Source organism: Streptomyces sp. NBC_01166, assembly GCF_045039765.1.
GTDB lineage: Bacteria > Actinomycetota > Actinomycetes > Streptomycetales > Streptomycetaceae > Streptomyces.
The window spans coordinates 56,225-113,895 of the sequence record NZ_CP108614.1 but is presented as its reverse complement, the minus strand read 5'-3'; the positions used below and the strand labels follow the sequence as shown (position 1 = coordinate 113,895).

Here is a 57,671-nt window from a genome sequence, read left to right as displayed (position 1 = left end):
TTTCTTCACCATGGCCTGACGCCATTCAGCAGGCGGCTCTTCCCTATCGAGGTCGGCGAGTTTGGGATGTGGTGCACTCGCACTTCTTCCGACGTCCCTCATAGCTCGCACTTCCCCTTCAAGAGCCGGGCAGTCAGCTCTCTTCTGGGAAGGTAGTGGGCCACTTGACGGTCCGCGAGGACCGCTGCCTTCTGTCGCGGCAGTGAGATTTCGCCGAATCGTGCGATCAAGGGCTTCCTGCCTGCGCTGCGGGGGACGCTGGCTTTGAAGCATGTGCGGAGCCCTTTTGGTGTCTCGATCTTGGCCTTGTAACGGGCCGCCATTTTGGACACCGTCGAGCGATGCTTCGTTGCCAGTGTCTTGAGCGACGAGGCCATGGCCCAACGCAGCCGATGCAATCGGCAAACGTTGCCGTCAAGAGGTAGTACTGGACGATGCCCCGATATTCGGCCCTGTAGACGTTGACAGGCGCATCACCTGGCCGGTCAGCCGGAGTGGGCACATCTGCTTACCCCGGCCCGACCGACGTTGCTGTTCTGGACCCATGTGCGCCCGTACGGCACGACCGATCAAGAAGACACGCCATCACAAACCACACATGCCCAAGCCTACTAAGGGCTCGCAGAGAATCAATGTGTTGCTTCCAGTGGTTCGGCTCGTTGGTGTGGTATGCGCATATCTGGCGAGGTCCGTGATCAACTCGGCCTGAAGTTCGCGGTATTGTTCCCACACTTGGACGAGCGGCAGCGCCGTCTACTGATGGGGGCCGAGGCCAGGATCCTGGGCCACGGCGGGATCCGGGCGGTCGCGCAGGCGGCCCAAGTCAGCGAGACCACAGTCCGCAAGGGCGTGGACGAGCTGGAGGCCGGGGCGGAACCCCTGCGCCGGGTCCGCCGCCCAGGTGGCGGGCGCAAGCGGGCGGCCGAGGTGGATCCAGAACTGCGTCCCGCGCTGTTGGCGCTGGTCGAACCCGACATGCGCGGGGATCCGATGTCGCCGCTGCGCTGGACGACGAAGTCCACCCGCAGACTCGCCGACGAGCTCACCAGGCAGGGCCACCGTGTCTCGGCGGATACCGTCGCCGACCTTCTGCGGGAGGAGGGATTCAGCCTCCAGGCCAACGCCAAGACCCTCGAAGGTGCCCAGCATCCCGACCGGGATGCCCAGTTCCACTACATCAACGACCAGGCCAAGGAACACATGGGCTCCGGCGACCCGGTGATCAGCGTGGACACCAAGAAGAAGGAACTGGTCGGCCTCTACAAGAACGGGGGCCGTGAGTGGGAGCCGAAGGGAGCTCCGGCCCAGGTCAAGACCCATGACTTCCTGGACCGGCAGGGACCCGGCAAGGCGATCCCATACGGGATCTACGACATCACCGCGAACACCGGCTGGGTCAGCGTCGGCACCGACCACGACACGGCAGCCTTCGCCGTTGCCTCGATCCGCCGCTGGTGGCAATCCCGTGGCAGTCACGACTACCCACGGGCCGCCCGGCTGCTGATCACCGCGGACGCAGGCGGCTCCAACGGATACCGCACCCGCGCCTGGAAGACCGAACTTGCCACCCTGGCCGCCGAGACGGGCCTGGAGATCACGGTCTGCCACACGCCTCCGGGCACCTCGAAGTGGAACAAGATCGAGCACCGGCTGTTCTCCCACATCTCCATGAACTGGCGCGGCAGGCCCCTAACCAGCCACGACGTCATCGTGAACAGCATCAAGGCAACCACTACCCACACCGGGCTGAGAGTCCACGCGGAACTCGACCCGGGCACCTACGACACCGGTATCAAGGTCACCGACACAGACATCGACGCACTACCCATGCACCGCCACCGCTTCCACGGCGACTGGAACTACACCCTCCATCCACAACACGACAACACGGCCGGTGCGGCCGAGGCCCCGCGGTCAGCCGGGGGCCTGCCGCCCCAGTCCCGAGCCGGCGGTCTGCGCAACCCGGAACTGACCGGCATGACCGAAACGGCACTGGACGAGCTCGTCGACCAGCTGTCTCAGGAACTCGATGAGCTCCGTGAACGCGGGCGGTCACAGCAGCGAGGAGGAGACCGTATCCGGGCTCGCGGAGCCGGCGCCAAGGACAAGCTGACCACCGCCGACCGAGTCCTGGCCACCGTTCTCTACCTGCGCAAACTCGGAACACGAGACCTGATCGCCCAGCTCCTCGGCGTCAACGGCAGCACCATCACCAGGGCCGTCCACCAAATCCAGCCCCTCCTCGCCGACCACGGCTGCGCCGTTCGACCCTCAACAGCCAGGTTCCGCACACCCGCCGACGTCACCGCGTTCCTCACGAACAGCAACCCCACAGAGATCAAGTCAGCATGTTGATTCTCTGCGAGCCCTAACGAGCTCGTGCACGGTTAGCGGTGGGACGTCGAAGGCCAGGGCGGGATCTCGGTGCTTACATCTGCCGAGCCAGGATCCAGTCTGCGGTCTGCTGCTGGGACAGTAGGCCGGCGATGGCTTGGACGGTGTCGTCCATGTGTTCGCGGCGGCCGAGATGGCGTGCCAGTGCTCGCCAGTTCTTCAGGTGGGCGATGCCGTGCTCGACCCGGATGCGGCGTGAGGAGTGAGCTTTGCGCTGGCGCTTGTGCATCTCCTCGTACCAGTCCGGGGCGTTCTTCTTGAACTTGCGGTGCGGCGGCGTCACGACGCGTCCGCCGGTCTGTGCTCCGAGTCCTTGGTAGCCGGCATCGGCGAGGATCTCGACCGCTGGACTGTCGGCCAGGAGCTTGACCAGCCCTAACTCGCGGGCGTGGGTGATGTCCGCGCAGCTTCCGGGTCTGGTCGGGCTGCAGAACAGCAGTCGCCCGTCCCCGTCGGTGAACACCATGGCCTTCACGGCGTTCTGCTTGTTCTTGCCGGAGATGAACTTGTCCCAGTCCTTGCGGCCGACGGCCGGGCGGCGGACCCGGATCTCGGTGCCGTCGATGATGCCCGTCTTCCCGGCCTGGCCGAGGTGCTCCACGACCTCGGCCAGGGAACGCAGCCGTACGCCGGGGCTGACGGTGCACCCTCGCTCGGCGAGCAGGGGCCGCACCTCACCGACAGCCCGGGTGACGGTCGAGCGGTCCACACCGAACCAGCAGGCCAGCACGTCATGAGTAACCCCATGGCGAAGGTGCACGAGCGTGGCCAGGAGCCGGTCGACGACAACCATCTGGTGCTTCGCACCAGCGCCCACGGCACGCTTCCGCTGCCTGGACGCAAGCCTGGCCTGGTGGCGCTCATGCCACAACGGGCCGACGTCGGCCACGAGTTCAGCAATCACAGGGGTCGAGAGACCCGTGATCCTCCGGTCGCTGATGATCGCTCTGCGAGTCGCGTTCCCCACCACACAACCATGATCGCTGAACCAGAGCCGACGTCCCACCGCTAACCGTGCACGAGCTCGTTAGGGCTCGCAGAGAATCAATGTGTTGCTTCCAGTGGTTCGGCTCGTTGGTGTGGTATGCGCATATCTGGCGAGGTCCGTGATCAACTCGGCCTGAAGTTCGCGGTATTGTTCCCACACTTGGACGAGCGGCAGCGCCGTCTACTGATGGGGGCCGAGGCCAGGATCCTGGGCCACGGCGGGATCCGGGCGGTCGCGCAGGCGGCCCAAGTCAGCGAGACCACAGTCCGCAAGGGCGTGGACGAGCTGGAGGCCGGGGCGGAACCCCTGCGCCGGGTCCGCCGCCCAGGTGGCGGGCGCAAGCGGGCGGCCGAGGTGGATCCAGAACTGCGTCCCGCGCTGTTGGCGCTGGTCGAACCCGACATGCGCGGGGATCCGATGTCGCCGCTGCGCTGGACGACGAAGTCCACCCGCAGACTCGCCGACGAGCTCACCAGGCAGGGCCACCGTGTCTCGGCGGATACCGTCGCCGACCTTCTGCGGGAGGAGGGATTCAGCCTCCAGGCCAACGCCAAGACCCTCGAAGGTGCCCAGCATCCCGACCGGGATGCCCAGTTCCACTACATCAACGACCAGGCCAAGGAACACATGGGCTCCGGCGACCCGGTGATCAGCGTGGACACCAAGAAGAAGGAACTGGTCGGCCTCTACAAGAACGGGGGCCGTGAGTGGGAGCCGAAGGGAGCTCCGGCCCAGGTCAAGACCCATGACTTCCTGGACCGGCAGGGACCCGGCAAGGCGATCCCATACGGGATCTACGACATCACCGCGAACACCGGCTGGGTCAGCGTCGGCACCGACCACGACACGGCAGCCTTCGCCGTTGCCTCGATCCGCCGCTGGTGGCAATCCCGTGGCAGTCACGACTACCCACGGGCCGCCCGGCTGCTGATCACCGCGGACGCAGGCGGCTCCAACGGATACCGCACCCGCGCCTGGAAGACCGAACTTGCCACCCTGGCCGCCGAGACGGGCCTGGAGATCACGGTCTGCCACACGCCTCCGGGCACCTCGAAGTGGAACAAGATCGAGCACCGGCTGTTCTCCCACATCTCCATGAACTGGCGCGGCAGGCCCCTAACCAGCCACGACGTCATCGTGAACAGCATCAAGGCAACCACTACCCACACCGGGCTGAGAGTCCACGCGGAACTCGACCCGGGCACCTACGACACCGGTATCAAGGTCACCGACACAGACATCGACGCACTACCCATGCACCGCCACCGCTTCCACGGCGACTGGAACTACACCCTCCATCCACAACACGACAACACGGCCGGTGCGGCCGAGGCCCCGCGGTCAGCCGGGGGCCTGCCGCCCCAGTCCCGAGCCGGCGGTCTGCGCAACCCGGAACTGACCGGCATGACCGAAACGGCACTGGACGAGCTCGTCGACCAGCTGTCTCAGGAACTCGATGAGCTCCGTGAACGCGGGCGGTCACAGCAGCGAGGAGGAGACCGTATCCGGGCTCGCGGAGCCGGCGCCAAGGACAAGCTGACCACCGCCGACCGAGTCCTGGCCACCGTTCTCTACCTGCGCAAACTCGGAACACGAGACCTGATCGCCCAGCTCCTCGGCGTCAACGGCAGCACCATCACCAGGGCCGTCCACCAAATCCAGCCCCTCCTCGCCGACCACGGCTGCGCCGTTCGACCCTCAACAGCCAGGTTCCGCACACCCGCCGACGTCACCGCGTTCCTCACGAACAGCAACCCCACAGAGATCAAGTCAGCATGTTGATTCTCTGCGAGCCCTTAGGCTCCAATCCATGCGCACTGTGTTCGTGTTCCCCGCAGTTGAGCGACCTGAGACCATCGCCTCACTTGATCGACACCTGAACCAGCAGCGCCATCCGTGGACTCTGGACGGCAACCTCTACATCGACATCGACGACAAGCAGACCGGCTGCCTCTTCTCCGACTGGGACCCCGACGACGTGACGGTGCTCGAGGCGGCCGTCGAATACCACCCCACCTGGGCAGTGCAGATCGACATCTCCGGCCGGATCGACGCCACCGCAGAGGTTCACCAGATGATCGCGCTGCTACTCGAACGCGGAGGGGTGGCGATCGATGACTACTCCGCCCACCCCTGGACCCTGCAGGAAATCCAGTCCGGAACAGTCATTGACGGTCTGCGCTTCTTCGAATTCCGCGCCTACTACGAGCTCAATCGCGAGACCGGCCTCTCCTGACTCGACGAGCGCTCCAGTGTCGAACCGGTAGTTCGGAGAAGGCCCGCTGTGCGGCAGCTGCAACACCTACGAAGGAAAGAGCACCGCGCTTCCTGCAGAACAAGGAGGGGGCCGCTCTGCACCTGCTGGAATGCCGCGGCTGTCTGCAGCGACGCACCTTGCCCGCCCGGTACCACACCGCCCTTGCCCGGACGCACGTGGAGGCGCGACGGAGCGACACAGCATCCGCACCCGCCGGTGCGCGCACGTGCCGTGGATCGAGGACGTGGAGCTCGCCTGTGGCGCGTACCGCTTCGAACTGTCCTGCTGGTGGCACACCAGAACATGGACGAAGGACGTCACGGTCGCTGAAACAGCCATGCTCGTGGACGAGATCGTCGACCAGGCGCTGGCCGCCGCGGAGTCCAGCGCCGTCGTGCTGGCCCCCGGCCAGCCGCCACCCGACACAACGCTCCAGGCGCGACGTCGCCCCCGGTAGGCGAGCGGGCCCCGGACCACATCGGTCCGGGGCCCGCGGGCTGTTTCACGAGAGCCTGGCACACGTACCGTGAGGACGGTCAACGGCGCTGGAGTTCGCACCAGCTGCAGGCGGTGCTGTTCAATCAGCCCAGCCCTCGGTGTTCGAGCAGGATTCATAGGAGTAGCGAGTGCCGCGATTCCATTCCTCCCCGGTGATGCGTTCGTATGCTCGGTCCGGTGTGTAGAGCAGAGGCTCGGCCCAGATGAGGTCGATGACGTAAGGAGTGAAGGCCGCGGGGTCCTGGAGGACGCTGTCGAATGCGGTGCGGCCGGCGGCGACGACTGCGGCACGGGTGTAGAGGAAGGCGTCACCAGACAGGTCGTATCCGTACTCCTTGCGGTCCAGTCGGTAGAGCGCCCAAGACAGCTGCTCGGCAAAGTCGATGACCACCGACAACGGGGACTGGGCGAGCCGCTCGGTCAGCGTGGCTGCAAGGATTTCTGCGTCCGGGCCGGGTCCTGTGGGCCTGCAGTCCTCGATGAGCTGCCAGAAGACGTCTTCGTTCATGCGGGTGAGCATGCCGCAGGGGTCTGACAGCCCCAGCTGTCTGCATTCGCCCGACGGATTCCCAGTGGCGGGGTGGGCCAACGCGGAGGTGCTGGCGGCGCCTCGGTCGCAGATAGTCGCTGTCGTAGGCCTCACCCGCACAGGAGCCTTGCCGACTGCCCCTGTCGTCCCGGCCGGAGTCGAGGAACGCATCGACTGCCGGCGCCGACGCAAGACGGGCCTGCCAGACCTGAATGACTTCGTACAGCGCCCCGACTTCCTGGACCTGCAGGAGATCCGGAGCGCCACACGATGGGTGCCAGCCTTCGAATAGGAGTGGGCGCTGCCCTCGAGCAGTCACGCAGTACGTTCTCCCTAGTGTGATGCGCCAGAAATCCTGAGGGTTAGTAAGTACCCTGTTGTCATGTCGCATTCGGGGCCTTCTGCTGTGGCGATCACGTTGTCCGAGGCCGAGCGTGCCGAGTTGTTGCGCCGGACAGAGATGCCGCACCGGCGCCCGGCTGAGAAGGCCCGCATCATCCTGGCGTGCGCTGAGGGAATGTCAAACGCCGGTGTCGCACGGCTCGTGGGTGTCCAGGCCAAGACGGTCGGCAAGTGGCGTCGGGCTTTCGCGGCGGAGCGAATGGCCGGGCTTGAGGACGCCGGGTGGATTGGCCGGCCGAAGGCCGACCTGATCCTCGACGAGACTGAGCGCAGGCAGCTGCAGCAGTGGGCGCGGCGGGCCAAGACCGCTCAGTTCCTCGCGTTGCGTGCCAGGATCGTGCTGCGCTGCGCGGAGGGCGGGACGAATCAGCAGGCTGCGGCCGACCTCGGCATCGACAGGTCGACCGTGGACCGCTGGCGGGCCCGGTTCATCGCGAAGCGCCTCGATGGTCTGGATGACGAGCCGCGCTCGGGTCGGCCGCCCTCGATCCTCCTCGACCAGGTCGAGGAGGTCGTCGTGGCCACCCTGGAGTCGGTCCCGGGCCAGGATACGCACTGGTCGCGGGCCTCGATGGCCCAGCACACCGGCCTGTCGAAGTCGACGGTCGGGCGCATCTGGAAACGGTTCGACCTCAAGCCCCACCTGCAGGACTCCTTCAAGCTGTCCACCGATCCGCAGTTCGTCGCCAAGGTCGTCGACGTCGTCGGCCTGTACCACCACCCGCCCGAGAAGGCGGTCGTGCTCTGCGTGGACGAGAAGAGCCAGATTCAGGCGCTGGACCGGTCCCAGCCGGTGCTGCCGATGATGCCGGGTATGCCCGAACGCCGCACCCACGACTATCTGAGGCACGGCATCACCAGCCTGTTCGCCGCCTTCAACATCGCCGACGGCACCGTCATATCAGCACTGCACCGCCGCCACCGGGCGATCGAGTTCAAGAAGTTCCTAATCCGGATCGACAAGGCGGTGCCCGCCGGACTCGACGTGCACCTCGTCTGCGACAACTACGCCACCCACAACACCGCCGACATCAGGACGTGGCTCGGCAAACACCCCCGTTTCCACGTCCATTTCACCCCCACCGGCTCCTCGTGGATGAACCAGGTGGAGCGGTGGTTCGGCCTGCTGACCGACAAACTCATCCGCCGCGGCGTCCACCGGTCCGTGAAAGCCCTGGAGGACGACATCACTGCGTGGATCGCCACCTGGAACGAGAACCCGCGGCCCTTCACCTGGACCAAGACAGCCGACGAGATCCTCAACTCTCTCGCCGACTACCTCACCAAGGTCGGAACTACCAACCAGAAAACAGAGCAGAACTAACCCTCAGGATTTCTGGCGCATCTCACTAGTGCTCTGACCGGGAAGGTTCGCCGGGTTGGCGGATCATCACCTCACCGCAGCCGGCCCCGGCCACCCGTGGGCCGGCGTCCGGTTCACCGCGTCGTGGAACAGCCGCACCCCCCTGGAGCCGGCCCTGGTCGCACCCGTGGTCGTAGCGGAGATCAGCGCCGACGTGTCACAGGACCACGGCGACCCGCTGCGCTACCAACGGCTTCGGGCATGACCTCATGCCCCTTGAGGTGTCGCTGTACGGCGGTGGCGGCTAGGCATGTGGCCTCGCGGATCACGCGCCGCCTAAATGCGCTGAGCGCGCCCGAGGCCCGCACCGTCCCCGGTGCGGGTCTTGGGCGTACTCGGACGGGTTGCTCTGTGCCTGAGCCGGCAGCGCTGGCCTAGATGAGAGGCGTGATGGTCAGGTTCGAGATGCCGGGGCCGAGTTGGGTCAGCCCTTGGGGGCTCTGGCACGCGAGGAGGGCGTCGACGTTGGCGTAGGTGGACACGCGTTTGTAGTTCAGTCCGGTGAAGGGACCCGAGACGACGGATCCGATGCTGGTCACGACGAGTGCTGACTGGACCTGGGTGGTGGTGACGTCGACCTGTGCCTGAGAGATCTGGCCGGTGTTCCACTCGACGGACTGCTGCCGGTTGGGTGTGGTTCCCAGCAGGGTGGCGCAGGAACGGGTGAGGGAGGTGACGGTCGTGGAGTCTTCGGCGGAGGTGATGCTTCCTCCACCGAGGATGACGCATGCCAGGTAGTCCTGGCTCGAGGTGGCGGTGACCGTTGTCGGCTGTGGGGTGATCGCCGGTGAGTAGGTGACCGAGGACGTGCCGGTGCAGTTGACCGCGGCGAGGGAAGCCTGCGTAGCGGCGGCACCCTGTGCTGGCCCCACGGCGGTGAATGTCGCCAGGGCGGTGAAAGCTGCTATCACGAGGCGGCTGAGTCTCACGTTCACTCCTGAGCTGAGAATGGCGCCCTCCCCGCGTTGACGAAGAGGGAAGGGGCGCTGGCAGCAGCTGTGAGCGGCCCGCTTGATGCCAAGAGCCCCTGTCGAAGAAGTGAGCATCTCGCGCCACCAGTTCACCGGGCCATAGCCCTATCGAGGGGTGTGAACCCATGGTGCTGGTGCGCGCCCCCGACGTGCCATGCACACGGGGGGCGAATTCAGCGCGCAAACGTCCGCCCCTCGCAGCTCCCGAGCTAGCTATGACAGATGGCTGCGCCACCGGCCCAGTGCCTGTTTCTGAACCCCGTGTCAGCGGCCAGTTCGGAATCCCCACGTACGGCCAGTTGTGATGTCACTCGTGGTTACGGCCTGGGCTCGACGTCTGACCCGATCGGTCACATGCGGATGAACGCGACCGGTTGTCGGGCCACGTCAGTGCCAGGCACAGGCGATCAGCTGTCCGCGGAGTGGGCGTCGGCAAGGGCCTCGCCGAAGAGCCGTCCGGCGAGTTCCACGCAGCGCATCCGGGCAGCAGAGAAGTCATAAGGCATCTTGGTGATCGCTGCGGCGGCACTCATCTCTGTGCCCTCCTCCCCTTTCAGGTCGGCGTCGTAGATCTCGAAGATCTTCTCCTCGGCCGCGTCGAGACCAGCTGCCTCGATGGCCTGGTTCAGGGCCATTTGGTGAGCGCATCGCTGTACAGCGAGCTCTTCGACGCGCGGGTCGTCGGGTTCGACGCCGTCGTCGAGGGCGGCCTCGGCTGCCTCTAGACGGTCCTCCTCGGCCCGCAGGTCGGGGTTGGTGGCCAGCGCGATGAGCGCGCTGGCCTGGATAGCGGCGCCCAGCGGTCCGAAGATCCGTTCCGTGACCAGCAGGGCGTCCAGATCGGAGGGGCGCAACGCTCCCGGAGGCAGGTGGCTGAGCCGGTCCGTGACCAGTTCGGAGAGCAGCCCCAGCGGGCTGCCCACCGCCTGCAGGCGCTGGACAGCCGTGCGCCGACGTTTGATGGCGGCCTCCTGCGCCGCCAAGGTTTCCTCCAGCCTGCTCAGGACCGACTCGATATCCGGGGCTTGGTCCAGGGATTCGTCTCCAGCTTCGTCCCGGGCTTCGCCGAAGGCGGCCCGCATGTCGTCCAGGCTGATACCGGCATCAGCCATCTTGCGGATCCACAGCAGGCGGGTCATGTCGTCATAGCCGTAGCGGCGGCGGCCGTCCCCGCCGCGCTCGGGCTCCGGCAGCAGACCGATCTCGTGGTAGTGGCGGATGGCGCGTGGGGTGATCCCGGCGAACGCAGCGGCATCACCGATCTTGACCTGCCGGGGAGGCGTGAGGGAGGGGTACATCGTAGAAAGAGCCTTTCGTGCTGTGGTGCCCCGACCCCACCACATGCCGCTACGGCATGTGCACCAACCCATCCAGGTGCCACCGGGGCCAGGCCCTAGGGCGTGTCCGCTAATTCGGCGTTCTGGTCATCGGTCTACCCAGTCCGGTGCCCACATGCCGTGCGGGGTGCGCGGACCTGTGGTGCGCAGATGGTCGCGTAGTGCGGTCAGCACGGGGTGTTGGTCTCCGCTGCGGAACAGCAGCACGTGCGGGTAGAACGGGGTCGGGTCGTGCAACGGGATGCGCCGTAGGTCGTGATTCTGGGGCCACAGGTACCGGTCCCCGCTGCCGACGAGGGTGGCCAGCGAGGCCGAGTCGGCCAGCGCGTCCATCAGGGCCTCGTCACCGAAGTTGGGGCCGAGCGCGTCGATGCTCAGGCCGAACGCCTCGGACAGCGCCTGGTAGAACGCCGCCCACTCCGTGCCCGGCCTGATTCCGGGGATCCAGATGCGGTGGCCGGCCAGGTCCGCAGGACTGACCCAGGGCGCCCCGGCCAGTGGGTGGCTGGGGCCAACCAGGAGCTCCAGGGGTGCGTCCAGGAGTCGTTCCGCGCTGATTCCGGCCGGGACCTGGTCTGTCGGCAGGGCACGGAAGGACGCGTCGACGGTCCCTTCGAGCACCGCTTGGGCGGCCTGGGCGGCGTTCTCCATGCTCAGCGTGACCACGTCCAGGTCCGTTTCGGGGTGGAAGCGGTAGAACCGGTAGACGGCCTGGGCGGGAGCGATGCGCCGATGGAGAACATCCACGCGCAAGGGTCGGCTGCCTGGGCGCACAGCCTGCCCGGCCTCCTCGATGGCCGCCAGGACCTTCTTGGCGTGCGACAGGAAGACCTGCCCGTCCACACTCAGCCGGGAGCCTCGGGAGCTCCGCACCAGGAGCGTGACCTCGATATGCCTCTCCAGGGCCGCGATCCGCTTGGAGACCGCCTGCTGGCTGATTCCCAGCTCATCGGCCGCAGCCTGGAACTGGCCCGTATCGGCGACGGTAACGAACGTCCGCAGCGCTTCAACATCCACGCTCCCACCCTACTTTCACAACCATGGGTTGTGTCTGGTGTAGTGGAGGGTTGTTTGATCAGGTGTTCTGTGTGGTGGTGGGATCAGCGCATGTCTACTCGCACAGAGCAGGTTATGTATGTCCAGACGTCTGAGTTCGCGCGTCATGCGGAGCGAATCGTGGAGGTGACCGATGCGACGTCTCGGCTGAATGTGCTTCCGTTCAGCGACAGTGAAGGTCGCGCGGAACTATTTTCTGTTGTATTCGGTGGCCCGCTGCCGGAGACGGTGACGATCTATCCGCCGTTCTTTACCGAGTGCGGGCTGAACACGACGTTCGGGGAGAACGTCTTCGTCAACCAGGGATGCACCTTCATGGACAAGGGGGACATCCGTATCGGCAACGGCGTCATGATCGCCCCGAAGGTGAGCCTCATCACCGGAGGCCATCCACTGCCCCTGGCCGAGCGCCGCGAGTACCTCTCCTTCGCCCCGATCGTCATCGAGGACGACGTCTGGATCGGGACGGCTGCCGTGATCACGCAGGGGGTGACCATCGGTGCCGGTGCGGTGGTCGCTGCCGGCGCGGTGGTCACTCGTGATGTTCCTGCCGGCACCGTGGCCGCGGGAGTGCCCGCCCGGGTGATCAAGAAGATCGACTGAGCCCGGACGGGTTGCTGGACCGGGTATGCAGCACCTCTGCGGTCTGGTTCTGATGCCTCGTCATGCCCGGCTGACCGACCGGCAGTGGGACCGCATTCGACCTCTGCTGCCTTCCAGTGCCGGTCGCCGTGGCAGGCCGTGGGCCGATCACCGCCGTATCGTGGAGGCAGTCGTCTACCGGTACCGCACCGGCGGCGGTGCAGTGCTGATATGACGGTGCCGTCGGCGATGTTGAAGGCGGCGAACAGGCTGGTGATGCCCCCGCTGCCCGTCCTCGTGCGCACCGCGAAGCTCCGCTGGCGCATCGAGCACGACTACCGCGTGTCAGCCCGCCGCGGGAACGGCCGATCGCGTGCCCGGCGGGCTCTCGGTGGGCGTCAAGGCCCTGCCCTATGGCTGCGGCTCGGCACTTCTCGGGGCGGCGGGTATTGGTGGCGTGCTGGTGGGCCCGCATGATGGTGGAATCCACCGCCACCCGCCAGTCGATCAGCCCAGCGTCGTCCGCGCAGGCCAGTAGGACGCCGAGCACGCGGTCCCAGACGCAGCGTTGGAGGTACTTGCCCTCCGGGGTCGCGAGGTCGTCCGGGCACAGGCTGGTCTTCCGCAGCCCTTTGACGAACGTCTCCGGCTCGGGCAGCCCGAGGTGATCGAAGGCAGCCGCGGGACGGTAGTCCTTCGGCTTGGGATGGGAGTTGTCGATCATCCTGGTGCCGTCCTCGACGAACCGGCCGATATACGTATCCGCCTCGTCGGCCGGGAGGACGAATGACAGGAGACCGGTGTCGTAGCGCTCCCCGACCTTGTAACCCGCCCGACGGTCCGATGCCGTGTCCGGGATGCGAATACCCATCTGGTCGCTCATCCAGGCAGGTGTGGCTCCGTCTTCCCAGCAGCAGGTCATCTCCTTGTCCATCAAGTCCGAGGAGACCTTCTCCGTGACGCAGGAAACAACACCGATCGTGGCAGCGGCGCAAGCGAGAAGCACCGACAGCACGACGACCGCGACAGGCGTGCGACGGCGGCGTACGGGCGGCTCACCGGCAGCGGTCTTGCTGAAGCTGTTCATCGGTCCTCTATCGTGCTTCCTGCTGCTCACGGCCTGGATCCGTGCGGTCGCCCTCGCGCCCGGGCTCGTCCGGCGCGGGCAGGGGTTGCTGGTTCGGGGCGGATCCGCCCAGATCGTAGTGCTTGACGGAGCTGCTGCCCGCCATGTCGAACTCCTGGGCGATGCCTGTGGTGTGCAGGCGAGCCATCCGACCGTCCGGAATGCTCAGGGCGCTGCCTCCGGGGGCATCGATGGTCACCCCCTTGTCCTCGTCCCAGTTGTAGCGGTCCCATGCATTGGCCTGGTAGTCGAGGCCGACCTGCGGCCGGCCCTGCGCATCGGGGACGACGGTGACCACTCCGGTCACGTTCGATCGGGTGGAGCCGACCGCATAGAACCAGTTCTCGTCGACATCCTTGCCGAAACTGAAGTCACGGTTACTGGTCTCCACCGGCATCGAGACGGGCTGTCCTCCGTTGCGCCGGAACTCCGCGAGAGCCTGTTCGCGCCATTCGTCCTGATGGTGCTCGATGCGTTCCTCGATGTGCGTGCGGAAGTCGGGCACGTCGGACATCATCTTGTCGACGGGCAGCTCCATGTCCGTTCCGCTGTTCCCCAGGTAATGCGCCATATGCCGGGCGGCGTCCGTCCCACGGCAAGCGCCCCGCGCGCTCCGCGGACGCCGGGGGGTTGTCGGCGTCTCGGGTCCCGCTACAACGGTTTCGTGGCAGGCCGGGACTTGCTGCCCGCTCGTTTCCTCTTCATGGACACGTATGCGGGTTCTCCCTCGTCCGGGTCTCCCGGCTCGCCGAAGAGCTTGATGTCCCACCACAGCACCTTCTCCTGGAGCCAGTGAAACCCTGCGGCCAGCTCCCAGGGTTCGGAGCTGGTGGTGAACCTGACTTCCGCATGGCGAGCGCCCTTTCCTCTACGGCCCTTGAGCGTGAGCCACTGCTGGGACTCGTGGTCGAGCTCCAGATGACCGTGCACGAAGCGATGCCGACTCTCGAACTGCTCCTTGCACCGCTCAAGGACCTCGAGCAGCGCCTCACGCGAGGCGGAAGGAACGCGGTCTTCGTTCATGGCCTTCAGGCTCTCGATGCACCGCTTGGCGAAGAACGAGCCCGTTCCCCCGGCCTCGTAGGCGTAGGCCCGGGGCGCGCCCGCAAGGTGCACCAGAAGGCCGTGGAGCGTGTACTCCAGGAGCGCCGCCTCGCGCACGAGGAGGCCGACTCCCATCGTGAGCTCCGCCTCCTCCTCGTCCATGCCGGCCGCGAGCCACGGGATCGGGGGAGTGAACGCTGGAACGCTGGGTGCTTCCTCGGGGTCGGGCTGGGACGGGAGCGACTCGGGCATGCGTGCCTCCATGGTGCTGATTCGCCTGTGAGACCCGCGCGACCCGCTGAAGGTTGCACCACAGAGGCCACGCTGGCCGGTGACGTGCTGGTCGATGCCGCCGAGAGCTGGCGTTGCGCTGGCCCGGACAGGCAGTGCACCCAGGGGCTCCTGGTCCAGTGCAGTTGCTTCAAGCACCCGCCCGCTTCACAGGGCTCCTCTGCGTCTCGGCTCCGCCACCGCAGGCGCCCACCGCCATCGCCCGCAGCTGCAGGCCCCGCAATAGACTGCCCCGCCCCACGTCGACCGGAGGTCATCTCAGTGTTCCCCGCACGGGCATTCGCCTTTGCCCCGCTGGTTCTGGTGGTTCTCGCCCTGTCCGGCTGTTCTTCCTGGGTCTTCACCGACACGACGGCAGAGCGCGGTGAGGCCGGTGACAGGGTGCAGGTCGTGGACACGGGTGGGCAGCCTCTCGGCGTCACCGCGGCGGTCGTTGACTGGAGCCTTGAGCCCCACCCGCAGGTGCCCTCCGAAGGTGACCAGGTCCACGTCCGCTTTCGCTTCGACGGCGCCGATGAATATTCGGACCCCGCGGTGGACGCCTCTGCAGTCGACAAGGGGCGCGTGACGTTGGGGTGTCAGACGGTTTCCTCGTCCCAGGCCTTCGGGCGCTGGCTCGCCGTCGAGCACCCTGAGCAGGTTGACGCAGTGCTGTTGATCCCCAATGACCAGTCCCATAACCGACGCACCTGCGAAGCGGACATCAAGGACGGTGGCGGGATGCATCCTCCGGAACCACCCAGCAGGGGGGACCAGCTGTAGGGAGGTCCAGGCGGTTGAGCAGTGCCGACTGGGTTGCAACCAAGCTTCGCTGGAAGCTCACCGTCGACACGAAGGGACAGGCCGCGCTGGAGAGCTGGTCGGCGACTGCTCGGACACCGTCGTGGAGTACGAAGTCGCCCCATAGAACGCAGCAGCGCGGTTGCCGGGCCGTCAGGGGGGCGTCTACGCCGCCGCGTACGTGTGCGCCCGACCTGCCCCCACTCCACCGCCTCGGGACGGTCCAGCAACCGTGAGCGACTACGGCCTGGCTGCCCCGAGTGGTCGGTGCGGCCAGGCCGTAGTCGTCAAAACTCTGTTGGGCCCCTGTGCCTAATCCTCTTCTACGTAGAGCTCCCCGGTGTAATGCCCCTTCGTCCATTGAACTTGCGTAGGCCGGAAACCTGTTCCTTCGCGAAAGTATTCTTCCACCACTGGGCGAATACTAGACAAAGGCACCGCGCTGAGTCGGTCGAAGAACGTAGGGCACGAAGGATCAGAGAGGACTCTGGGGTCAGAGTGCGGAGGGGTCGGGTTCAGAGACACCCATGCGTGGTTCGCGATGTCATGACCCACCTCTGCGGATATTTGATGGGAAAGCATTCCATCGGAATACCATAGAAGTCCTCCGTACCCTGACGAAAAATTGATTCCGATCGAAAGCACGTTGTCTGGCGGTGTCGCGTAGTTCTTGTCGGCCGCTACGTCCCAGATGACTTGAAAAGCCAAGTCTACCGAGGGCTTAATGCGATGACCGTCAGCGAATAAGGCGTTGAGATATTCGCCTACTGCGCTTTGGGTCTCCAGATACACTGGTGCTTCACTCAACACCTTTAGCGTCATTAAGGCTCGCTCCCCACAGAGTTTTCTTACCCCCAGGTTAATACGGGGTAAGCTCCACTCGACAGGTAGGATGTGCTCGATCGTCTGCACACCCTTGCGTTGTTGTTAATGGTGACGGTGGCGCCATCATAGTCTACCCAGACTGCGCATCTGTCCCGACGTTTCGGGCTGACGAAGCCGGTTCCGTGTCTCAGACCTGACTGCGGGTTTGCCTGAGGCAATACGAGATATCTCTGGCTCGCGCAGGAGGCCATATTGCCGTGGGATGGCCGACGAAGCTCCCAGAGAACACCGAGAACCTGGAAGTACAGTCTGCGTAACCAAAGTCTTCATCTGATTCCTATGGGGCGAGGCGAGGGGATCCCACTCCCCGCCCCACAAGAATTCATCTCGACGGACTGCTAACTGCCTTGCGATTGCCCGTCTTCTATTTGCAGCTCACCGGTGAAGTACCCTTTCACCCAGTCAATCTGCGTGGGCCTATAGCCCGTTCCCTCGTGAAAGAATCCCTCCACCACGGAGCGAACTTCATCGAGAGGCAACGCGCTGACTCGGTCGAAATAGCTTGGGCACCACGGGTCACACACAACCTGTGGGTCATTTTCCAGGGGATTGGGGTTGCGGGACACCCAGACATTGTCCGCGACGTCCTCGCCCAAGGTTTCGGCAACTCTGTCGAAGATTGCACCGTCACAGTACCAGAGGATTCCTCCGTACCCTGAAAGGTAGTCGATTCCGATTGCCAATACATTGTCTGGCGTATCCGTTTTTCCGGCGGAGATATCTACTACCTGAAAGGTTGCAACCTTTTCGGCATTAAGGTGCCGGTCTTCGACAAAGATCTTGTCGAGATACTCATTCAATTCATTTTGGGTCTCCAAATACAGAGGCTCATCGTTGAATACCTTCAGGGCCATTAAGGCACTCTCCTTCGCATTGCACGTCGAGCAGCAAGGGTTCGACCGGGTTACCGTGTCGCTGGTGAACGCCTCCAGGGTTCGCGCGCCGTGATGGCGGAGGTTGCTGCCTTAGCGGCGCTGCGCTCGATATTCACCGCCTACTGCTACAACCCCCAGAAATGGCAGGCCACCCAGCCGCCCTTGAATCCCTGGCGAACCTGTACTCGATCCTGGACGCCTACCTTGGTCGCGATGCTCCCCGGACGACACAAGTGCGTGCAGCCCTCAACCGCGCTGCGGCGCGGTAGCCGGCCTCCGGTCGGGATGACCGAGGCCCACTCCCGGGGCTGCGGGACAGGAGTGGAGTGCTCTGCTCATCATCCCTTGCCACGCGAGACGTTCCTCCAGAACGTAAGGGAGAGCACCTTCTGTTCGTGTCTGGTCTGCTGGTTCTTCAGAAGACCCTTGAACTTCGGATGTGCTGCAGCCTGGCGGGAGAGTCGATCGGCGTCCTGTTGTAGGCCCGCGTTCGCGAGCGTGATTACCAGTGATGCCTGCTGGTCTATAGGCCAGCTCTGCACGACGGCCGAGAATCGACGATGCCCGAGGCGCGTGGTCGTGTCGGGTGGTCGAGGTCGTGCAACTTGCGCAGCAGCAGCACGAGCCCGCCATTGTCGCGGCGGTCTGCACAGCCTCGCGCTACAGCGCCGACAGTGGAATGCTGGCGGCCTGCCGCCAGGCCGAGGAAAGCAAGGAAGTGGCTGCCTTTTCGTTCGTACCGGACGGTGAGGCGGCGGTAGCCGAAGAGCCAGGAAATCGATCGCTCGATCTTCCAGCGGTGTCGGCCGAGCCGCTCGCCGGACTCGATACCGGGGCGGGCGATCCGTGCGATGAGGTTCCGGCTTCGGAGCCAGCGGAGGTGCTCTGCAGAGTAGTACGCCTTGTCCGCGCGGACCTTCACCGGCTTTCTCAGACGTGGTCCGCGCCGGGAGCGGACGGCGGGACGTCCTGGTCGCTCACTCGGGAGAGTGACACAAGCCGGCCGCAGCCCGGCGAACCACGCACATCCGGCCCCGGCATCAGCTGCCGCTTCTACTACTCCGGTGACACGCCCTGACGCCCGCGGACGGCGTCCGGCCTGCCTTCGGTCAGCTGGCCGGCGGTGTGCTCGATCTACAGCAGCGTCCATTCGACTCCGGCCCGCCACCCGGGCTCCGCGCTGTCGTACCGGCCTTCGGCGTCGGCGCGGATGTTCGCGGCGAGGGCACGGAGGTCTTTCTGCAGTCCCTGCCGTTTGGCCGTGTCCATCGCTTGGATCATCTCGTCGGTGATGTCACCGGGTCGCAGTGCGCTCATCGCCCCACCTTGGACGACCGCCCCTGCTGGAGGCCAGCGCTCCGTAGTGCTGGGCTGAGGAGCGGCCGGCCCCGCGGGGGCCGCCCGGAGTTCGGCGATGAACTGCTCCGCCAACTCCGCTCCGAGGCGACGGCCGCCCGCGATGTACGAGCGGGCGCGCTCGCGTGTCGCGGCGGGCCAGACCGGCAACGCCATCAGGTGTTCGCATACCTGACTACCCGTCGGAATGCCCGCTTCATGAAAGCGCGAGGCTAAGCTCGACCCCACCCCACCAGCGAACGGACCCCCCTTCATGACCAACGGCCTCACCTGGATAGGCGCCCACGCCCTCACCGCCACGCCCGTCCCCGGAATGCGCGGCGGCATCTCCCTCACCCTCGCCCGAGGCATCGACTCTGACGAGTTCCTAATCAACCTTGGGGCCGACCTCGATCAGCTCGCCGCCCGCACCCCGCTGGCCGAACTGCGTAGCCAGCCCACCCCGCCCGGCCACGACCCCACCCGCTACGCCTACGCGATGTACGGCAGCGAGGGTGAGTGGACGTACGTGCTGGAGAACGACCACGCCGCGACCTGGGCAACCGGCTTCCGCCGTGTCCCCTCGATGAGGCCCGGCCCGGGTGAAGAGATCCTGTGCGCCAGCCGGAACCTGTACAGCCCGCCCGCCGCGATCCTGCACGTCGAAGGCGACGAGGTGATACGGCGCGCAGAGTTCGGCACCACCACCGGCCACGAGTCGGCGTTGGACGCGGCGCTCACCGCCGCCGGTGCCGTCTTCCCCTCCATCCCCGACGCCACCGCCGACGAGGTGACCGCCTACTACGAACAGCACGGCGCGCGCCTGCCCACCCTGGTGTTCACCGCGCTGGGCGCGTACACGGGGCTGAGCATCGACCAGGATGCCGCACAGGCCGGGAATCTCCCCGCCGTCCACCTCCTCACTCCTTGAGCCGCACGCCTGCACAACGGCTTCGGCCCCCACCCTGCCGGTCAGGGTGGGGGCCGAAGCGTGTTGGCGCTGGGGTGTTACTGCGCGACGAGTTCGCAGATCACGGGCTGACCGCCGCCGACACCGTAACGGCAGGTGCCGCCGTCATCCATGCGCGTATCCAGCCAGTACGCATCCTTGTCCTTGATGCGCATCTGCTTCATGAAGTTCGCGAAGTGGCCGCCCATGGATTCCTGGTTGTGCATGCCCGAGATCGCCGCCCGGCCGCACACCTCGTTGAACGTGGGGTCAGCCCCGTTCTGCGAGAACAGGTGGATCATGCTGCCGTGCTTCTTCGCGTACATCGAAATGCAAGCATCCCCGCTGGGGGTGGTCTTCCCCGGCGGGATCGCCGGGTTGATGCCGCCCTCGGTGGACGCCATGCCGCCGCTGTTGTACGAGGACGCGAACGCGAACTCGTCACAGTTCAACGTGTCGCCCGCATCCACCAGGGCGGAGGGGTCGCCGTTGTTCGCGGCCCACCCCGTGGGGCAGATCCGCGTACGGGAACGGTTGTTCTGCGCCTCATCACCCATGTAATACAGCGGCTTCAGATCAACCATCGAACCCGGGTGCTTGGCCGTGGCCTTCTGAATCAGCCACGCGTGAGCGGCGGCCTGCGGGAACGCCTTCGCGTTGAACGTGTACGTGGGCGCGACGTTGACGAACACACAGCCCGGAACCGACCCCGCCGGGGCGTCTCCTGCGGGGGTGTCGCAGCGGATACGGTCGAGATCCTCGGTGCCGCCGTCGTAGTCAAGCGACCACTGGTAGCCGGTCTGGAACGGGCGGATCTTCCCGTCGGCGGGGAGAATGTTCGCGTCGATCTGAATGTCAGGCTTGAACCGGTAGTCCGTACCGGCCAGCGACGTATCCCAGCTGAACGGCGTCGTCAGCGTCGCCGAGTGCATCTCACCCGGCACCCACCACGGCTTGCCCTCCCACGCCGTCACCGGCTGCTCCTGCGGCGTACACGAGGTTTCGCACAGATGGTCCCAGCCCACGAAGTTGATCTCGCGGAACGCGGGCGGGATCTGCTGGGCGGGCTCGATCGTCAGGTGCTCGGTGAACGTGTTCTGTCCGTCAAGTTCCAGCATCCGCAGGAACATGAAATTCGCCACAGCCTGCGGCACACCGTCCATGCGGATGATGACCGGCACCGTGCGCACATCACACTGGATGAACCGGGTCGCGAGGATGGATTCGAAGTTGGTGTTGCACCACTCCACACCCGCAGTCGCCGCCGCCGCACCCGCCTTCTCGGACGCGTGGGGCGCCTTGCCCTTGGGGGCCGGGGTCGACTTGCCGAAGCACACCTGACGGCCGTCCGCGTCCGGCTCGCTGCACTGCTCCACCGCATCCTTCGCCGTCGACGTCGACCGCGCCGACAGCGGCGTACCGGCCTGGCCCAGGGGCTTGGTCTGGTAGTAGTGCGGCTGCTGCGCGTCGAAGTGGTTCGGGTTGGGGCTCGCGTAGTTCGGCGTCGGCAGGGTGAGATCCACCGGCAGCTCCACCCGGAACTTCGCCCACGGAGACCACAGCGTCTCATACAGCGAACCATCGTAGGCGTTGGTGCGGAACACATAGTTCGTGTTCAGCGCCAGCTTGCCCGCCGGAACGTCAACCTTCGCCGTACCCCCCGAAGCCACATAGGGGGAGACGATGACGCCATAGGTGGAGTCGTTCAGCTTGACCTTGGTGACCGGCTTCCCGGCCGCGTCCGCGGTCCACACCTCGAACGTCAGGTTGGCCTGATCCCCATCGGGGTCGGTCACCGTGTTCGTAAGCTGCACCTTTTGCGAGTTCACCCGCTGGAACCCGCCAGGCGCCGCGTTCCTCGACAACGGCGCAGCCTTGGGCGTCTTACCCGACGCCGGGCGCGCGCCCGCCGCCGCAGCGGACATGGTCTTCTCCGGACCGTGCACCTTCGGCGGTGCCGCATTGGGATCGGGCTTTACGGCCGGAGCCGCGCCCGCCACTCCGCCAGCACTTAACAGCATCAGTGCCGCCGTGCCCACCGCGAGAGCGGCTTTCCGTCTGGTTCTCGACGTGCCGAACAAGACATGTCCCTTCTGGCCCCACCGCCCTCAACCCGGACGGCAGGACATTGCTGGTATGTGTCGCGCCGCCCCCTTTCCTACGCGCGCTGATGATCAGCCAGCAACGCCCCCAACTCGGGAGGTACTTCCTCATCCGGAGTTAACAGGCGTGACCCACATCACGGTTGTACCCGCACGTGTAAAGGCCTGGGGGAGATGCCACACGCCATCGCCACACTCCACCCTTCAACGCGCCCGAAAACGCTCCCACGCGCGCGCGCCCTATCGGGCCGCCTGCCTACCAGCGCATTCCTACTGTTGTGCGGCAGGCCGCAGGACCAGTCATGGCCCGCGAAGTCGGTGAGGCGGTGGGGGGGGGTGAACGTCAGCGTGCGGGCCAAGCTGGAACCGCTACTCGTCAAGCTAGTCAGACTTGTCGATCCCGGCTTGCTGCGGAAACTCCCCGACGGCCGCTTCACCACGCGCCTGTGACCACCCGCCACGGACGACCCCGCCCGTCAACACCTGGCAACAGCGCCGATATCCGCTCCCACGCCGCATCCGTCAGCTCTCCGCGACCCATCACAAGATCAATTAATCAGACAGGTCCTAGCAGGGAGGACCCCGTCCAGGTCCACGATCACCTGCCCTGCGGCATCCGGCGCCGCAGTGCCGGCCAGCTTCCAGACGCGCTCACGCGCTTCGGCCCGAGCGGCCCTTATCGCGGACAGGGCCTTCGGTCCAGCTGCGGCGAGGGCGTCGACGAGCCGGGAGACCGTCGGGTCGGAGGCCACTGGCCCGAACACGCCGGGCTCGGCCCGCAGCGTCCCGACATCCGCGAGGCAGTCCCCGCCCAGCGCGACCGCGAGGGCCACGTCCAGGAGGACGGGGTTCCGTCGCCGGTGCCAGACACCAGCCTCCCGTTCCGGGCCCCGACACCCTGCCACACGAGAACCGCGGCGGCTGCCGAGCTGCGGCCCCTCCTGGTCCTCGGGGCCCAGCATGCAGCGCGGCGCGCTCGGCTGCGCCGCGCTGGCCGGTGAGAGTTCCCCGGCCGCAGGGGCGCAGCGAGGACCATGCGCAGCCGGCGTGGGGTCCGACAACAATCCCGACACCATGACCGACCCGCATGCCGACACAATGCCCGACGGAAAGGCCGACACAATGCCCGACACCTCACCGGAGCGGAACGCTGCATAACCGCAGCTCAACCACCGGTTTTCCCGTGATGAGTGCTCAGACTTCCCCTCTTCTACCTGGCTGTCTGGCTATGGGTGGGCGGTGGTGGCTGGTGGGCGGACGTGGCCTGGGGGAAGGTGGTGGCGCGCTGCGCTGGCCCTCTTCTGCCGCCCGACACGAGACATCGGGTCAGTGGCCGGGCGGTGGGAGGCCGGTTCTACGGCTGCTGCGCCTCGCGGTCGCGGGCTGCGTATGCGGTTCGGGTGTCAGTGGCGGCCCGTAACATCTGTGAATCGGCTCTGCAGGCGCGATCGTTTCGGCCTAGCAGGTCTCCCGGTAGGGGACCTTCGGAAGATAGACGTCCCATTGCTCCGTACCGAGTCCGCCCCCAACCCTTTCGCACACCCGCCGCGCGGCCCGTTTCGGGTTGAGCACGCCGATCTCCCGGTGCACACCGTTCGAGGTCGCGATCCGCAGGGTCTCGCTGTTGTCAGCGAATCCGAGCCCGAGAAGTCGGCCCTCGTCGATCTGGATGAGCGTGCCCGAAGTGCCGGGCGAGGACGTTTCCCAGACGCGTACAGAATTGTCCTGGGTTCCGACCGCAACAAACGCGCCGTCGGCCGAGAAGGCAACGGCCGGCGACTCATGTCGCCCGGCGTGGTCCGACGGTGCGAGAACTGCGATCCGGTGTTGGCCGAGGCGGTCCCAGAACGTGATCCGGCCCTCAGGGGTGCTGACCGCCAGGTCGTTTCCGTCCCGGCTGAACCACGCAGACTGCAACGTGTCCTCGCCGTACAGGCCGGTGGATTTGCGGCCGGTGTCCAGATCGTATCGATCGCCGTTCGACGTGAGCAGAGCGGTCGCATCCGGTGTCAGGAACACGGAGAACGTCTCCGTCTGCTTGCGGAGGAGACGGTGTCTGGCCTGCGCTGAGGCCCGCCACACCTCGACGACGCTCGGGGCGTCGTTCTGCCCGCCGATCGGTCGGGAGGTAGCGAAAAACAGGGACGCGCCGTCCGCTCCCACGGCGATGGTCTGAATCAGTTCCGGCACCTTGATGCGCGCGGTCTCGCGCCGGAGATCCACGTTCCACAGGCGGACTTCGGAGTCTCCGTATGCAACGGTGCGGCCATCCGGCGAGAAGGCGACGTGGGGTGCTGTGTCCCCGTGTGCCCGGCCCGGAAGGGTGATCGTCCTGCCGCCTCGTTCGTGCAGCTGGAACTCCCAGTCCTGGCCGTGTCGCTGTGTCGTCACGGCCGTGTGTCCGTCCGGGCCGAAGTCGGCCTGTTGGTAGGGCTGCTCTTGCTGCCCCCCTCTGATGGTCTCCAGTACGGCGCGAACGTCGAGCGTCTTCACGGTGTTCGTTCCGCCCACGACGAAGCGCAGCACTCCGTCTGCCGGATTGATCCGTGGCTCGATGGCGTAGGACGCTTCCGGTGTGTAGGTCGTCAGTGGGTGGTTCGGGCGCGCGGTGCGCCACAGGGCGATGCCGCCTTGGAGGGTGACGGCGTACGCCCCGTCGGTGCTGAACGAAACCTCCGGCCTGTCCTGGCCGCCTGTCTTGATCACAGGACGCTCGCGACCGTTCCTTAAATCCCAGGTACGGACTCCGCCTTCGACAGCGACGGTGATGGCGCGGCTGTCGGGCAAGAACATGAATCGGGCGCCCTTGTCGCACAGTTCGCGATCCGCCTCGCGGGTCCACGGCGTGGGCAGCCGGCGCTTCGACTTGATGTCCCAGACAGACAGTCGGGCGCCCTCGTATGCGCAGGCGGCCAAGAGCTTCCCGTCCGGGCTCAGCTGGGCGATCGGGCCGTCACCCTGGCGTGCTCCCGCCGTGAACACGACCCGGCCCGTCTCCATGTCCCACACCTGCACTCTGGTTCGGGTCTCCTTCTTGTCCTTGTCCTCGGTGATGAGCAGCCGCCCATCGGGGCCGAACTCGGCTTCTGGATGGCCCCCCTGGAGATCACCAATTCGCTGCGTCCGCTGTCCGTCGCGCAGGTTCCGCACAACGACTGTGTCCTGGTTGTCGAGGTACGCGACCCGCTCGGCGTCGCCGCTGACTGCGAGGACTGATGCGAAGGCGTCGCCCGGGATCTTGACCGAGCCGAGCGACCGGCCGGTGCGCGCATCCCACTGGTACACACTGTCCCTGCCGATCTTTGTCAGGATCCGGCCGTCCGAGCTGAGCCGGCCCTGCGACTGCATGTCGCCCGTACCGTCGCGCGGCGTGAACGATGACTGCTCGCGCTGAGCGGCGGCACCCCGCACCGCCTCGCGGGTTTCCGGCACGTCAGCAATCCGCCAAGAGGCCACACTCAATTGCATGGCCAGGCGGGGGTCCGATCCGCGCAGGGCTGTCGCGACACCCGCGATGCGGCGGGCCTCGGCCTCGTCCCGACGGCCGTCGCTGATGCGGCTCTGCTGCCAGGCCGCAGCGCCCGCGACCACTGCCAGGCAGAGCAGCAGGGCCAGAGCTGAGACCAGGGCGCGGCGTCGGCGGGCGTCACGTGTGCGTATTCGTAGCGCCTGCTCGTGGGCCGCCAGGCTCGCGAGGTGAAAGTCGCCTTCCAAGGCCGTCAGCTCATGGGAAGCGCCCGCATCCCCCCAAGCCTCGTCATCCCGATCACCGAACGCCTCACGAGCCGCCGAGAGTCGTACGCCCCGATACAGCGCCCCAGGGTCCCGGTCCAGCGCCTCCCACGCACGGGCGGCCTCCGTAAGCGCCCGGTGCAGGCGCAGCCGTTCTCGGTCGCCCTCGATCCAGCCGCGCAGCCGTGGCCAGGCAGTGAGCAGGGCTTCGTGGGCGAGGTCGACCGTGGCGCCGTCGACGGTGAGCAATCGGGCCCGCACCAGCTCCTCCAGGACGGCCGACTCAGCGAATGCTGATGGAAATTCGGCGCGGTCCACGGGCCGGCGGGTGTCCTGTGTGCCGTCACCCGGGGAAACCATACGCAGCAGCAGTCGGCGGGCGACCACAGCCTGCTCGTCGGTGAAGCTCGCATACACCGCCTCGGCGGTGTGGGCGATGGCGCCGCGCACCCCACCGATCGCGTCGTACGCCTGCTCGGTGAGAATTTTGCCGCGGCGTCGGCGCCAGACCTCGAGGAGGGCGTGTGCCATCAGCGGCAGACCACCCGGCTGCCTTTCGACGTCGGCAACGATGCGGGCGGTCAACGCCCTCTCCACGATGAGACGGTCGCGCTGTGCCGGACCGATGATGGCCTCTCTGAGCTGGGCGGACGTCATCGGGCCGACGAGGAGCGTGGCAGATCGTAAGGCGTCGGCGAGCGGACCGTGCTCGGCGCACCGGCCGTAGAAGTCGGCGCGCACGGAGATGACAACACGCAGTCGGCTCTCGGGAGCGCGGGCTGAGAGCATCGCGTCGACGAACCGGACGCGGGCGGAGTTGTCGTGGCAGAGCGTGAACAACTCCTCGAACTGGTCGATCAGGACGATCGTGTCACCCTTTTGAGTAGCGACCGGTACAAGCAGGGAGGGATCGGGGCGATCCGACGGGGTGATGACACGGACGACGGCGGGTCTACGCCGCGGATCCTCATCGTTGCGCAGGGCTGGGACGAGCCCCGCGCGTAGCAGGGACGACTTGCCGCTGCCAGAGCCGCCCACCAGAGCGACGATGCGGTGGCGGGCAACGGAAGCGGCGAGTTCTGCAACGAGTTCACCGCGCCCGAAGTAGATGTCTCGGTCGTCGGGCTCGAACCGGGCCAGGCCCTTGTAGGGGGACGTCGCCACCTCCTCTACGGCCTCTGCTTCCTTGGCAGCGTCCGCAGTGGCCTCGCGCCAACGCCGCTCCCAGTCCGCCTCGTCGCCACCGCAGGCACGCACATAGGCGAGAAGCACGGGAAGAGTCGGCACCCGTTCACCGGACGCGGCGGCGGACAGCGTCGGGGCCGAGAATCCGACCCGCTCAGCCATCGCCCGATACGTGGGTACTCCGGCTTCCCCGCGCAAGCTGCGCAGCTCGTATGCGAGCCGTGGGGCAGCGCCTGCAGCCGGGTCGAGCGGCTTCTCACGGCGCCCCATCGGTAATTCCCCCCGTCACGCCATGCGCGCCCCGCATGCCACGGCCGCGCCCCCATCAGCCCCACGACCCTATCGGCAGGCGTTCCTGCTGTTCGGCGACCTGCCGGGAATTGATTGGCCCCCCGAATGGGAGCTGCGCATCAATTCCTCGGCGGCTGGACTCCACCTACCCCGCCCGTCGAGCCATGCCGGAGTCAGCCATTGCCACCGTCCAGGCCCTCAGGCTTCCCGCACCATTTCGCACCGCGCCCGATCCTCGCGTGCGAGCGGCGCTCGGTCGGCGGCGCGTTGTCGTCGTGCCAGTGCTGCTCACGCTCGTGCTCGGCCTGTGGGGGCTCCGACGCGGTGATGCCGTGTGGCACGACGAGGCCGTGACGATCGGGCTCGCGAGTCGCGATCTGCCCGATCTATGGCAGACATTAGGACGCATCGATGCTGTGCACGGCCTCTACTACCTGCTGATGCACAGCCTGTTCGACGCCTTCGGCACGGACGTGGTCGTGCTGCGGCTGCCCTCGGTGCTCGCGATGGCGGCGGCCGCAGCCGGTGTCGCGATGCTCGGCCTTCACCTGGCCGGCCCGCGTGCCGGGCTGTGCGCGGGCATCGTGTTCGCCGTGCTGCCCGGAGTGCAGCAGTATGCACAGGAGGGCCGCTCGTACGCGCTGGTGTCCGCCCTCGTCGTCTGGGCGACATACACCCTGGTGCGAGCGGTCGAGCGCGATCGGCGAGGCATGTGGGTGGCGTACACGGGGCTGCTACTCGTGGCCTGCCTGCTGCACGAATTCGCAGTGCTCGCGTTGGCCGCGCATGCCGTGGTGGTGCCGCCCGCAACGCGCCGGACCTTCGTGAAGGCGGCCGTGTGTGTCCTCGTGGGGCTCACCCCGCTTGTGCTGGTGAGCGTGCGGCAGTCCACCCAGGTGGGTTGGCTGGATGCCACGGAGCCCGGCGAATACGCCAACTTTGCCCTCGTAGCCGGTGTGGCTCTGGCCGCAGCATGGATCGCCGGGTCGGGCCGGCGGCCCCGCACGTCGCGCGAGGGTCGGCTGGTCCTCCTCGGTCTCTGTCTGTTCGTCACACCGACCGGGCTCCTGATGCTGCTGTCCCTGGCCAAGCCGCTGTACCTGGACCGGTACGTGGTCTATGGCGCCGCGGGCCTCGCGCTACTCGTCGGTGCCGCGTTCGACCAACTACTGCGGCTCAGGCACGGGATCCGCGCGGGCACGGTCGTCGCGGCCGTTGTCGCCTGCGCGGCACTGGTGCCGACCACCCTTGACCTGCGTACTCCCGCAAGCCGCTCGGACGACATGACCGCTCTCGCCGCAACCCTGCACGAGACCCCCCGCCCCGGCGACGGCGTGGTCTACCTGTCCGTGAAGCGCAGAGCCTGGGAACTCGCCGATTCCAGGCCCGCCGCGGGGGTGGATCTCGCGCGGGCGCATGGCCCAGCCACTTCGCACAGCCTGTACGGCACAGAGGTGCCGCCCGACAAATTGCGCGCCCGGATGCTCACGCGCTACCGGATCGTCGCCGTAGCCTCACCGCCCGGCGTCGCGGTGGAGGACGACGCCATGGCCCGCGTGAAACGGGACACGCTCGCGGACTACTTCAAGGCGTGCAGCGTGCGCACAGCCGACGGTTCAGTAGTCACGGTGTACGCACGACCTGGCCACTGCTGAAGTCGGAACCGCGAGTAGCTCGCGGTTGCAGGCCCTCGCCTCGCACCCCTTCCGGCCTGGTGGTTCCGGACACCAGCAGCGCCGGGACGTTGCCTACGATCGCGGCCTTGGGCTGGGTGTATTTCTGCACACGGAATCCGCGGCGACAGCCGAGCCGCGGCCCCTCGCTGCTCCTCGAGGCCGCCGCATGCAGGGCGGCGCGGCGCGGTCGGCTGCGCAGCGCGCTGGCCGGTGAAGGGGCCGTCGGCCGCAGGGGACGCAGCGAGGGCCATGCGCGGCCGGCATGCTGCGCTGGCTTCATGGGGGAGGGCTGCGACGGCCCGGTGGGCGCTGCAGCGACCGGGCACCGGGCGGGGCGCACTATCCCCTGCACTATCCGCTCCACACTTTCCCCTGCGCTATCGGCTCCGCTATCCCCTGCACTATCGGGCGCGCATGACTCCGCCCTCTCCTCACGCAACCGCAGGTCAACCCCCGGTTTTCCGGCGGTGAGTGCTCGGACTTCCCCTCTTCTACCCGGCCTGTCCTGCTGGGTGGGGGTGGGTGGTGGGCTGGTGGCGGGCGTGGTCTCGGGGAACCGGGCGGCGCTGCGCTGCCTCGTTCTCCCGGCCCGTCGCAGGGGCTCCGGACCGGCAACGAGACCGGCGACCAGGCGGCGGCGCTGGTCGGTCCTACTCCGGCTGCGACGCCGGCCACTGCGCCTCATCGTCCGCACCGAGCTCAGCGGCGTACTTCGCCCGGGCGTCCGTGACGGCCCACGCCCAAGTCCGCTCGTTCCCGCCGTGCGTACGGGCCAGCCGTCCGGCCAGGCCCCGCTGGTGCCCACCACCGGCCCGGCGCGGCTCCGCGAGGGTGCGCTCGAGGGCCTAGGCCCGCTCCGCGGACACCGGACGACCTCGCTGGGTCTCGGTGTAGTCGTCCGATGCAGGCCGCCGCTCGATGCCGATGGTCAGGTCGCCTTCGATCCAGCCCTGGCGCTGCCACCAGACAATGGCCTTGCGTGCGATGGACAGCTCCCGGTTGACGCTGGGGAGTCCATCTCGTCCGCCCTTGCCTCTGGCAGCGCCGGGTCGCCGATCGCGGCGACGGGGAAGTCGGGCGGCTGCGCGCCCCGGCGGGCGGGAGCATCGCTGATCTTGTCACTCAACCTTCAGTCTTCACGACGTGTGCCCCGACCCGCGCCAGGCTGGAGCGCTCAGCGCGCCACTGTCAGGGGGAGTTGAAGACGACCTCGGGGTTGTCCGGTGTCTGGCCGTCTAGGAGTGGCTGAGGCCGGTTCTTCAGGTGCAGGTCAATGAACGCAGCGACGTAATCACGGGTGATCCGTATCGAGCGTTCCACGGAAAGAGTGGCCCCGGGGTTGGTCGGCAGACCGAGGTGTTCGCCGAGGACGGGGACGTCCGTGAAGGTCGAATGGTACGACCCCGTCAGGGTCAGCCAGCGCTTCCAGCCGTCCAGTCCCTGCCACCCCTCATCCCATGAGGAGTCCGGCCCACCGGGGTGATGGTCCACAGGGTTGCCGAGCAGGAGGAACGGCCGACCGTCGATCCCCGCGGCGGGGATCCGGTCGTAGAAGAGGCCGTCCATGTTGATCCCGGCGTCGAACCGGCGGTCACCGAGCATCGCGGAAGCCGCCGCGTTACCACCCATCGAATGGCCGACCACAGCGACGCGCCGGGGGTCGATCATCCGGGAGTTGTGCCAGGCGGGACGGTGACCAGTCAGCCGGTCCAGCACGAAGGAGAGATCGTCGGCCCGCCCCGTGGACACAGCTTTCAGCAGCTTCTGCCCCTCCTCGACGGGCAGGGGCATGAGCAGCTCGCACACCCGGCAGGTCAGCATCCGGCCGCCAGGAAACACGGTCCCGGTCGACTCATAGGCGTGATCCACACTCGCCACGACATAGCCGCGGCTTGCCAGGTCCTCGGCGAGGGAGGTCAAGGTAGCCCGATGGTTGCCGAGCCCGGGGGAAAGCAGCACCAGGGGGAACCGCCCCTGGCTGGCGGTGGCACCCGCGCCGGCATGGGTGACGGCGGAACTGACCTCGGCCGGCGCATCGTCCCCCAGACCGCGCCCGGCAAGCATCAGCCGCGCCTCTTCGGTGCTCATGTAGGCGGCGGGCCCGCCGCCACTGCCGCCACGGGCGGGGTAGCGGAGCGACACCATGAGTTCCCGTGCCGTCGCAGTCGAGGCCCAGGGGTCGCTCCGGTCGTGGTCGGTGAGGTGCAGGACCTCCGCGCCGACGGGGTACGGGCCTGTCGGGCGGGGCAGCTCGAGCCTGTCGGACGCGGTCTCGGTAGGCGCGGCTCCGGGTAACGCGTGAACGGCGGCGGGCATGGTCAGGAGAACCACCACTGCGACCACGGCAGCAGCCGCCCCTCTGCGAAGTCTGATTGTCATGACAAGGACACTAACGCTGCAACGGATCTCGATCTCAGGTTCTGAGAGGACGTCGGCACCATCTACGAAACCCGGAGCCGGTCAGCGGCTGACGGGACGAGCGAGTGGGCACAGGTTCTTGCCTGGTGAGTGCCCGGACTTCCCCGCATCTGCCTGGCCTGCCCTGCTGCGGGCGTGGTCTCGGGGAACCGGGCAGCGCTGCGCTGGCCAGTTCTCCCGGCCTTGCGTAGGGGCTCCGGACCGACGACCAGGCGGCGGTGCTGGTGGTCCTACTCCGGCTGCGGGGCCGGCCGCTGCGCCTGGTCGTCCGCACCGAGCTCGGATGCGTGGATCGCCCGGGCGTCGGTGACGGCCCGCGCCCAGGTCCGTTCGTTCCCGCCGTGCGTACGGGCCAGCCGCCCGGCCAGGCCCCGCTGGTGCTCACCGGCCCGGCGCAGCTCCGCGAGGGCGACCTGGACGGCCTGAGCGCGCTCCGCGGACACCGGACGGCCTCCGCGGGGCTCTCCGTACTCCACGCCGCTCTTGCGCCCGGAGACGCCCAGCAGGGCGGTTCCCACGGCTTCCTGGTGCGCGGCCCAGAACCGCTCTACCTCGGCCTGGCCGTAGTAGTCGACGCGGTCGATCGTGACCCCCCGCTCCGGGTGGCGGCGCTCCTGCGGCTGCTCGTGGCGCAGCGCGTACCACCGGGCCACGGTCGAGCGGCCCGCCCCGGTGTATCGGATAATCCCCGCACGACTAAAGACCGTGTGCTGCGCTGGCCGGACAGGCAGTGCACCCGAGGCTCTTGGTCCCACGCAGTTGCTTCAGGTATTCACCCACTTCACGGGGTTCCTCTGCGCTTCGGCTTCGCTGCCGCAGGCGCTCGCCACCATCACCTGCAGCTGCAGGCCCTGGGGTTAGACTTCCCCGCCCACCCCGACCGGAGGTCATCTCAGTGTTCCCCGCACGGGCATTCGCCTTTGTCCCACTGGTTCTGGTGGTTCTCGCCCTGTCCGGCTGTTCTTCCTGGGTCTGCACCGACACGATGGCGGAGCGCGGTGAGGCCGGTGTCAGGGTGCAGGTCGTGGACACGGGTGGGCAGCCTCTCGGCGTCACCGCGGCGGTCGTTGACTGGAGGCTTGAGCCCCACCCGCAGGTGCCCTCCGAAGGTGACCAGGTCCACGTCCGCTTTCGCTTCGACGGCGCCGATGAATATTCGGACCCCGCGGTGGACGCCTGTGCAGTCGACAAGGGGCGTGTGGCGTTGGGGTGTCAGACGGTTTCCTCGTCCCAGGCCTTCGGGCGCTGGCTCGCCGTCGAGCACCCTGAGCAGGTTGACGCAGTGCTGTTGATCCCTAATGACCAGTCCCATAACCGACGCACCTGCGAAGCGGACATCAAGGACGGTGGCGGGATGCATCCTCCGGAACCACCCAGCAGGGGGGACCAGCTGTAGGGAGGTCAAGGCGGTTGAACGCGAGTCACGGATGTGCCGGCGCCCTGGGGTTGCGCTGTTGGCGCGGTGAAGTCACCTCTCGTTCCGATCACCCTCGTCCTGCACCCCGGATCGCTGCGCGAGGTGCGACTCCTGCACGGCGTACACCCGGATCACCGCCGACCTCGTCCTCATGAGCCCGGACGGCGTCTCGACGGCCGGCTCCGTCGCGTACTGCGAGGCCCCTGACGCCCCGCTCCCGCCGAGAAGGAACCCCCGTGGCTGACACCTCCGCCCCGCTGGGGCACAGCATCTCCGCTCACCGCGTCCACGGCTGGTGTTCGCACTGCCGAGGCCACGGCCCAGGTGAGGAGCTCGTCGCCTGGCGCCTCGAAGCCACTGAGCTCGCAGCGGCAGACCAGCATGCCGCCGAGAACAACGACGCCCCCGCACCTAGTGAGGTCTCCAATGGCTGCACGAGACGACCGGCCCGACCCTGTGGTGGACATCGCCCCCTCGCTACCGCCACGCACGACCTGCGGTGCCAGGACTGCGGACAGGACGCCCTGTTCATCGTCACGGTCAGCGCGGTCGTCCTCGACGTGAACCGGACGATCGGCGGGTGGGTGATTTGCCTGGGATGCGGTGCCTGCCCCCACCCGGTGATGGCACCCTGTTGAGCTGCCCACTCACCTAGCTAGGCTCCCCGGCATGACTGACTACGTGCAGGTATCCACGGCCACGGAAACGCGTGAGCAAGCCGTCGCCCTGGCCGGCCCGGCCGTCGAACGGCGACTTGCTGCCGGGGCCCAGGTCGTCGGACCGGTGGTCAGTGTCTTCTGGCACCTGGGCGAGAACGGCACCGGCGAGGAATGGCAGGTCCTCTTGAAGACGACGACGGCCCGGTATCCCGCCCTGGAGGCGTATCTCCTGGAGCACCACCCCTGGGACAGTCCGGAGGTCTGTGCCGTGCCGATCGTCATGGGCTCCGACCGGTGCTTGAAGTGGATCAAGGACTCGGTCGAGAAGGCCTAACTGTCGGCGGGGTCCAGGAGGGCACGCACTTCGGTGGTGTCCGCGTAGGGGCGTAGGCGGTCGAGCAGGGGCGCGAGGCGCTGCCGGGGCCGGACGGACGCGATGCTGCTCGCGAGCTGGAGGGCTCGGCCCGTGGTCTTGGCCGCCTGCTCGATCTCCCCGGCGGTGAGGTAGGCGTCGGCGAGCCATGAGAGGTAGAGGGCCTTGTCGCGGGCGTGGGCGTCAGCGAACTGGTCGAGAGCGTGGGTGAGGATGGGCACGGCGCGCAGAGGGCGCCGGAGTTCGGTCCAGCAGCGGCCGGTCATGATGTCGAGTTCAGTGTGGTCGACCCAGGCGGCCCAGTCCGGTTGCGGCTCCCCGTCCTGCGCTTCGTCAAGAGCGCGGCGGGCGGCGACCAAGGCCTTCTCCGTGCTGGTGGCTTGGCCGTCCACGGCACAGGCCCAGGCCAGGCGTTCATAGAGGAGGGCGCGGACGGTGGATGGTGTCCGCTCGGTGATGGTCGCGCAAGAGTCGCCGGCGAACGACACAGCGGTGCGCCGGTCGTCCGCGAGGCTTTCGTAGGCGAGGAACGCGAGGCTGTTGCCGTAGAGGTCAGGGTCCTGCGCGTCCTGTGCAGCGGTGCGGCTCTCCTCGTAGAGGGCGACGGCGTCGCGTGTCCGGCCGCTGTCGAAGGCCGCCCAGCCGGCCTGCTGAGCCTGCTCAGCGAGGAGCGCGGTGAGTTGGCGGCGGGCCCCATCGGTGAAGGACTGCTGCCGTAGGAGCCCCTTCGTGTGCTGGACCTCGCCGAGGTAGACCCGGTAGGTGTCGCCGCCGCCGAGGACGTCGTCCAGGCGCCGGAGGCGGGCGGTCCGTTCCCGGAGTCGCACGACGTACGCCTCAGTGATGCGCTGCGGTGCGTCGGGCCGGTGGAGGGCCGGGAGGGCGGCGGCGAGGCCGGTGGTGGTGGCTGCTTGGAGGATGGTTCGGCGGCGCACGTGCTGTGGTCCGTTCTCTGCGCGGGACGTTTCAGCAGGAGTGCCGTTCACCTCCCACGGGCGGGGAGCGAGACCGACCAGTGCCCCCGGAAGGCGCAGTGCGTCAGCGATCTGCACAATTTTGTCGAATGTGGTGATCCGGCCTCGGCCTCGTGCGAGTGTCCCCACTCGCTCGGGCTTGATGTCGCACTCAGCGGCGATCTTGGAGTAGCTGATCCCCGCCCGCTCCCGCGCGATCCGGAAAACTGCCCCGAAGTCGTGGACGGCCAAGGCACGTTGCACCTCGTCGTTGTCGAGGAGGTCTCGAGGTAGAGCCGTGGGTGGCGTGTAGGTCATGCGGCGCTCTTCCTGCTGACGCGAGTGTGCGCGCCTGGCGTCCAGGGCGTCTACCCATCATGGGGATACCCCGCGCCGGGACGCAGACGTTCCGATGGAATATCACTCTCTTACGCCTAGGCCCCGGGGGGCGGTGCAGTCCGCCAGCCCGGGGGTGACGACTGGTGAGGAGTCGCCGTGCCTGAGCGTATCCACTGCCCGGCCGAGGAGGCGGGGCAATGAGAGAGAACGAAAGTGCCGAGCACACCCGGCCCCGAGTGCAGGTTCACACCCGCGAGACGACGCACGCGGCGGTCGCGACGTGGCTTCTGTGCGCGGCAGATGACCGGGCCATCGCACGTAAGGAGTGGGACGGGCAGCGCCTCACCTTGCTGCGGTGCGGCAGTCTGTTCGCCGCGATCCGGCTCCCGGGCGACATCGTCCGCGCAGCAGCCGGCGCTGAGGAGCCCGCCCACGTCGACGCCTACCTGGCGACCGCCCTTTCCCGGGGCGGCGCGATCATCGCGGACGGGTACGCGGCGCGCTACTACGCGCTGGTCCCGGCGTCCACCGGCCGGTGGTGGCACGTCCCGGACACCGTTTGTCTGGGCTCCGGCTCCTACCTGGGGGTGCCGCGGCCTGGCATCGAGGGCCTGGATGACGCCCGTTCGTACTGGTCGGTGCCGATGGAGGGCCCCGGCGCGCTGTGCTCTCCCACCGAGGTTCAGGCGCTGATGCGTTACGGCCAGGAGCGCAACGGTGCAGACCAGCGAGCGGCGGGCCGGGCGGTGGTGCAGAGCGTGCCCCTCGACATCCAGTCGATGCGGAGCGCGGCGGAGCAGGCGTGTGACGTCGAGAGCCCGGCCAGCAGGGATCTGAAGGGGACGATCGCCGCGATGCGCGCGTACACGGAGGTCCTGGTCCCCGAGGTCAAGCAGCTTGCCGAGGTCAAGCAGCTCGCCACCCGTGCGCCCGCCGGGGACCGGACAGCGATGGCCGCGCTCATCGGTGTGGAGGAAGGCCGGCGGCGCCTCAGCGCCCGCTCGTCCACCGGCGACCTGCACCGCCTTGCCCGCAGGGCCGCGATGTCGGTCATCGCTCTGTGCACCCACTACGAGAACTTGACCCGGCCGTCGGTGAAGTGATCCCCGCGGGGTCGTCGACTGAGCTTCTGCCCCGAACTGTGCTGTGGGCCCCGTGGCGTGCTGCCCACCACCCGACCGAAGGAGACCAAGATGCATGAGCTGATCGCCAGCCCGTTCCTGGGCCAGCACGTCCTCGTCCGCCCCGGCAGCCCCAGCGGGCTGCTGCTGCCGGAGGCCACCTACGACGAGCTGCGCGCCGCGACCGATGATGCCGTTCCGGGCTGGCTGGCTGATGCCGCTCGAGAGCAGTGGGGCACGGACGTCACCGGCCGCTCGCTGCCTGAGCTGCTGGTCGTGCGGCAGCCGTCGACGTGGGGGTACGGCAAGGCGTCGTGGGAGATCAACCTCGGCTGCAACTACAAGTGCAAGCACTGCTACCTGGGCCTCAAGGTCAACTCGGGAATGCCGCTCGACGACAAGATCCGCTGCCTCGACATCATGGCCGAGGCCGGGGTGCTGTGGCTCCAGGTGACCGGCGGTGAGCCCACCGTCGACAAGGACTTCATGCCCTCGTACCGGCATGCGTGGGACCACGGAATGATGATCACGATCTCCACGAACGGCTCCCTGCTTTGGCGGGAGAACCTCCTCGCGATGCTCCGGGAGCGCCCGCCCTACCGCGTGACGGTGTCGATGTACGGGGCGACGAAGCGTAGCTACGACGAGCTGACGCAGCGCGATGGCGCATGGGACCTGTTCATGCAGGGCATGGGCGCCGCCCGCCAAGCGGGGCTCCCGCTGCGGATGAGCGTCATCGTGACCGAGGACAACGCCGACGAGGAACAGGCGATGGTCGACCTGTGCGAACAGTGGGGTGTCGACTACGCCGTCTTCACGAACATGACGCCGACGATCTACGGCGGCGGTGAAGTCCTCACCGCGCAGTCCAAGGAACACCTGAGGATGCGGAAGAGGTTCGGCGGGTGCAACGCCGGTCACACCTTCTTCCACATGGACCCGCACGGCTTCGCCACGATCTGCAAGATCGGCCGCGACGACCAGATCAGTCTCCCCCAGGAAGGGATCGACGGTCTCGCACAGCTCGGCGACATCGCCGACCGTCTCATGCTTCGCACCGGTGGCTGCTCTGGCTGCCAGCTCTCGGGGTCCTGCACCGTATGCCGGCCCCTGGCCAAGCACTACCAGGAGGCGAAGGCACCACTCGCAAGCTACTGCCAACACGGAATGACGAAGGTGAGTTGACCATGACTGCTGTCGCTGTCGAGATCTCCCCCCGACGCCCGCTCCCCGGGCAAACGCCGACGAACGACCTGCCGTACCTCACGCGGCCCGTCGAGCGGCCCCTCGCCCCCACCCTCACCATCACTTCCGTCGCCGACCTGGACGACGTGATGGAGGCGGCTAAGTGCTCGTGCGCCGCGGGCGACGACAACCCCCACTGACCTGATCCGGTCATGAACGTGCAGGCCCCGGTGTTCGCGCCCCGGGGCCTGTGCCGTGTGTGTAACGTGCGGCCATGCTCTTGAACTGGGACTGGGTGCACCCAGTGATGCCCGTGCCGTTCGTGCCGACGCTGGGCCCTGTCCACCCCTCCAGCCCACTCCCGGAACTTTTCGCCGCCGTAGCTGGCGTCGCGGACTCCGGGGAGTTCCTGCCGTACGACAAAGACCGGCGGTGGTCGCGCACAAAGGCCGAGCGGCTCCTGGTCGGCGCCGTGCGTCACGACGAGCGCTCGACGCTCCTGCCGACACTGTCCCACCGGGGCCGGGGGGCGGTGAAGGTCTATGTGTACGGCGCGGAGCCGGGCGTCCTGGCCGACGCCACCGCCCTGGCCCGCAAACTCGCTGACGCCCATGAGGCGGGGGCGGCGCGGGTCGTGTGGTTCCTGGGCCCGGACGAGCCGGAACAGTCAGCCGCCGCCGTGGGCACGCGCGTGCAGTTGAAGGACTTCGCGGGCCCCGGACCGGAGGCCACCGGAGCGGTCGAGGTGCGCCCGTACCATGAGCAGCCCGAGGGCGTGAGGGTGACGTTCGCCCGGTTCGCCGAGGAGATGAAGGCGGACGGCCTGGCTTTCCTCCACGAGCAGATGAGCGCGGGGACAGTGGGGCCGGTCCTCACAGTCGCGCGTGAGGGACAGATGGCTGGCGCCATCGGCCCTCTGGAGACGATGATCGACGAGGCCGGGCGAACCCGGCTGCTGCCGCAGTACTTCGCCGTCCACCCGGAGTACCGCGGCCACGGCTACGGCCGCGCGCTGTGGCGGGCGGCGATGACGTGGGGTCGCGCGAGCGGGGCGGCCTACCAGCTGCTGCAGACCGAGGTCGGCGGAGCGTCCGACCGGCTCTGTCAGGCTGAGGGGCTAGCGGCACTCGGCTTCGTCTGCACCCAGTCGGCCTAGTGCGACTGTCAGAGTGAAGACGACCTGCGGTGTGCGCCCCGGGGCGCACGGAGTCGCATGACTTTGGCCCCTGGGTGTCCGTTGAAGGTAGAAGTTGTGGAGGCACGGTTTCGGCCATGGCCGTTGCTGTGCAGGTCGTCCCTCCTCCTGCGGAGGGGTGCGGCTGCAGGTGGGTGACTGTGCTCCGCAAGTAAGGCCACTCGCTGCAGGTCGGCCCGGCATGCACTGATGGTGCCGTGCCCTCGTCGTGCTCGGGCGCCCAAGCGTGCACCCGCGGGTGCGCCGCTCTTCCCCTGGGACGGTCAAGGACCAGCTGGGACAGGCCAGGGCGGGACGGTTCTCCGAGGTCAACGCACCGTCGCAGGTCAGATGGGGTGCGCGGATCCGGTTCGAGTCCGGCACGCCAGGATGGCGCCGTGAACGAGCAGCTTGCATACCGCCGGGCCCGCGACCTCCAGGGCGCGGCCTGTTCCACCATCGCCGATCTGGGGCGCTCGCTGCGGAATCAGGACCGCTGGCTCCTACGATCATCAGATGACGGATCTTCTGTACCCTGCCAAGCCTCGCCCGGGAGACCGGGTCGCGGTGTTGTCTCCCTCGTCCGGTCTGCCCGGTCTCTTGCCTCTGCCCTACGAGTTGGGGCTGCGCAGACTCCAGGACGATTTCGGGCTGAGGACAGTCGAGTACCCGACGACTCGGAAGATGGGTGCGACGCCCGAGGAGCGGGCCGCGGACATCCACGCGGCCTTTGCGGACCCCGACATCAAGGCAGTGATCGCCAGCATCGGCGGCGACGACCAGATCACCGTCCTTTCCCACCTCGACTCCGGCCTCTTGCGTGCCAACCCGAAGCCTTTCTTGGGCTACAGCGACAACACCAACCTGCTGCTGTTCCTACGGAACCTGGGCATTGTCAGTTATCACGGCGGCTCAGTGATGGTCGAGCTCGGACGGCCCGGCGCGCTGAATCCGCTGACCGCGGACTCCCTCCGGGCTGCGTTATTCACCTCGGGCGAGTACGAGCTCAGTCCCGCAAGCACTTACGGAGACATCGACCGCCCCTGGCAGGACCCGCACACTTTCGAGTCCGAACCGGTCATGGAACCCGCCGATGGCTGGAGCTGGCACAACGGCGACCGGGTAGTGGAAGGAGTCAGTTGGGGCGGCAACCTGGAGATCATCTCCTGGCTGTTGATGGCCGACCGCGTAGTGCAACCGGTGGACGACTACGCCGGGAACGTGCTCTTCCTGGAGACCTCGGAGGACATGCCGAGCGCTCAGGAGGCCTACTGGATCCTTCGGAGCATGGGCGAGCGCGGGCTGCTGCAACAGTTCCCCGCGCTGCTGATGGGCAGAGCGAAGAGCTGGTCGTTCGAGAACCAGCTCAGTTCCCAGGACAAGGCGTACTTCCGCCAGCAACAGCGAGACGCCGTCCTACGCGCTCTCCACCAGTACGCGCCCGGCACCGTGGTCGTGTTCGACGTCGACCTCGGCCACACTGACCCGCAGCTCGTGATTCCCGTCGGAGGACGAATCCGGGTGGACGGCCCGGCACGCCGGATCATCGTCACCTACTGAACCCACGCCCGGACCGAGCCGTGCGAAGTCTGCCGACCGGAGACCCGACTGCAAGGTTGAACCGGCGCTGCCTGCGCAGCCCGACCCGGGACAGGACGACTGACCCGACTGCGCAATCTGCGCAAAAAGCACTTCTGACCTACGGTGGTGAGTTCTCGTGGTGAGCACGGCAGGCTGTGGCGAGCAGACACGAACTGTCGTGAGTAGGCCCTCGGGATCGTGGTGAGTTTTCCGGCCGCCTACTCGCCGCGGGCCGCGGGCCGTCGCGACACGACTCTTGCCCCGTCCCGTCGAGCCGCCTGGTCTCCGGACCGTGTGCTCGCCGGACCGCCGTACCTGCCGACTTGAGACATCAGTGCGGCAGACGTGGCTCACTCGTTGGCTGCTGCTTTGAGGTGCTCGGTTGGTCCAGCGAAAGCCAGATACAGCGAACGGGACTTGAGCAGCCAGCGGTCTTCGGCCTTGAGGAACGTGTCCTCGTAGTGGCCGACCTGTGTCGGGGCCCGCGGGGCGGCGAAACCACTGGTATGGCCGTCGACACGATAGGTCGTGAAGTAAGTGGTCGCGGTGGCTGTAGCCTCGGATGTGATGGTGACCAGGACGTTCGTGCATATCCGGCGTGAGAGCCGATCCGCCGGTCGGCCGGCGAAATACGACCGAAGGGCGTCACGGCCTTGGATCCGGCGGTTGCCTTCCGCCCACTCCCAGATCCCGGAGTCAGTGAACAGATCGGCCACGTCACCCGGCTCACCGAGGTCGAGCCTCTGCGGCGTCGGCCGGAGCCGGTCCGCCATCGGCACCGAGGCAGGTCAAAAACAAAGACGATGGCTCCCGTACTCGTCGATATCGAGGTACGGGCCCGGCGGACGCCTCCTGAAGCCGCCGCGGTGACCATCGGTGTGCCCAGGGCGGGGCCTTCGGTGCACAGCAGGCAGTCGGGCTTAATCCGTCGGCGGCGTGTCCGGGGCCAAGCTGAGAGACGATCCGGCGGAGGTTCTCTCCAGCTTCGGCCCCAGGCCTATCGGCCGTTCCGTGCGCCGCTTGAAGGCGACGCCGTCCTCGGCCCTTCGACGGTGCGGACCCGGGCCAGCGTGCCGATGGCTTCCTCGGGTGGTCGGGGATGAACACCAGTGCGGTCTGTAACCAGGGCCCCTCGGCCACGCCGACGCTGACCGACCTGCGCATACCTCCGTATCCTGCGCAATTTTAACGACGCGGATACGCATCGACACTCTGTCCCGAAAAGCGACGGTTCCAGGCTCCAGCTTGGTGGTGACGAAATTTCATCCATACATGAGTCAGTCGCCCAAGTATTTGCGGACACTCGGGGTTTCGCCTGCTAACGTCCTGAGCTCCGCTGTTCGCAGGTGCATGACATGGGGGAACCGGGGATGCGGCGAAGAAGCAAATCAGCAGTGCTGCTCTGTGCGGCTATGGTGGCTGGCCTATTGGGCGGATGCAGCGGTGACCCGGGTAAGCCGAACGCAAAGAGCAAGCCGTCAACGAAGCTGGCCAAGCTGGCCCTACCGGAGGCGTACGACACCAAGCGCGGGTGGGACGCGGAACTTGACTGGGTTTCCAAGCATGCGACTACGCTTCCAGTCGCTGTGGTCCCCTCCGGCGGTGTGGGACTCCTGCACAAGACGCCAGATGGGTACTCGGTACAACTGAGGGATGCGGCTACGGGGAAAACTCGCTGGTCCGCACGGCCATGGACGCCTCCCCCCGCAGACGTGGATGAGGATCACCCTCCGGCGATCCCGGAACTGTTAGCTGTCGAGCAGGACGGCCAGCACTACCTCGTAGTGTCGGCCCACGGGGTAAAGGGCAGGGACGAGCTGCACTACGGCGAGGACGTGGTGCAACTGGCGGTCTACGCAGCCGACTCCCAGGGCAACACAGTGGCACCGCTGCGTGAAATCTCCCTTCCCGACGCCACGCACTACATGGGAGATGGGCATCGCCTGCTGGTCACCAACGGGAGCTACCAGGAAGGCCCACACGGCGATGACGCCGCGATCGTGGACGTAGTCACGGGGAAGGTAACCGAGAGGGAGAACGCCTTCATAGATATGCAGGTGTGTCCCCCCGACCGATCTTGTGACGGAGCCGTCTACGTCGGCATCAGCAAGGACGGGCTAGGGTCCGTCTTCAAATCGATCTTGCCCAGAGCAGGAGTGATGCGAGTGTGACCGCCGCTTCGTAGGAGGTGGCGGTCTTCTCGTAGCGGGTGGCGATGCCTCGGAAGCCTTTCAGCTGGTTGAAGCAGCGTTCGACCGTGTTGCGGCGGCGGTAGATCTCGCTGTCGAATCCTGTCGGTCGGCCACCTCGCCGGCCTCGGTTCCGGCGGTGCCGTTTCTGGTCATTCTTCTCCGGAATGGTGGATCCGATTCCACGTCGGCGCAGGTAGGCGCGGAACCCGCGTGAGCTGTAGGCCTTGTCGGCGATCACGTGGTCCGGTCGGCAGCGGGGCCGGCCCAGGCCGGTGCGGGGTACTCGGATGCGTTCGAGCAGGGGGCGTGCGCAGATGCCGTCGTGTCGTTGGCCGGGGGTCAGCAGGATGGCCAGGGGCCGGCCTCGGCCGTCGCAGGCGAGGTGGATTTTGGTGGTCAGGCCTCCTCGGGATCGACCGAGGGCGTGATCGTCCGGTTCGTCCGTCTGGTGCTTCCCCCTTTTCGGCCGGTGGCGGCGGCGTGCTGGTGGGCTCGGACGATGGTGGAGTCGATCTGCACCAGCCAGTCGATGTCGCCGGCGGCGTCGGCCCGGGCTTGGACCTGCTGCAGGGCCCGGGTGAATACGCCGTCGATGGCATAGCGGCGGAAGCGGGTGTAGACCGTCTTCCACGGACCGTAGCGTTCCGGCAGGTCACGCCAGGAAACCCCGGTCCGGATCTTGTAGACCATCCCGTTGATGACCCGGCGGTCCTCCGCCCGAGGCCGGCCCCTGACAGCACTGGGTATGAGCGGGGCCAGCAACTCCCACTCTGTATCCGACAGTTCGTGGCGACGTATCACCACACCATGATCCAACACGCAAACGATCTTTTGAAGACGGACCCTAGTACTGGCGAACAACAACGGCGGTGGCTTCACGGTTCTGGACAAGTGGGCGAGCCCAGAGGTGACACCGAAGGGCTTTGACCGGCAGGAAAAGGACGGGAGCACTGCCTACAACGGGCGTGCATACGGTGTCGTCGACACGCACATTCTGACCATGTGGAGCGGCAGCCAAGGCCCAACCTGGATGCTCCAGGACACTGCCACTGGCCGCGTCGATATGAAGGCACAATGCGTGAGCTACGCCGAGGAGAGCCTGTGGACATGGGAGGATCACATCGTGGTCTCGCCGAACGGGCGATACGTGATCTCGGGGCCCGTAGTTTTTGACCGCAAGCAGAAAAAGGGATTCTGTCTGGACTGGGACAGTAGCCGTGACCGCAAGGGCATCTCGCTGACATCCGTGACTGACAACGGCATGGCTTACGGAATTGTCGAAGAATCTGACCCGCAAGTACTTGTGCAGGTTCCGCTGGATACAGCAGAGCCCAAGGTGCTCAGCCCGAACACCGTCCTCCCCCTCATGCAGGGCGACGGGTACGGCTTGGTGACCCGACACGACCCTGGGGAGCCCCTGCAAATCTTCGTCCGCCCGCTGCACTCGAGTGCCGACAAATGATGTGCCCCCGAGAGCAGCCAGAGCCTGAACCGCAGTACCCCGCTCTGGTGCCCACTGAGCACCAAAACGTGCTGCTCACCCTCCTACCTCTCCCGCGTACTCAGCGGCGAACGGACCCCGACCTGGCCCGTGGCCGAACGCTTCGCCCGTGCCTGTGGTGCAGACCCGAGCGTGCTGCGCACGGTCTGGGAAAGCGAACGGCTCCGGGATGACACACCAATCCGCCTATCCGACGCCGACGCCAGCCTCCCGGCAGGCGCCCGTTTCCACAGCGCACTGAGCACCCTCCACCTGCGCGCCGGCCGCCCAACCCCCTACGACATCGCGGTCACCAGCCGATGGGCCCTAACGAGCTCGTGCACGGTAGCGGTGAGACGTCGCAGTGCCAGCCGGAGCCGTGGTGCTCACGTCTGCCAAGCCGGGATCCGGTCTGCGGTCTGTTGCTGGGACAGCAGGCCGGCGATGGCCTGGACGGTGTCGTCCATGTGCTCGCGGCGGCCGAGGTGGCGGGCCAGTACCCGCCAGTTCTTCAGGTGGGCGATGCCGTGTTCGACCCGGATGCGGCGTGAGGAGTGCGTTTTGCGCTGGCGCTCGTGCATTTCCTCGTACCAGTCCGGGGCGTTCTTCTTGAACTTGCGGTGCGGGGGCGTCACGACGCGTCCGCCGGTCTGTGCTCCGAGTCCTTGGTAGCCGGCATCGGCGAGGATCTCGACCGCTGGACTGTCGGTCAGGAGCTTGACCAGCCCTAACTCGCGGGCGTGGGTGATGTCCGCGCAGCTTCCGGGCTTGGTCGGGCTGCAGAACAGTAGCCGCCCGTCCCCGTCGGTGAACACCATGGTCTTCACGGCGTTCTGCTTGTTCTTGCCGGAGATGAACTTGTCCCGGTCCTTGCGGCCGACGGCAGGGCGGCGGCCACGGATCTCGGTGCCGTCGATGATGCCGGTCTCCCCGGCCTGGCCGAGATGGTCAACGACCTCGGCCAGCGTTCGCAGCCGCACGTCAGGGCTGACCGTGCATCCCCGCTCCGCGAGCAGGGGCCGCACCTCGCCGATGGCACGGGTGACGGTCGAGCGGTCCACGTCGAACCAGCAGGCCAGCACGTCATGAGTAACCCCGTGGCGAAGGTGTACGAGCGTGGCCAGGAGCCGGTCGACGAAAACCATGCGGTGCTTCGCACCAGCGCCAACCGCACGCTTCCGCGGCCTGGACGCAAGCCTGGCCTGATGACGTTCATGCCACAACGGCCCCACCTCCGACACGGGTTCAGCGATCACAGCGGCCAACAAGCCCGTGATCCTCCGGTCGCTGATGATCGCTGTGCGCGTCACGTTCCCCACCACGCAGCCCATGATCGCCGATCCGAGATCGACGTCTCACCGCTAACCGTGCACGAGCTCGTTAGGGCTCGCAGAGAATCAATGTGTTGCTTCCAGTGGTTCGGCTCGTTGGTGTGGTATGCGCATATCTGGCGAGGTCCGTGATCAACTCGGCCTGAAGTTCGCGGTATTGTTCCCACACTTGGACGAGCGGCAGCGCCGTCTACTGATGGGGGCCGAGGCCAGGATCCTGGGCCACGGCGGGATCCGGGCGGTCGCGCAGGCGGCCCAAGTCAGCGAGACCACAGTCCGCAAGGGCGTGGACGAGCTGGAGGCCGGGGCGGAACCCCTGCGCCGGGTCCGCCGCCCAGGTGGCGGGCGCAAGCGGGCGGCCGAGGTGGATCCAGAACTGCGTCCCGCGCTGTTGGCGCTGGTCGAACCCGACATGCGCGGGGATCCGATGTCGCCGCTGCGCTGGACGACGAAGTCCACCCGCAGACTCGCCGACGAGCTCACCAGGCAGGGCCACCGTGTCTCGGCGGATACCGTCGCCGACCTTCTGCGGGAGGAGGGATTCAGCCTCCAGGCCAACGCCAAGACCCTCGAAGGTGCCCAGCATCCCGACCGGGATGCCCAGTTCCACTACATCAACGACCAGGCCAAGGAACACATGGGCTCCGGCGACCCGGTGATCAGCGTGGACACCAAGAAGAAGGAACTGGTCGGCCTCTACAAGAACGGGGGCCGTGAGTGGGAGCCGAAGGGAGCTCCGGCCCAGGTCAAGACCCATGACTTCCTGGACCGGCAGGGACCCGGCAAGGCGATCCCATACGGGATCTACGACATCACCGCGAACACCGGCTGGGTCAGCGTCGGCACCGACCACGACACGGCAGCCTTCGCCGTTGCCTCGATCCGCCGCTGGTGGCAATCCCGTGGCAGTCACGACTACCCACGGGCCGCCCGGCTGCTGATCACCGCGGACGCAGGCGGCTCCAACGGATACCGCACCCGCGCCTGGAAGACCGAACTTGCCACCCTGGCCGCCGAGACGGGCCTGGAGATCACGGTCTGCCACACGCCTCCGGGCACCTCGAAGTGGAACAAGATCGAGCACCGGCTGTTCTCCCACATCTCCATGAACTGGCGCGGCAGGCCCCTAACCAGCCACGACGTCATCGTGAACAGCATCAAGGCAACCACTACCCACACCGGGCTGAGAGTCCACGCGGAACTCGACCCGGGCACCTACGACACCGGTATCAAGGTCACCGACACAGACATCGACGCACTACCCATGCACCGCCACCGCTTCCACGGCGACTGGAACTACACCCTCCATCCACAACACGACAACACGGCCGGTGCGGCCGAGGCCCCGCGGTCAGCCGGGGGCCTGCCGCCCCAGTCCCGAGCCGGCGGTCTGCGCAACCCGGAACTGACCGGCATGACCGAAACGGCACTGGACGAGCTCGTCGACCAGCTGTCTCAGGAACTCGATGAGCTCCGTGAACGCGGGCGGTCACAGCAGCGAGGAGGAGACCGTATCCGGGCTCGCGGAGCCGGCGCCAAGGACAAGCTGACCACCGCCGACCGAGTCCTGGCCACCGTTCTCTACCTGCGCAAACTCGGAACACGAGACCTGATCGCCCAGCTCCTCGGCGTCAACGGCAGCACCATCACCAGGGCCGTCCACCAAATCCAGCCCCTCCTCGCCGACCACGGCTGCGCCGTTCGACCCTCAACAGCCAGGTTCCGCACACCCGCCGACGTCACCGCGTTCCTCACGAACAGCAACCCCACAGAGATCAAGTCAGCATGTTGATTCTCTGCGAGCCCTTAGGCGCTCTCGTCTGAACAGCCAACCAGTAGATGTGGCTGGAGGGCATCGCCCCGGGGAAGATCGCCGACTTCGCCGCCGAGGCCGGCGCGCTGGACGCGGCGGAGCTGCGGGACTACGAGAGCGGCAAGCGCACCGCGCTGCTGGCCTGCCTGGTGCACACCGCCCGGCGGCGGGCCCGTGACGACCTGGCGGAGATGTTCTGCAGGCGGGTGGCCACCAAGCTGAAGAACGCGAAGGACGAGCTGGAGGAGATCCGCAAGCAGCAGCAGGCGCTGGTGGAGCGGATGATCGGCACCTACCGCACGGTGCTGGAGCGGATCGACCCCGCCGACCTCGTCCCCCGCGGCCCGGACGCCGTTCCCGGCTGGGAAGAAGGCCCGGCGCAGAACGGCGCGGGCGCTGGCCGCCCAGCGGGCCGTCGCTCTGGCGATGGCGCAGAAGGCGGTGCTGGCCTCCGGTTCGTTCGCGGAGGAGTTCGCCGGCATCGAGGCGGTGGCCGCCTACCACGGCAACAACCACGAGGTGCTGGTCGCCCACTTCTACAAGCGGGACCGGGCGCCGGTGTTCGATGCTGGCCGCGGCCTGAGACCCGCCCGGCAACATCAACACCGCTGCTGCTGTGTCCGCCTGTACGACGAAGGGCCGCCCCCCGCTTCCGACCGGGGGACGGCCTTTGGAACAACCAGCATCTTCACGGCGGTGTGTCCGGTACGATCCGGTTATGTCTGACGGACTTCCTTTGAGTGAGGTATTGGCGAGCCTTCGCAAGGAACTCGCTGTGGCTCACGGTCAGCGCGATCCGCTCATACCCTTGCAGGTGAAGGAGATCGAGGTTGAGCTCACCGTCGAGATGACCAAACAAGCCGCGGCCGAAGGGGGTATCAGCTGGCTCGTGGTAGCCAAAGGAAGTAAGAATTCCGCGTCAACGCACTCGCATAAATTGACGCTCACTCTGGGCCCCGGTTTCGTCGATTCCCAAGCGAACCGACACGAGCTTCTGGTCACGCCCTCGGTGCTGATCCAGGACGACGACCGAAATGGCTGAGAACCCGGCCGCCCGAGTGGCCAAAATCAGATTCGACGCGGCCGGCGGCCGAGTGTTCCTCGGCAGCGGGTTCCTGCTCGCCCGCGGCCTCGTCCTGACCGCCCGGCACGTCGTAACGAAGGCGTCCGAGTACGCCGGCGGCCACGTTCCCGCGGAGCAGTTCACGGTCAAGCTGGAGGGATCCGCGCCGCCGGCGGCGGTCACGGAGATCGTTCCGCTGGAGGCCCACGGTCTCGACGCCGCGCTGCTCGTAGTCCCGGACCTTGACGAGCCTAGGGGCACCGCCGCCCTCGGAGGCACCCACCACGGCGTCCAAGTGCTGGAGAACTGCCGGATCATCGGGTACCCGGTCGCGGGCATCGAATCCGGCTCCACGTCGCCCAAGCCGATCGTCGTGCGGGTGAACCTCGCTCCCGTGGTCGGCGACGACGATACGGCGATCGCGATCCAGGTCATCGACCCGAAGCCGCGGGCCGACGAGAACTGGGGCGGGATATCGGGGGCGGGCGTGATCGGCCCGGGCGGGCATCTGATGGGCATCGTGACCAGCGTTCCCACCCAGTGGGACGGCCGCCTGCGCGGTGTCTCGATCGCCGCGGTCCAGTCGGCGGCCCGGCAGCGCGGGGTGAGCGCGCTCGAACCGCTGCAGAGCCTTCCCCTCGTCGATCTGTCGGCGCGGCCGTCTGTCTTCGGCACCGAGAGCTGGTCCGGTAACCCGCCGCGACTGCCCGACGCGAGCCTCTTCGCCTTCGTCAACTACCGTTACCGCCAGGTCGAGTTCGTTAACGACGGCCCAAGCGGCGCGGTGCTCGACAGCATCGTCGACTGGGCGAACGAGCTGCCACCGAGACCGGATATCAGGATCGCACGACTGACCGGCCCGGCCGGGGTGGGCAAGTCCAGGATCGCCGCCGAGGCCTGCCGGAGGCTCACCCAGGACCCGCGGACAAGGTGGCAGGCGGGATTCGCCGACTACGACCAACTTTCGGGCACGCACAGCTTCACCACGCCGCACTTCATCGTCTTCGACTATGCCGAGCACCAGCACGAACTGCTGGGCACGTTCATCGACAACCTCTACAAGCAGGCGATCGATGCCGGCCACCTCGGTGCCTCGATCCGGCTCCTCGTCATCACCCGCAGCGAGGAGGCCTGGCCGGGAGAGCTCCGTACCCGCACTGCCGATCTCGCCTCGCTGCTCACCAGCTCCTTCGACCTGACCACCCAGGCGTTCGATGAGCAGGATGTCCGCGAACGGCATGCCGAGGCCGCCTATCGCTCCTTCAGCAAGGCCGTCGGCGGACCGAACGTGTCGCGGGAACTGCCGGCCGAAGAGGTCCGGCGGATCGCCGAGTACGACCGGCCGCTGCTGGTCCACGTCGCCGCCCTGCTGGCGGCCTCCGGCCGGGCGGTGCCCATCTCCGCCGCCGACGACTCGGCGCGTCTGCTCCTCGACACGCTCATCGACGTCGAGGTCGACCGTCTGGCCAGGTCGAGCACGGCGCATACGGACGGCGCGAGCGCGCTGGCGGATCGCGGCCGGGCGAAGCAGGCGCTCTGCGTCATGACTCTCACGACTCCGACCGTGCAGGATCTTGTGGAACTGCTCGAATCGACGCCTGCTTTCGAGGGCGAGCCGGAGCGGACCCGCGAGAGCGTCGCCAAGGCACTGCACCGGCGCTACCCGGCCGCAGCCGTCGCGGACGGAGCCCCAGGCTCCCCAGGCGCCCTGCTCGCGCCGATCGAACCGGATCTGATCGCCTCTCACCTGCTCGCGACCACGGAGGGCCGAGCCGCGCTCGTCGAGCGGCTCGTCGTTTCAGGCGCGGTAGCGACGCACCCGGCGTATCTCGCGCGCCTGCTGAACACCCTCGCACTCGCCGCGGACGACTACCCCGAGATCAGTGACGATCTCAGAACCCACCTGGGGCAGTCCCTCGCTCAACTCGTCGGCAGCGCCGACGCCTCGCAATCGCTCTCGGAACTGCTCCAGGCGCACCTGCGGCGTCTGGTGGACGTCGCCGTGGAACTCGCCAAGGGGCAGGACCTGAGGGCGGCACGGCAGCTGACCACCGCGCTCGGCCTGCCCTACCTGACCGGGGTGGAGGTCATTAACGAGGCCGCGTACCACGCCCACTACACCGTGCCGTACCCGCACCATGCGCTCGCTGGGCTCGGGGCCGCGCTCGCGGCTCGGGGTGTGGTGTACCGCGCCGCCTCGGGTAAACCCGAAGACGTGTATTCCATTTACCTGAACTACGGTGCCCGCCTGCGCGATCTCGGCGAGGCGTCCAGGGCCCTGGACGCCGTCAGGCGCGGACTCGGCTACATCGAGGACGCGGTGGCATCCGGCCGACGAGACCAGCTGGAATCATTGGCGGCCGCGCTGCACACTCTGGCCGCCACTCTCGCGGACGCCGGCGAATACGAAGAAGCCCTGCTCACGTCCGAACGCGCGGTGGACTACCTGACGGAGCTCGCCGCCGAAAACCGTGGGAGGCACCTCCACTTCCTGTCACTTGCGCGGGGCCATCACAGCGGTGAGTTGCGCAGGGCGGAGCGCGATGCCGACGCTCTCAGAGTGTCTCGCCAGGCCTTCCAGGGCTACGAGGAACTGGCTCACTGGGGCTACAAGTCGTACAAGGCTCATCTGCCGTACATGACCCAGATCACGGCAATGCTCGCCGACGCCCTCACCTACAACGATGAGCCGAGCGAGTCCCTCATGCTGCACCAGTACAGCGCTTTTCTCGCCGAGGAACTCGTGGACCAGGACAGGGCCGCCTTCCTTCCCGAACTGGCGCACCGGACCGACGGAGTCGCCGTGAGCTACCACGTCCTCGGCAGAATGGACGACGCGGTCGCCGCGAACTCCCGGACCGTCGCGGTCTATGAGGAACTCGTCGAAGACGGCGAGGAGCGGTATCTCCCTTCTCTCCTGAAGGCGTACGAGACGGCGGTCAGGTTTCGCGGCGCGGCGGGACAGGATCTCGAAACGGCCCTGCGGATCTGCAACGAAGGGCGTGCCATCGCCGAGGAACTGGAGAAGACCCGATCGGAGTTCGTAGGAGATATCGGCTTCAGGCTGCGGATGACGGACACCGATCTCGGCCTCAAGTTCACCCAGGTGCTCAATCAGACGATCGAGATCCTGATCGAGCAGGCCCAGGGTCGCCTGCACAGGGAACCTGACTGGCGGACAGCGCCGTCGATCATGCTCGACGGAACCTCCGTGGATCCGGCGACGCTCGCCGGACTGGAGGAACTCAGGGACAGCCTGGAGCCGGGCGACAAGATCCGCGTCTATACCGACAACCGCCTGCTTCTACCGCGCCTCGAAGAAGTCGTGCAGTACATCCGCTCGGAGCCGGCGATCGGGATGCTCGCGGATCCGTCGGACGAGGGACTCGCAGCCTGTCTCCGGGCCCTGCCCAGCGTGGCGAAAGCCCTCCAGGCAGACGTCGTCGACGGCGCGGGCCGGGAGCGGCTCGACGATTTCCTCTTGGTCCACGAACGCCTCTCGCGCCTGGATCCGGACGACCGGGCACACTGGGGACACTTTAAGCCGGCGGTGGGTGCCCTCGGCATGCTCAGTGGGTCGGCCGTGAAACTCGGGGCGGAGTCCGAGATCTTCCGTGCCATCGTTCCCGGAATTCTCCGCTACACGTATCTGGCCGGTGACCATCTGGCCGGGCTCACCGCCGGATGGTTCGTCACGAGCGTGTGGGACGGCTCCCTGGACCCCGACCATCCGGACCTCATCGCGCTGAACGATCGGTTCGCCGGAAACGTGTTCGCCTCCGGTGATCACGGACGGGCCCGGGCCCTCTGGGAGGACGTGGTCGACCGGCGCGAACGGGTGCTCGGGCCGGAGCATCAGCGCACCATCGTCGCCGTCGGCAACCTCGCCGCCTGCCTGGTCACGTTCGGCAAAGACGAATTCGATCAGGCGGAGGTTCTCTACGAGTCGGCCATCGAACGGGGCGATCGAGTCCTGGGGCCAGATCATCCCGACGTACTGCGGCTGCGGGGCAACCAGGCCGGACTGCTGTACAGACGCGGGCGATACGACGAGACGCTGCTGCAGCAGCAGGACCTGTTGCGCAGATACAGGAACATCCTCGGCGCCGATCACCAGGACACACTCAGCGTCGCGGGCGACCTGGCCCTCACCTTGCGGGCGCTCGGGCGTTACGCGCACGCGGAGGTCCTGGCAGAGGACACCCTGGAGCGGGCCCAGCGGATATTCGGGGTGAGCGATCCGCGAACGCGGCGATACGAGGAGCGCCTCGAACAGATCAATGAACCACTCGAAGTCGACGAGGACCCGGACGCGGAAGACGAGGACTGAGCGGCTGCATCCGGACCGGCGACCCGCTGGGAACTCCGTCGGCGTACATCCGGCCGGGGCGCGGAGTTCCCGGTCGAGGTGAGCAGGTGCGTGGTGCGCCGGAAGCGCAGGACGCAGGCCATCGCCTTCGGCGAGAGGCCGATCTGCTCGTTGAACCGCTTGTTCAGGTAGCTCCGGCTGACGTCGAGTTCGCGGGCTGGGTCGTTGATCCGCAATCGGCCGTGCGTGTGCTCGAGACGTTGCCAGGCGAGGGCGAACATCATGGCGGCGGTGATCGCGGTCCAGGCGATGCCCAGATGGGGTGGCGGCCGAGGAGACTGCGGGCTGTCAGAGGTAGGCGTTGATTCGTGAACGGGCGACTGACCATTTACAACTGCACGAGAGCTAAGGACGTTCTTATGGCAACGATGAGCAGGACAAGGCTGCGCTGGGCTTCGGCATGGGGGGTTGGCAGCTTCGCCATTCTCACGCTGTCTCTGGCGGCTTGCGGCGTCACCGACGACGCCGGGCCGGAGGGGAACGGCGGGGCTGAGTACAGCGCCCGCCCCAGTACCACGGCCGCCCCTACGTCCAAAGTACCGTCCGACTGGACCGAGCCCTCGCGGTGGGCGGCTCTGCCCCGCAACGAGCGGGTGGATACGCGCGGCAACCAGGTGGGCTTCCCGCAGAGCACCGAGGGCGCCGTCGCGATGCTGGCCGCGGCGAGCGACACCACGGTCGAGGCGGGCCGCACCGCGGTGGACGTGCAGCTGGGCATCTACGAGTCCTACATGGCCAAGGCCGACCACAGTGACGTCAACGCCGAAAAGATCGAGCTCCAGGCGATCCAGACGGACAAGAAGATTCGCACAGACATGGGCCTGCCCGCCGGAAGCGCCCTTCCGGACGGGGCCTACGTACGCAGCCACGTGATCGGCTTCCAGGTCGTGAAGGAGTCGGGGAGCGAGGTGAGCGCCTGGCTGCTGTCGCGCGTGACCACGAAGTCGGGGGAGACGGCGAAGGAGCGCGGCACCTACACGCGGTCGCTGGTTGCCGCGATCTGGGAGGACAGCGACTGGAAGCTGTCGTCCGCCGCCACGCAGCGTGCGTACCAACAGGCGGGCAGCAACGAGAAGCCGCCGATCGTTGCCCCAGGTGACGAGTCCTTCAACCGTGGCGGTTGGACAGCCATCCGTGAGGCGTCGTAGGCACAGACGACAACCCGGCGTGGGCCGGCCGCTGCTGGGCTCTGGGCGAGGCCGGGATGACGGACCTCTCCTCCCGCCGCACCACAGCCCCCGCAGGACCCCGGCCCGCACCGAACGCCGCATCATCAAGGTCCGCGTCCTGCGCCGCTGGGGCCCGGCCCGCATCGCCCATCTGCTTGGCCTCGAGGCAGAAACCGCCGAACTCTTGCGGAATCTGCTGCCCCGCCCCGACTCGCGCTCGGTGATTGTAGGTTCCGCGACTCCATGGACATTTCCGCGTGATCATGAGCACCGTTCGAGCAACTCCGTGGTTCGGTGAGTAGTCGATCTCGCGACCTGCAGGCGCGTGGTCCGTCCTGAGCCGGTTGTCCTCGGTGAGGACGCAATTGTCTGATCGTTTCCAGAATTATGCGATCACTCGGTTACGTCGCGCATGCGGACTGTGATACGCCTAAGGATCTTCGGCTCACCGACCCTCTTCAGGGCTCGCGGTGCGCGTGCGGCTTGGGGGGTGGCTGTGGTCGACGTGGCAGTGGACGCGGTGGATGACACCGACGACTTCGTGCATCCGATCTTTCAGCGGGCACCCGGCGAGGACGGCGGAACCGACACCTCACGGCTGTATCGGTACCAAGCCGAAGTGGCGGCTCAGGCGTGCCTGGCCATGCTTACACGGGACGAGATCGAGTACGTCGTCTGCGAGTGGCACGAGGACTTCGCCATTGCCTTCAAGGACGGCGCTGTCGAGCTGGTGTCGGTGAAGCACCGCCAATACCACCGGACGCTGTGGAATGTGGGCGATCTGTGCAAGGACGGGGGCCTGGCGCACCTGTTCAACAGCTGGCGCGCGTGTGGTTGCGCAGACAACGTTCGGTTGCGCCTCACCACGAACGGCGCCTTGAACACCGGCAAAGGCAATGCCGCTGTGCTCTCGAGAATGTGCGGCCCAGACCCCGAGGTCACAGCGGACGTCGACGCGATGGCAACGACCATCGCGCGGCACTTCCTGAAGATTCGCTGGAAGCAGCCGTACCCGCACATCCCCGAAGTGCCGGAGACCAAGGCGATGGCTGACATCGCCATACCTGACGGCTTCGTCGCCACGATCAAGCAGTTCCTGGCCGTGGTGCACATCGACTACAAGAGCGTGCCCTCGTCCAGGTTCATCACCGACCACAACCTGCAGCAGCTACTTCGGCCGGCCATCGTCGCTCTGGAGCTGGAGCACGTGGACGACGAAGCCACCTACCGCCAGATCGTCGAGCGCATCGAGCAGGCCAACCGCGGCGAGGGCGAGCGTGGCCAGTTGGCCGAGTACATCGCGAAGCCGAGCAGGGTTCTCCAGAACGTGCAGATGCAGCAGCGCATTGCCCGCCGGACGCTGTACGCACGCACCGTGCGCGAGCAGTTCGTCTACCGCGAACTCACCGTTCCGACCTTCGCTCCTGGTCGACTCCCCATGGTCGCTCCCGGAGGAGTGAAACTCCGCAAGAAGCTGGTGCAGGGGCAGGTTCCCGATGATGAGGTCGTGCACGCGGAGAGCCTGCGCTCGGCCTGGTACGTCGCCTGGAAACAGCACCAGTCGGGATTGCCAGGAGACAGTGCCGATCTCGCCAATATGCGCCTGGAGGTCTTGGACACCGCCTTCGACTGCCGTGCGGACGCGCAGAGCGAGACGGCGGAGGGCAATCCGTACGGGGCGCGGATGAACCGGCTCTTGAGGCAGCGGCTGATGCCTGAGGCGATGTCGGTAACCCTGCCGTTCAAGATCAATGGCAAGCATCTTCGTGGCCTGGCGTATCAGCTGTGCGACGACTGCGACTACTACTTCTCCGACGTCTTTACGATCTCCGACGAGGAGGCATCGTGAGCAACGCCTCCGAGCGTCTGGCTTCCGAGACGCGCATCAAGGTGCAGGCTCGTAGCGAGGAGCGCCGTGAGGCTCACTACCACGAGGCGAGAGTCCTGCTGCTGATCGGACGCTTCACCACGGCACGCACGGGCCTTGCGGGACTCACCAAACTGGCCAAACTCGACTTCCTACTTCGCTATCCGGCAATGCTGGAGCGACTGCTCGACGAGAACGGCGACAGCTGGCCCCGCGGCACCGAGCCCACAGCCGCCGAGCGACGGGCCGTCGAGAGTCGCATGACCCGCTACAAGTACGGGCCATGGGATCAGCGCTACTACAGCATCCTCGGCTCGCTGGCGGCCCGTGACCTCATCACGTACACGGGTGGTGACCGGACTGAGTTCCGCGTCACGGCCAGTGGCGCTGAGGCCGTGGCGGCTCTGTCCGACACGCCTGACTGGGTGCTCGTCTCGCAACGTACGGCGCTTTTGAAGAAGCACTTCGACAAGTCGGGGTCGGCCCTGAAGAACCTGATCTATGAGCGCCTGCCCGACGCGGTGGACAGGCCCTGGCGGACGGAAATCTGATGGCGGTCAACCTGAAGTTCCTCGCCCTGACTCTCACCACCGCCGACGCGGAGAAGACGTACCGGTTCGACCAGCCGGCGACAGTGATCAGCGGACCGAGCGGCAGCGGCAAGTCCAGCCTTCTCATGCTGCTCAAGCACGCTGTCGGTGGTGACGCCATCCTCACGCCTGCCGTGCGCGATCATGTCCATTCGGTGTGTGCGGAGGTCCTCGTCGGCGACGAGCACCTGGCGCTCCGGAGGCTGATCGGCGAAGCTGGCAGCAACCGGGTGGACGTTCTCGACCCCGTCACACTGGAGCTCCGCGAGAGCCTCATCATCCGCGCCGAGGCCGGTCAAATTACCCTGTCCGACCGGCTGCTGAGCGCCTTGGGGTTCCCTCGTGCGTCGATTCCCGTGCGTCGGGAAGGCAAATCTGCCAAGGCCAACGTGACCTTCCAGGCCCTGTTCGCCTACGTCTACCTCGAAGCGATCTACATCGACACCCAGATCGTTCGCCACCAGCAGACCTACTTCGACGGGATGCGCCGAGCCCTTTTCGAGATCATCTTCGGGCTGACGGACAGCGTGCTCCTGGATCTGAAGCAGCGCTCGGCACAGCTCTTGACGGACATGAAGACGAAAGCCTCTGAGCACGACAACGTCAGCAACTTCCTCCGAGAGTCGGATTCGCGAAGTGATGACGCGCTCCGCGCGGAACTCGTTCAGCTACGCGAGATGCTGTCCCTCGCCGAACGTGCCCTCGGCGATCTGCGTTCGGAGCTGGAGGAGAGCAGTGCAGCCGATGCTGTTCTCCGGCAGGAGCTTCGTCGGGCCGTCGCCAGCGCGAGGGACGCCAGCCAAGAGGTCGAAGCTGCACGCGAGCTGCTCGAAGCCCGTGAATCAGTCGTCGCTCAGGTCGAACTCGATCTCCTGCGCCTGGAGCGCTCCGCGTCCGCGATCGAGAAGCTGTCTCCCTTCGACTTCGTCGTCTGCCCTCGCTGCATGCAGCGGCTGGAAGGACGGCCGGTCCAAGAGGACCACTGCATTGTCTGCCTGCAACACGATCCCCCGGACGAGTCCGTCGATCCTGCAGCCATCCAGCAGACGCGGGCGGCCCTTGAGAGGCAGCTCCAAGACGCACGAGGTGTTCGCGAAGCTGATGGGCAGGTACTTGCAGCTGCGCGCGACCGCGCCCAGCAAGCCGACTTCCTCACCACCACCCTGCGACGGGAGCTGGACGTGCAGACCCGGGACATAGTCGCGCCCCGGTTCGACGCGATTGCCGGTTCCAGCGCCCGGGTAGCCTCGCTCGGAGCGAGCATCGACGCCGTCACCCAGCTGCGTGATGCCTGGGCTCGCGCGCGGTCCATCAACCAAGAGGTCAAGGACCTCAAGGCGACCCGCACGCGCGTCCAGGCCGACGTCAAGAGTCGCACCCTGGCTCTCGCAGCCCGCGGCCAACTCGTAGACGACCTGAGCCAGCAGTTCTTCACCCTGCTCGCCGAGCTGCACCTGCCCTGGGTACGAACGGCGGTCATCGACCCGAAGACTTATCTGCCGGTGATCGACGGCAACCCCTTCGAGAGCCTGCAAGCCTCCGGCGGCGGCATCACGACATGCGTGAGCATCGCTTACAGCCTCGCCCTACTGGAATTCGGGCTCACCCACCCTGATGTCCTCGTCCCATCCCTACTGGTCATCGACTCCCCGCGAAAGGCACTGGGCAACAACCCGGATGACCAGGAACGCGGGAACCGCATCTACGACCGCTTCAAGGCACTCGCAGATGCTTACGGCGACCGGGTACAGCTGATCATCGCTGACAACGACACCGCTCCCATCCCTAGCGACACCTTCAGCACCATCCCCCTCGACTACAACCGCCCCATGGTCCCCGGCGTAGCGCACCCTGGGCCTGAGCATGTCCACCGTGCCGAAGACGGCTACGAGGCATAGGTCAGCGGCCAGCCATCGACACAAGCTAGTG

48 protein-coding genes and 5 pseudogenes (1 of these 53 cut by a window edge) are annotated in these 57,671 nt (G+C 67.0%); 31 read left to right on the top strand and 22 right to left on the bottom strand.

Annotation, left to right across the window (positions count from 1 at the left end; all coding sequences use genetic code 11):
* Nucleotides 1–12, bottom strand: the 5' end (the start) of a protein-coding gene (locus tag OG379_RS40145; protein WP_331735667.1) for a hypothetical protein. It extends 81 nt beyond the left edge of the window; only the first 12 of its 93 coding nucleotides appear in the window; it begins with the start codon at nt 10–12; the stop codon falls past the left edge of the window.
* Between the two features lie 657 nt (nt 13–669).
* Here OG379_RS40145 and OG379_RS40140 point away from each other — a divergent pair.
* Nucleotides 670–2,355, top strand: a complete 1,686-nt coding sequence (locus tag OG379_RS40140; protein ID WP_331735024.1) for an ISAzo13 family transposase — start codon at nt 670–672, stop codon at nt 2,353–2,355.
* A gap of 73 nt (nt 2,356–2,428) precedes the next feature.
* Here the strand turns inward: OG379_RS40140 and OG379_RS40135 are convergent, their stop codons facing one another.
* Complete coding sequence (locus tag OG379_RS40135; RefSeq protein WP_331735117.1) at nt 2,429–3,364, bottom strand: transposase family protein; 936 nt, start codon at nt 3,362–3,364, stop codon at nt 2,429–2,431.
* Between the two features lie 114 nt (nt 3,365–3,478).
* Between OG379_RS40135 and OG379_RS40130 the strand changes: the two genes are divergently transcribed.
* The 3 genes from OG379_RS40130 (at nt 3,479) to OG379_RS40120 (ending at nt 6,096) form a co-directional block, all read left to right on the top strand.
* Nucleotides 3,479–5,164 carry an ISAzo13 family transposase gene (locus OG379_RS40130; protein ID WP_331735024.1) on the top strand — a complete coding sequence of 562 codons (1,686 nt, stop codon included), beginning with the start codon at nt 3,479–3,481 and terminating at the stop codon, nt 5,162–5,164.
* Nucleotides 5,165–5,192: 28 nt separating this feature from the next.
* Nucleotides 5,193–5,618, top strand: a complete 426-nt coding sequence (locus OG379_RS40125; protein ID WP_331735115.1) for a hypothetical protein — start codon at nt 5,193–5,195, stop codon at nt 5,616–5,618.
* A 247-nt stretch (nt 5,619–5,865) separates the two neighbouring features.
* Entirely contained in the window at nt 5,866–6,096 is a 231-nt protein-coding gene (locus tag OG379_RS40120) for a hypothetical protein (protein ID WP_331735113.1), read from the top strand.
* Between the two features lie 120 nt (nt 6,097–6,216).
* On the opposite strand, the gene OG379_RS40115 is transcribed toward OG379_RS40120, so the two are convergent.
* Entirely contained in the window at nt 6,217–6,645 is a 429-nt protein-coding gene (locus OG379_RS40115) for a DUF4240 domain-containing protein (RefSeq protein WP_331735110.1), read from the bottom strand.
* Between the two features lie 148 nt (nt 6,646–6,793).
* Here OG379_RS40115 and OG379_RS40110 point away from each other — a divergent pair, with 148 nt between their 5' ends.
* The 3 genes from OG379_RS40110 to OG379_RS40100 all read left to right on the top strand — a co-directional run bounded on the left by OG379_RS40110 (nt 6,794) and on the right by OG379_RS40100 (nt 8,636).
* On the top strand, nt 6,794–6,958 hold the full coding sequence (locus tag OG379_RS40110) for a hypothetical protein (protein WP_331735107.1): 165 nt from the start codon (nt 6,794–6,796) through the stop codon (nt 6,956–6,958).
* Between the two features lie 114 nt (nt 6,959–7,072).
* Nucleotides 7,073–8,392: an IS630 family transposase gene (locus OG379_RS40105; protein WP_405669066.1), complete on the top strand. Its 1,320-nt coding sequence runs from the start codon at nt 7,073–7,075 to the stop codon at nt 8,390–8,392.
* 55 nt (nt 8,393–8,447) lie between these two features.
* Nucleotides 8,448–8,636 carry a hypothetical protein gene (locus OG379_RS40100; protein ID WP_331735101.1) on the top strand — a complete coding sequence of 63 codons (189 nt, stop codon included), beginning with the start codon at nt 8,448–8,450 and terminating at the stop codon, nt 8,634–8,636.
* A gap of 169 nt (nt 8,637–8,805) precedes the next feature.
* On the opposite strand, the gene OG379_RS40095 is transcribed toward OG379_RS40100, so the two are convergent.
* The 3 genes from OG379_RS40095 to OG379_RS40085 form a co-directional block, all read right to left on the bottom strand.
* Nucleotides 8,806–9,360 (bottom strand): hypothetical protein, encoded by a 555-nt coding sequence (locus tag OG379_RS40095; protein ID WP_331735099.1) that lies wholly within the window; start codon nt 9,358–9,360, stop codon nt 8,806–8,808.
* A 449-nt stretch (nt 9,361–9,809) separates the two neighbouring features.
* Entirely contained in the window at nt 9,810–10,700 is an 891-nt protein-coding gene (locus OG379_RS40090) for a MerR family transcriptional regulator (RefSeq protein WP_331735096.1), read from the bottom strand.
* 126 nt (nt 10,701–10,826) lie between these two features.
* Complete coding sequence (locus OG379_RS40085) at nt 10,827–11,756, bottom strand: LysR family transcriptional regulator (RefSeq protein ID WP_331735093.1); 930 nt, start codon at nt 11,754–11,756, stop codon at nt 10,827–10,829.
* A 114-nt stretch (nt 11,757–11,870) separates the two neighbouring features.
* Between OG379_RS40085 and OG379_RS40080 the strand changes: the two genes are divergently transcribed.
* Both OG379_RS40080 and OG379_RS40075 read left to right on the top strand, forming a co-directional pair.
* Complete coding sequence (locus OG379_RS40080; protein ID WP_331735092.1) at nt 11,871–12,398, top strand: DapH/DapD/GlmU-related protein; 528 nt, start codon at nt 11,871–11,873, stop codon at nt 12,396–12,398.
* A gap of 52 nt (nt 12,399–12,450) precedes the next feature.
* Nucleotides 12,451–12,591: pseudogene (locus tag OG379_RS40075) on the top strand (transposase); the annotation flags it as partial.
* Between the two features lie 129 nt (nt 12,592–12,720).
* On the opposite strand, the pseudogene OG379_RS40070 reads toward OG379_RS40075, so the two are convergent.
* The 3 genes and pseudogenes from OG379_RS40070 to OG379_RS40060 all read right to left on the bottom strand — a co-directional run.
* Nucleotides 12,721–13,464, bottom strand: a pseudogene (locus OG379_RS40070) (hypothetical protein); the annotation flags it as partial.
* 7 nt (nt 13,465–13,471) lie between these two features.
* Nucleotides 13,472–14,041: a hypothetical protein gene (locus OG379_RS40065; protein WP_405668929.1), complete on the bottom strand. Its 570-nt coding sequence runs from the start codon at nt 14,039–14,041 to the stop codon at nt 13,472–13,474.
* 113 nt (nt 14,042–14,154) lie between these two features.
* Nucleotides 14,155–14,799: a hypothetical protein gene (locus tag OG379_RS40060; RefSeq protein WP_331735086.1), complete on the bottom strand. Its 645-nt coding sequence runs from the start codon at nt 14,797–14,799 to the stop codon at nt 14,155–14,157.
* A gap of 300 nt (nt 14,800–15,099) precedes the next feature.
* On the opposite strand from OG379_RS40060, the gene OG379_RS40055 reads away from it, so the two are divergent.
* Nucleotides 15,100–15,600, top strand: a complete 501-nt coding sequence (locus OG379_RS40055; protein WP_331735083.1) for a hypothetical protein — start codon at nt 15,100–15,102, stop codon at nt 15,598–15,600.
* Between the two features lie 330 nt (nt 15,601–15,930).
* Here the strand turns inward: OG379_RS40055 and OG379_RS40050 are convergent, their stop codons facing one another.
* The 4 genes from OG379_RS40050 to OG379_RS40035 form a co-directional block, all read right to left on the bottom strand.
* Nucleotides 15,931–16,440, bottom strand: a complete 510-nt coding sequence (locus OG379_RS40050; RefSeq protein WP_405668827.1) for an Imm1 family immunity protein — start codon at nt 16,438–16,440, stop codon at nt 15,931–15,933.
* A 401-nt stretch (nt 16,441–16,841) separates the two neighbouring features.
* Nucleotides 16,842–17,357: an Imm1 family immunity protein gene (locus tag OG379_RS40045; RefSeq protein WP_331735081.1), complete on the bottom strand. Its 516-nt coding sequence runs from the start codon at nt 17,355–17,357 to the stop codon at nt 16,842–16,844.
* Nucleotides 17,358–17,901: 544 nt separating this feature from the next.
* Nucleotides 17,902–18,300 carry a transposase gene (locus OG379_RS40040; protein WP_405668926.1) on the bottom strand — a complete coding sequence of 133 codons (399 nt, stop codon included), beginning with the start codon at nt 18,298–18,300 and terminating at the stop codon, nt 17,902–17,904.
* A gap of 212 nt (nt 18,301–18,512) precedes the next feature.
* Complete coding sequence (locus tag OG379_RS40035; protein ID WP_405668924.1) at nt 18,513–18,695, bottom strand: hypothetical protein; 183 nt, start codon at nt 18,693–18,695, stop codon at nt 18,513–18,515.
* Nucleotides 18,696–18,987: 292 nt separating this feature from the next.
* Between OG379_RS40035 and OG379_RS40030 the strand changes: the two genes are divergently transcribed.
* Nucleotides 18,988–19,644, top strand: coding sequence for a hypothetical protein (locus tag OG379_RS40030; RefSeq protein WP_331735073.1), 657 nt, complete (start codon nt 18,988–18,990; stop codon nt 19,642–19,644).
* Between the two features lie 77 nt (nt 19,645–19,721).
* On the opposite strand, the gene OG379_RS40025 is transcribed toward OG379_RS40030, so the two are convergent.
* The 3 genes and pseudogenes from OG379_RS40025 to OG379_RS40015 all read right to left on the bottom strand — a co-directional run bounded on the left by OG379_RS40025 (nt 19,722) and on the right by OG379_RS40015 (nt 26,843).
* Nucleotides 19,722–21,743, bottom strand: a complete 2,022-nt coding sequence (locus OG379_RS40025) for a hypothetical protein (protein WP_331735070.1) — start codon at nt 21,741–21,743, stop codon at nt 19,722–19,724.
* A gap of 596 nt (nt 21,744–22,339) precedes the next feature.
* Nucleotides 22,340–22,609: pseudogene (locus tag OG379_RS40020) on the bottom strand (IS1380 family transposase); the annotation flags it as partial.
* A gap of 613 nt (nt 22,610–23,222) precedes the next feature.
* Nucleotides 23,223–26,843 carry a hypothetical protein gene (locus OG379_RS40015; RefSeq protein ID WP_405668922.1) on the bottom strand — a complete coding sequence of 1,207 codons (3,621 nt, stop codon included), beginning with the start codon at nt 26,841–26,843 and terminating at the stop codon, nt 23,223–23,225.
* 293 nt (nt 26,844–27,136) lie between these two features.
* Between OG379_RS40015 and OG379_RS40010 the strand changes: the two genes are divergently transcribed.
* The gene (locus OG379_RS40010) at nt 27,137–28,627 is read left to right on the top strand and encodes a glycosyltransferase family 39 protein (RefSeq protein WP_331735064.1); all 1,491 of its coding nucleotides are present in this window, start codon (nt 27,137–27,139) and stop codon (nt 28,625–28,627) included.
* Nucleotides 28,628–29,836: 1,209 nt separating this feature from the next.
* On the opposite strand, the gene OG379_RS40005 is transcribed toward OG379_RS40010, so the two are convergent.
* A complete protein-coding gene (locus tag OG379_RS40005) occupies nt 29,837–31,027 on the bottom strand; it encodes an alpha/beta hydrolase (protein WP_331735061.1) in 1,191 nt (396 codons plus the stop codon).
* Nucleotides 31,028–31,296: 269 nt separating this feature from the next.
* Nucleotides 31,297–31,719 carry a hypothetical protein gene (locus OG379_RS40000; RefSeq protein WP_331735058.1) on the bottom strand — a complete coding sequence of 141 codons (423 nt, stop codon included), beginning with the start codon at nt 31,717–31,719 and terminating at the stop codon, nt 31,297–31,299.
* A gap of 284 nt (nt 31,720–32,003) precedes the next feature.
* On the opposite strand from OG379_RS40000, the gene OG379_RS39995 reads away from it, so the two are divergent.
* Together OG379_RS39995 and cutA are read left to right on the top strand one after the other, a co-directional pair.
* The gene (locus OG379_RS39995) at nt 32,004–32,462 is read left to right on the top strand and encodes a hypothetical protein (protein WP_331735055.1); all 459 of its coding nucleotides are present in this window, start codon (nt 32,004–32,006) and stop codon (nt 32,460–32,462) included.
* Nucleotides 32,463–33,152: 690 nt separating this feature from the next.
* A complete protein-coding gene (gene cutA, locus OG379_RS39990; RefSeq protein ID WP_331735052.1) occupies nt 33,153–33,476 on the top strand; it encodes a divalent-cation tolerance protein CutA in 324 nt (107 codons plus the stop codon).
* Here cutA and OG379_RS39985 read toward each other — a convergent pair.
* Nucleotides 33,473–34,786: a helix-turn-helix transcriptional regulator gene (locus OG379_RS39985; protein ID WP_331735049.1), complete on the bottom strand. Its 1,314-nt coding sequence runs from the start codon at nt 34,784–34,786 to the stop codon at nt 33,473–33,475. The two genes, cutA and OG379_RS39985, sit on opposite strands and share 4 nt — an antisense overlap.
* Nucleotides 34,787–35,004: 218 nt before the next feature.
* On the opposite strand from OG379_RS39985, the gene OG379_RS39980 reads away from it, so the two are divergent.
* From OG379_RS39980 to OG379_RS39960, 5 genes are all read left to right on the top strand, one after another.
* Complete coding sequence (locus OG379_RS39980; RefSeq protein ID WP_331735047.1) at nt 35,005–35,910, top strand: DUF6415 family natural product biosynthesis protein; 906 nt, start codon at nt 35,005–35,007, stop codon at nt 35,908–35,910.
* Between the two features lie 90 nt (nt 35,911–36,000).
* Entirely contained in the window at nt 36,001–37,113 is a 1,113-nt protein-coding gene (locus OG379_RS39975; protein WP_331735044.1) for a radical SAM protein, read from the top strand.
* A gap of 2 nt (nt 37,114–37,115) precedes the next feature.
* Entirely contained in the window at nt 37,116–37,313 is a 198-nt protein-coding gene (locus OG379_RS39970) for a hypothetical protein (protein ID WP_331735040.1), read from the top strand.
* Between the two features lie 74 nt (nt 37,314–37,387).
* Nucleotides 37,388–38,269, top strand: a complete 882-nt coding sequence (locus OG379_RS39965; protein WP_331735038.1) for a GNAT family N-acetyltransferase — start codon at nt 37,388–37,390, stop codon at nt 38,267–38,269.
* A 534-nt stretch (nt 38,270–38,803) separates the two neighbouring features.
* Nucleotides 38,804–39,847 (top strand): S66 peptidase family protein, encoded by a 1,044-nt coding sequence (locus OG379_RS39960; protein ID WP_331735035.1) that lies wholly within the window; start codon nt 38,804–38,806, stop codon nt 39,845–39,847.
* Nucleotides 39,848–40,218: 371 nt separating this feature from the next.
* On the opposite strand, the gene OG379_RS39955 is transcribed toward OG379_RS39960, so the two are convergent.
* Nucleotides 40,219–40,641, bottom strand: a complete 423-nt coding sequence (locus OG379_RS39955; RefSeq protein ID WP_331735033.1) for a nuclear transport factor 2 family protein — start codon at nt 40,639–40,641, stop codon at nt 40,219–40,221.
* A 582-nt stretch (nt 40,642–41,223) separates the two neighbouring features.
* On the opposite strand from OG379_RS39955, the gene OG379_RS39950 reads away from it, so the two are divergent.
* Complete coding sequence (locus tag OG379_RS39950) at nt 41,224–42,039, top strand: hypothetical protein (protein ID WP_405668916.1); 816 nt, start codon at nt 41,224–41,226, stop codon at nt 42,037–42,039.
* Here the strand turns inward: OG379_RS39950 and OG379_RS39945 are convergent.
* Nucleotides 41,999–42,858, bottom strand: a protein-coding gene (locus OG379_RS39945; RefSeq protein WP_405669064.1) for an IS5 family transposase whose coding sequence is annotated in 2 segments (ribosomal slippage) — nt 41,999–42,492 and nt 42,492–42,858 — 861 coding nt in all. Because the reading frame shifts where the segments join, the coding sequence is not laid out codon by codon here. The two genes, OG379_RS39950 and OG379_RS39945, sit on opposite strands and share 41 nt — an antisense overlap.
* A gap of 109 nt (nt 42,859–42,967) precedes the next feature.
* Between OG379_RS39945 and OG379_RS39940 the strand changes: the two genes are divergently transcribed.
* Together OG379_RS39940 and OG379_RS39935 are read left to right on the top strand one after the other, a co-directional pair.
* The gene (locus OG379_RS39940; protein WP_331735028.1) at nt 42,968–43,522 is read left to right on the top strand and encodes a hypothetical protein; all 555 of its coding nucleotides are present in this window, start codon (nt 42,968–42,970) and stop codon (nt 43,520–43,522) included.
* Nucleotides 43,523–43,546: 24 nt separating this feature from the next.
* Nucleotides 43,547–43,690: pseudogene (locus OG379_RS39935) on the top strand (helix-turn-helix domain-containing protein); the annotation flags it as partial.
* A 236-nt stretch (nt 43,691–43,926) separates the two neighbouring features.
* On the opposite strand, the gene OG379_RS39930 reads toward OG379_RS39935, so the two are convergent.
* Nucleotides 43,927–44,685: a transposase family protein gene (locus OG379_RS39930; protein WP_331735025.1), complete on the bottom strand. Its 759-nt coding sequence runs from the start codon at nt 44,683–44,685 to the stop codon at nt 43,927–43,929.
* Between the two features lie 292 nt (nt 44,686–44,977).
* Here OG379_RS39930 and OG379_RS39925 point away from each other — a divergent pair, with 292 nt between their 5' ends.
* From OG379_RS39925 to OG379_RS39885, 9 genes and pseudogenes are all read left to right on the top strand, one after another.
* Nucleotides 44,978–46,663: an ISAzo13 family transposase gene (locus tag OG379_RS39925; protein WP_331735024.1), complete on the top strand. Its 1,686-nt coding sequence runs from the start codon at nt 44,978–44,980 to the stop codon at nt 46,661–46,663.
* Nucleotides 46,664–46,710: 47 nt separating this feature from the next.
* Nucleotides 46,711–47,424 (top strand): hypothetical protein, encoded by a 714-nt coding sequence (locus OG379_RS39920; protein ID WP_331735705.1) that lies wholly within the window; start codon nt 46,711–46,713, stop codon nt 47,422–47,424.
* Nucleotides 47,403–47,726, top strand: a complete 324-nt coding sequence (locus OG379_RS39915) for a trypco2 family protein (RefSeq protein ID WP_405668913.1) — start codon at nt 47,403–47,405, stop codon at nt 47,724–47,726. Before OG379_RS39920 ends, OG379_RS39915 begins: the two co-directional genes overlap by 22 nt.
* The gene (locus tag OG379_RS39910; protein ID WP_331735018.1) at nt 47,719–52,077 is read left to right on the top strand and encodes a tetratricopeptide repeat protein; all 4,359 of its coding nucleotides are present in this window, start codon (nt 47,719–47,721) and stop codon (nt 52,075–52,077) included. Before OG379_RS39915 ends, OG379_RS39910 begins: the two co-directional genes overlap by 8 nt.
* A 407-nt stretch (nt 52,078–52,484) precedes the next feature.
* Nucleotides 52,485–53,264: a hypothetical protein gene (locus OG379_RS39905; RefSeq protein WP_405668911.1), complete on the top strand. Its 780-nt coding sequence runs from the start codon at nt 52,485–52,487 to the stop codon at nt 53,262–53,264.
* Between the two features lie 20 nt (nt 53,265–53,284).
* Nucleotides 53,285–53,460, top strand: a pseudogene (locus OG379_RS39900) (IS481 family transposase); the annotation flags it as partial.
* A 321-nt stretch (nt 53,461–53,781) separates the two neighbouring features.
* The gene (locus OG379_RS39895) at nt 53,782–55,134 is read left to right on the top strand and encodes a dsDNA nuclease domain-containing protein (RefSeq protein ID WP_331735013.1); all 1,353 of its coding nucleotides are present in this window, start codon (nt 53,782–53,784) and stop codon (nt 55,132–55,134) included.
* Entirely contained in the window at nt 55,131–55,703 is a 573-nt protein-coding gene (locus OG379_RS39890; protein ID WP_331735010.1) for a hypothetical protein, read from the top strand. Before OG379_RS39895 ends, OG379_RS39890 begins: the two co-directional genes overlap by 4 nt.
* Nucleotides 55,703–57,640 carry an AAA family ATPase gene (locus OG379_RS39885; RefSeq protein ID WP_331735008.1) on the top strand — a complete coding sequence of 646 codons (1,938 nt, stop codon included), beginning with the start codon at nt 55,703–55,705 and terminating at the stop codon, nt 57,638–57,640. The genes OG379_RS39890 and OG379_RS39885 overlap by 1 nt, the downstream gene beginning before the upstream one ends.
* The last annotated feature ends 31 nt before the right edge of the window (nt 57,641–57,671 follow it).

Bases quoted from the DNA above. Each gene is read 5' to 3' on its own strand.
- OG379_RS39915 (WP_405668913.1), top strand. From the start codon at position 47,403: ATGTCTGACGGACTTCCTTTGAGTGAGGTATTGGCGAGCCTTCGCAAG.
- OG379_RS39985 (WP_331735049.1), bottom strand. From the start codon at position 34,786: ATGACCTACACGCCACCCACGGCTCTACCTCGAGACCTCCTCGACAAC.
- OG379_RS39965 (WP_331735038.1), top strand. From the start codon at position 37,388: ATGCTCTTGAACTGGGACTGGGTGCACCCAGTGATGCCCGTGCCGTTC.
- OG379_RS40060 (WP_331735086.1), bottom strand. From the start codon at position 14,799: ATGCCCGAGTCGCTCCCGTCCCAGCCCGACCCCGAGGAAGCACCCAGC.
- OG379_RS40080 (WP_331735092.1), top strand. From the start codon at position 11,871: ATGTATGTCCAGACGTCTGAGTTCGCGCGTCATGCGGAGCGAATCGTG.
- OG379_RS40130 (WP_331735024.1), top strand. From the start codon at position 3,479: ATGCGCATATCTGGCGAGGTCCGTGATCAACTCGGCCTGAAGTTCGCG.
- OG379_RS39910 (WP_331735018.1), top strand. From the start codon at position 47,719: ATGGCTGAGAACCCGGCCGCCCGAGTGGCCAAAATCAGATTCGACGCG.
- cutA (WP_331735052.1), top strand. From the start codon at position 33,153: ATGACTGACTACGTGCAGGTATCCACGGCCACGGAAACGCGTGAGCAA.
- OG379_RS40090 (WP_331735096.1), bottom strand. From the start codon at position 10,700: ATGTACCCCTCCCTCACGCCTCCCCGGCAGGTCAAGATCGGTGATGCC.
- OG379_RS39980 (WP_331735047.1), top strand. From the start codon at position 35,005: ATGAGAGAGAACGAAAGTGCCGAGCACACCCGGCCCCGAGTGCAGGTT.
- OG379_RS39960 (WP_331735035.1), top strand. From the start codon at position 38,804: ATGACGGATCTTCTGTACCCTGCCAAGCCTCGCCCGGGAGACCGGGTC.
- OG379_RS40065 (WP_405668929.1), bottom strand. From the start codon at position 14,041: ATGGAGCTGCCCGTCGACAAGATGATGTCCGACGTGCCCGACTTCCGC.
- OG379_RS40035 (WP_405668924.1), bottom strand. From the start codon at position 18,695: ATGAGCGCACTGCGACCCGGTGACATCACCGACGAGATGATCCAAGCG.
- OG379_RS39905 (WP_405668911.1), top strand. From the start codon at position 52,485: ATGAGCAGGACAAGGCTGCGCTGGGCTTCGGCATGGGGGGTTGGCAGC.
- OG379_RS40125 (WP_331735115.1), top strand. From the start codon at position 5,193: ATGCGCACTGTGTTCGTGTTCCCCGCAGTTGAGCGACCTGAGACCATC.
- OG379_RS40005 (WP_331735061.1), bottom strand. From the start codon at position 31,027: ATGACAATCAGACTTCGCAGAGGGGCGGCTGCTGCCGTGGTCGCAGTG.
- OG379_RS39920 (WP_331735705.1), top strand. From the start codon at position 46,711: ATGTGGCTGGAGGGCATCGCCCCGGGGAAGATCGCCGACTTCGCCGCC.
- OG379_RS40045 (WP_331735081.1), bottom strand. From the start codon at position 17,357: ATGGCCCTGAAGGTATTCAACGATGAGCCTCTGTATTTGGAGACCCAA.
- OG379_RS40030 (WP_331735073.1), top strand. From the start codon at position 18,988: ATGACCAACGGCCTCACCTGGATAGGCGCCCACGCCCTCACCGCCACG.
- OG379_RS39930 (WP_331735025.1), bottom strand. From the start codon at position 44,685: ATGGTTTTCGTCGACCGGCTCCTGGCCACGCTCGTACACCTTCGCCAC.
- OG379_RS40015 (WP_405668922.1), bottom strand. From the start codon at position 26,843: ATGGCTGAGCGGGTCGGATTCTCGGCCCCGACGCTGTCCGCCGCCGCG.
- OG379_RS40140 (WP_331735024.1), top strand. From the start codon at position 670: ATGCGCATATCTGGCGAGGTCCGTGATCAACTCGGCCTGAAGTTCGCG.
- OG379_RS40050 (WP_405668827.1), bottom strand. From the start codon at position 16,440: ATGACGCTAAAGGTGTTGAGTGAAGCACCAGTGTATCTGGAGACCCAA.
- OG379_RS39885 (WP_331735008.1), top strand. From the start codon at position 55,703: ATGGCGGTCAACCTGAAGTTCCTCGCCCTGACTCTCACCACCGCCGAC.
- OG379_RS40115 (WP_331735110.1), bottom strand. From the start codon at position 6,645: ATGAACGAAGACGTCTTCTGGCAGCTCATCGAGGACTGCAGGCCCACA.
- OG379_RS39950 (WP_405668916.1), top strand. From the start codon at position 41,224: ATGGGGGAACCGGGGATGCGGCGAAGAAGCAAATCAGCAGTGCTGCTC.
- OG379_RS39925 (WP_331735024.1), top strand. From the start codon at position 44,978: ATGCGCATATCTGGCGAGGTCCGTGATCAACTCGGCCTGAAGTTCGCG.
- OG379_RS39970 (WP_331735040.1), top strand. From the start codon at position 37,116: ATGACTGCTGTCGCTGTCGAGATCTCCCCCCGACGCCCGCTCCCCGGG.
- OG379_RS39975 (WP_331735044.1), top strand. From the start codon at position 36,001: ATGCATGAGCTGATCGCCAGCCCGTTCCTGGGCCAGCACGTCCTCGTC.
- OG379_RS40010 (WP_331735064.1), top strand. From the start codon at position 27,137: ATGCCGGAGTCAGCCATTGCCACCGTCCAGGCCCTCAGGCTTCCCGCA.
- OG379_RS39955 (WP_331735033.1), bottom strand. From the start codon at position 40,641: ATGGCGGACCGGCTCCGGCCGACGCCGCAGAGGCTCGACCTCGGTGAG.